Origin of the sequence: Streptococcus sp. S784/96/1 (genome assembly GCF_902729355.1) — a bacterium.
Classification (GTDB): domain Bacteria; phylum Bacillota; class Bacilli; order Lactobacillales; family Streptococcaceae; genus Streptococcus; species Streptococcus caledonicus.
The window spans coordinates 1-57,671 of record NZ_CACVCC010000005.1 but is presented as its reverse complement, the minus strand read 5'-3'; the positions used below and the strand labels follow the sequence as shown (position 1 = coordinate 57,671).

At 37.9% G+C, this 57,671-nt stretch carries 46 protein-coding genes, 1 tRNA gene, 4 pseudogenes and 1 riboswitch (1 of these 52 running past the window's edge); of the genes and pseudogenes, 14 read left to right on the top strand and 37 right to left on the bottom strand.

Annotation, left to right across the window (positions count from 1 at the left end; genetic code table 11):
- From GZ996_RS02760 to GZ996_RS02700, 13 genes and pseudogenes are all read right to left on the bottom strand, one after another.
- Window positions 1–1,000, bottom strand: the 5' portion of a protein-coding gene (locus tag GZ996_RS02760; RefSeq protein ID WP_162011281.1) for a MerR family transcriptional regulator. 275 nt of this gene lie to the left of the window's left edge; the window shows 1,000 of its 1,275 coding nt (coding positions 1–1,000); it begins with the start codon at window positions 998–1,000; its stop codon lies off the left edge, out of view.
- Between the two features lie 149 nt (window positions 1,001–1,149).
- Window positions 1,150–1,869, bottom strand: coding sequence for a DUF554 domain-containing protein (locus GZ996_RS02755; protein WP_161980503.1), 720 nt, complete (start codon window positions 1,867–1,869; stop codon window positions 1,150–1,152).
- 56 nt (window positions 1,870–1,925) lie between these two features.
- The gene (alaS, locus tag GZ996_RS02750; RefSeq protein ID WP_161980502.1) at window positions 1,926–4,544 is read right to left on the bottom strand and encodes an alanine--tRNA ligase; all 2,619 of its coding nucleotides are present in this window, start codon (window positions 4,542–4,544) and stop codon (window positions 1,926–1,928) included.
- A gap of 327 nt (window positions 4,545–4,871) precedes the next feature.
- Window positions 4,872–5,354, bottom strand: a pseudogene (locus GZ996_RS02745) (LURP-one-related/scramblase family protein).
- Window positions 5,355–5,546: 192 nt separating this feature from the next.
- Window positions 5,547–6,512: a peptidyl-prolyl cis-trans isomerase gene (locus GZ996_RS02740; protein WP_156806091.1), complete on the bottom strand. Its 966-nt coding sequence runs from the start codon at window positions 6,510–6,512 to the stop codon at window positions 5,547–5,549.
- 147 nt (window positions 6,513–6,659) lie between these two features.
- Window positions 6,660–7,364 (bottom strand): O-methyltransferase, encoded by a 705-nt coding sequence (locus tag GZ996_RS02735; protein ID WP_161978655.1) that lies wholly within the window; start codon window positions 7,362–7,364, stop codon window positions 6,660–6,662.
- Between the two features lie 5 nt (window positions 7,365–7,369).
- On the bottom strand, window positions 7,370–7,990 hold the full coding sequence (locus GZ996_RS02730) for an HAD-IA family hydrolase (RefSeq protein WP_162011280.1): 621 nt from the start codon (window positions 7,988–7,990) through the stop codon (window positions 7,370–7,372).
- Window positions 7,991–7,996: 6 nt separating this feature from the next.
- Window positions 7,997–8,509, bottom strand: a complete 513-nt coding sequence (locus GZ996_RS02725) for a GNAT family N-acetyltransferase (RefSeq protein ID WP_161980501.1) — start codon at window positions 8,507–8,509, stop codon at window positions 7,997–7,999.
- A complete protein-coding gene (locus GZ996_RS02720) occupies window positions 8,506–8,895 on the bottom strand; it encodes a GNAT family N-acetyltransferase (protein WP_238386383.1) in 390 nt (129 codons plus the stop codon). The genes GZ996_RS02725 and GZ996_RS02720 overlap by 4 nt, the downstream gene beginning before the upstream one ends.
- A gap of 258 nt (window positions 8,896–9,153) precedes the next feature.
- Window positions 9,154–9,795, bottom strand: coding sequence for an ABC transporter ATP-binding protein (locus tag GZ996_RS02715; RefSeq protein ID WP_156806086.1), 642 nt, complete (start codon window positions 9,793–9,795; stop codon window positions 9,154–9,156).
- Window positions 9,792–10,403 carry a hypothetical protein gene (locus tag GZ996_RS02710; protein WP_162011278.1) on the bottom strand — a complete coding sequence of 204 codons (612 nt, stop codon included), beginning with the start codon at window positions 10,401–10,403 and terminating at the stop codon, window positions 9,792–9,794. Before GZ996_RS02710 ends, GZ996_RS02715 begins: the two co-directional genes overlap by 4 nt.
- A 37-nt stretch (window positions 10,404–10,440) precedes the next feature.
- Window positions 10,441–11,232 (bottom strand): hypothetical protein, encoded by a 792-nt coding sequence (locus GZ996_RS02705; protein ID WP_156806085.1) that lies wholly within the window; start codon window positions 11,230–11,232, stop codon window positions 10,441–10,443.
- A 23-nt stretch (window positions 11,233–11,255) separates the two neighbouring features.
- Entirely contained in the window at window positions 11,256–11,597 is a 342-nt protein-coding gene (locus GZ996_RS02700; protein WP_156806148.1) for a hypothetical protein, read from the bottom strand.
- 369 nt (window positions 11,598–11,966) lie between these two features.
- Between GZ996_RS02700 and GZ996_RS02695 the strand changes: the two genes are divergently transcribed.
- Entirely contained in the window at window positions 11,967–12,821 is an 855-nt protein-coding gene (locus tag GZ996_RS02695) for a helix-turn-helix domain-containing protein (protein ID WP_161978660.1), read from the top strand.
- A gap of 402 nt (window positions 12,822–13,223) precedes the next feature.
- On the opposite strand, the gene GZ996_RS02690 is transcribed toward GZ996_RS02695, so the two are convergent.
- The 3 genes from GZ996_RS02690 to GZ996_RS02680 all read right to left on the bottom strand — a co-directional run bounded on the left by GZ996_RS02690 (window position 13,224) and on the right by GZ996_RS02680 (window position 17,259).
- The gene (locus GZ996_RS02690) at window positions 13,224–14,378 is read right to left on the bottom strand and encodes a MalY/PatB family protein (protein WP_162011277.1); all 1,155 of its coding nucleotides are present in this window, start codon (window positions 14,376–14,378) and stop codon (window positions 13,224–13,226) included.
- A gap of 9 nt (window positions 14,379–14,387) precedes the next feature.
- A complete protein-coding gene (locus GZ996_RS02685) occupies window positions 14,388–15,482 on the bottom strand; it encodes a cystathionine gamma-synthase (RefSeq protein WP_156806083.1) in 1,095 nt (364 codons plus the stop codon).
- Between the two features lie 124 nt (window positions 15,483–15,606).
- Window positions 15,607–17,259, bottom strand: coding sequence for a putative polysaccharide biosynthesis protein (locus tag GZ996_RS02680; RefSeq protein ID WP_162011276.1), 1,653 nt, complete (start codon window positions 17,257–17,259; stop codon window positions 15,607–15,609).
- 90 nt (window positions 17,260–17,349) lie between these two features.
- On the opposite strand from GZ996_RS02680, the gene GZ996_RS02675 reads away from it, so the two are divergent.
- From GZ996_RS02675 to GZ996_RS02655, 5 genes are all read left to right on the top strand, one after another.
- The gene (locus GZ996_RS02675) at window positions 17,350–18,801 is read left to right on the top strand and encodes a UDP-N-acetylmuramoyl-L-alanyl-D-glutamate--L-lysine ligase (protein WP_162011275.1); all 1,452 of its coding nucleotides are present in this window, start codon (window positions 17,350–17,352) and stop codon (window positions 18,799–18,801) included.
- A 102-nt stretch (window positions 18,802–18,903) separates the two neighbouring features.
- Window positions 18,904–19,701, top strand: coding sequence for an ABC transporter ATP-binding protein (locus tag GZ996_RS02670; RefSeq protein ID WP_161980493.1), 798 nt, complete (start codon window positions 18,904–18,906; stop codon window positions 19,699–19,701).
- The gene (locus GZ996_RS02665) at window positions 19,698–20,639 is read left to right on the top strand and encodes an iron-hydroxamate ABC transporter substrate-binding protein (protein WP_156806079.1); all 942 of its coding nucleotides are present in this window, start codon (window positions 19,698–19,700) and stop codon (window positions 20,637–20,639) included. Before GZ996_RS02670 ends, GZ996_RS02665 begins: the two co-directional genes overlap by 4 nt.
- 66 nt (window positions 20,640–20,705) lie before the next feature.
- Window positions 20,706–21,722: a FecCD family ABC transporter permease gene (locus tag GZ996_RS02660; protein WP_162011274.1), complete on the top strand. Its 1,017-nt coding sequence runs from the start codon at window positions 20,706–20,708 to the stop codon at window positions 21,720–21,722.
- The gene (locus GZ996_RS02655; protein ID WP_156806077.1) at window positions 21,719–22,726 is read left to right on the top strand and encodes a FecCD family ABC transporter permease; all 1,008 of its coding nucleotides are present in this window, start codon (window positions 21,719–21,721) and stop codon (window positions 22,724–22,726) included. Before GZ996_RS02660 ends, GZ996_RS02655 begins: the two co-directional genes overlap by 4 nt.
- A gap of 107 nt (window positions 22,727–22,833) precedes the next feature.
- Here the strand turns inward: GZ996_RS02655 and GZ996_RS02650 are convergent, their stop codons facing one another.
- From GZ996_RS02650 to GZ996_RS02625, 6 genes are all read right to left on the bottom strand, one after another.
- On the bottom strand, window positions 22,834–23,415 hold the full coding sequence (locus GZ996_RS02650) for a xanthine phosphoribosyltransferase (protein ID WP_161978668.1): 582 nt from the start codon (window positions 23,413–23,415) through the stop codon (window positions 22,834–22,836).
- A gap of 101 nt (window positions 23,416–23,516) precedes the next feature.
- Window positions 23,517–23,612: riboswitch (purine riboswitch) on the bottom strand.
- A 30-nt stretch (window positions 23,613–23,642) separates the two neighbouring features.
- Window positions 23,643–24,626, bottom strand: coding sequence for a GMP reductase (gene guaC, locus GZ996_RS02645; protein WP_156806075.1), 984 nt, complete (start codon window positions 24,624–24,626; stop codon window positions 23,643–23,645).
- A gap of 268 nt (window positions 24,627–24,894) precedes the next feature.
- Complete coding sequence (locus GZ996_RS02640) at window positions 24,895–25,269, bottom strand: hypothetical protein (RefSeq protein ID WP_162011273.1); 375 nt, start codon at window positions 25,267–25,269, stop codon at window positions 24,895–24,897.
- Window positions 25,270–25,289: 20 nt separating this feature from the next.
- Complete coding sequence (locus GZ996_RS02635; RefSeq protein ID WP_156806073.1) at window positions 25,290–26,327, bottom strand: ArsR/SmtB family transcription factor; 1,038 nt, start codon at window positions 26,325–26,327, stop codon at window positions 25,290–25,292.
- A 13-nt stretch (window positions 26,328–26,340) separates the two neighbouring features.
- On the bottom strand, window positions 26,341–27,612 hold the full coding sequence (locus GZ996_RS02630; RefSeq protein ID WP_162011272.1) for an MFS transporter: 1,272 nt from the start codon (window positions 27,610–27,612) through the stop codon (window positions 26,341–26,343).
- A gap of 454 nt (window positions 27,613–28,066) precedes the next feature.
- The gene (locus tag GZ996_RS02625) at window positions 28,067–29,473 is read right to left on the bottom strand and encodes an ATP-binding cassette domain-containing protein (RefSeq protein WP_156806071.1); all 1,407 of its coding nucleotides are present in this window, start codon (window positions 29,471–29,473) and stop codon (window positions 28,067–28,069) included.
- 721 nt (window positions 29,474–30,194) lie between these two features.
- Here GZ996_RS02625 and GZ996_RS02620 point away from each other — a divergent pair.
- On the top strand, window positions 30,195–30,566 hold the full coding sequence (locus GZ996_RS02620) for a sodium transporter (protein ID WP_162011271.1): 372 nt from the start codon (window positions 30,195–30,197) through the stop codon (window positions 30,564–30,566).
- A gap of 110 nt (window positions 30,567–30,676) precedes the next feature.
- Here GZ996_RS02620 and lepB read toward each other — a convergent pair whose 3' ends face one another.
- The 5 genes and pseudogenes from lepB to GZ996_RS02595 all read right to left on the bottom strand — a co-directional run bounded on the left by lepB (window position 30,677) and on the right by GZ996_RS02595 (window position 38,856).
- Window positions 30,677–31,234 (bottom strand): signal peptidase I, encoded by a 558-nt coding sequence (gene lepB / locus GZ996_RS02615; RefSeq protein WP_161978670.1) that lies wholly within the window; start codon window positions 31,232–31,234, stop codon window positions 30,677–30,679.
- Between the two features lie 742 nt (window positions 31,235–31,976).
- Window positions 31,977–32,828 (bottom strand): annotated as a pseudogene (locus GZ996_RS02610) (transposase); the annotation flags it as partial.
- Window positions 32,829–33,088: 260 nt separating this feature from the next.
- The gene (pyk, locus tag GZ996_RS02605) at window positions 33,089–34,594 is read right to left on the bottom strand and encodes a pyruvate kinase (protein ID WP_162011270.1); all 1,506 of its coding nucleotides are present in this window, start codon (window positions 34,592–34,594) and stop codon (window positions 33,089–33,091) included.
- 62 nt (window positions 34,595–34,656) lie between these two features.
- Window positions 34,657–35,670 (bottom strand): 6-phosphofructokinase, encoded by a 1,014-nt coding sequence (pfkA, locus tag GZ996_RS02600; RefSeq protein WP_156806934.1) that lies wholly within the window; start codon window positions 35,668–35,670, stop codon window positions 34,657–34,659.
- 81 nt (window positions 35,671–35,751) lie between these two features.
- Complete coding sequence (locus tag GZ996_RS02595; protein ID WP_156806933.1) at window positions 35,752–38,856, bottom strand: DNA polymerase III subunit alpha; 3,105 nt, start codon at window positions 38,854–38,856, stop codon at window positions 35,752–35,754.
- Window positions 38,857–39,382: 526 nt separating this feature from the next.
- Here GZ996_RS02595 and GZ996_RS02590 point away from each other — a divergent pair.
- The 3 genes from GZ996_RS02590 to GZ996_RS02580 are packed head-to-tail and all read left to right on the top strand — an operon-like array spanning window position 39,383 to window position 41,243.
- Window positions 39,383–39,757, top strand: coding sequence for a GntR family transcriptional regulator (locus tag GZ996_RS02590; RefSeq protein ID WP_156806931.1), 375 nt, complete (start codon window positions 39,383–39,385; stop codon window positions 39,755–39,757).
- Window positions 39,750–40,448: an ABC transporter ATP-binding protein gene (locus tag GZ996_RS02585; protein WP_156806929.1), complete on the top strand. Its 699-nt coding sequence runs from the start codon at window positions 39,750–39,752 to the stop codon at window positions 40,446–40,448. The genes GZ996_RS02590 and GZ996_RS02585 overlap by 8 nt, the downstream gene beginning before the upstream one ends.
- Before the next feature lie 9 nt (window positions 40,449–40,457).
- Window positions 40,458–41,243, top strand: a complete 786-nt coding sequence (locus GZ996_RS02580) for an ABC transporter permease (RefSeq protein WP_156806927.1) — start codon at window positions 40,458–40,460, stop codon at window positions 41,241–41,243.
- 284 nt (window positions 41,244–41,527) lie between these two features.
- Here the strand turns inward: GZ996_RS02580 and GZ996_RS02575 are convergent, their stop codons facing one another.
- Together GZ996_RS02575 and GZ996_RS02570 are read right to left on the bottom strand one after the other, a co-directional pair.
- Window positions 41,528–42,862, bottom strand: coding sequence for a hemolysin family protein (locus tag GZ996_RS02575; RefSeq protein ID WP_156806925.1), 1,335 nt, complete (start codon window positions 42,860–42,862; stop codon window positions 41,528–41,530).
- Window positions 42,863–43,271: 409 nt separating this feature from the next.
- A complete protein-coding gene (locus GZ996_RS02570) occupies window positions 43,272–43,394 on the bottom strand; it encodes a cold-shock protein (protein WP_380433577.1) in 123 nt (40 codons plus the stop codon).
- A gap of 1,109 nt (window positions 43,395–44,503) precedes the next feature.
- Between GZ996_RS02570 and GZ996_RS02565 the strand changes: the two genes are divergently transcribed.
- Window positions 44,504–45,736, top strand: a complete 1,233-nt coding sequence (locus GZ996_RS02565) for an ISL3 family transposase (protein ID WP_162011269.1) — start codon at window positions 44,504–44,506, stop codon at window positions 45,734–45,736.
- A gap of 165 nt (window positions 45,737–45,901) precedes the next feature.
- Here GZ996_RS02565 and leuS read toward each other — a convergent pair whose 3' ends face one another.
- The 7 genes from leuS to GZ996_RS02530 all read right to left on the bottom strand — a co-directional run bounded on the left by leuS (window position 45,902) and on the right by GZ996_RS02530 (window position 54,963).
- Window positions 45,902–48,403, bottom strand: a complete 2,502-nt coding sequence (leuS, locus tag GZ996_RS02560) for a leucine--tRNA ligase (RefSeq protein WP_162011268.1) — start codon at window positions 48,401–48,403, stop codon at window positions 45,902–45,904.
- 109 nt (window positions 48,404–48,512) lie between these two features.
- Complete coding sequence (secA, locus tag GZ996_RS02555; protein WP_161980361.1) at window positions 48,513–51,035, bottom strand: preprotein translocase subunit SecA; 2,523 nt, start codon at window positions 51,033–51,035, stop codon at window positions 48,513–48,515.
- Between the two features lie 494 nt (window positions 51,036–51,529).
- Window positions 51,530–51,616, bottom strand: a tRNA-Ser gene (locus tag GZ996_RS02550).
- A gap of 96 nt (window positions 51,617–51,712) precedes the next feature.
- Window positions 51,713–52,351, bottom strand: coding sequence for a tRNA (guanosine(46)-N7)-methyltransferase TrmB (trmB, locus tag GZ996_RS02545; protein ID WP_162011267.1), 639 nt, complete (start codon window positions 52,349–52,351; stop codon window positions 51,713–51,715).
- Between the two features lie 9 nt (window positions 52,352–52,360).
- On the bottom strand, window positions 52,361–53,143 hold the full coding sequence (ccrZ, locus tag GZ996_RS02540; protein ID WP_156806518.1) for a cell cycle regulator CcrZ: 783 nt from the start codon (window positions 53,141–53,143) through the stop codon (window positions 52,361–52,363).
- A 55-nt stretch (window positions 53,144–53,198) separates the two neighbouring features.
- A complete protein-coding gene (locus tag GZ996_RS02535; protein WP_156806517.1) occupies window positions 53,199–54,236 on the bottom strand; it encodes an ABC transporter permease in 1,038 nt (345 codons plus the stop codon).
- 1 nt (window position 54,237) lies between these two features.
- A complete protein-coding gene (locus GZ996_RS02530; RefSeq protein WP_161979721.1) occupies window positions 54,238–54,963 on the bottom strand; it encodes an ABC transporter ATP-binding protein in 726 nt (241 codons plus the stop codon).
- 64 nt (window positions 54,964–55,027) lie between these two features.
- Here GZ996_RS02530 and GZ996_RS02525 point away from each other — a divergent pair, with 64 nt between their 5' ends.
- The 3 genes and pseudogenes from GZ996_RS02525 (at window position 55,028) to GZ996_RS02515 (ending at window position 57,143) form a co-directional block, all read left to right on the top strand.
- Entirely contained in the window at window positions 55,028–55,447 is a 420-nt protein-coding gene (locus tag GZ996_RS02525; protein ID WP_156806515.1) for an HIT family protein, read from the top strand.
- Window positions 55,444–55,740 carry a chemotaxis protein gene (locus GZ996_RS02520; protein WP_162011266.1) on the top strand — a complete coding sequence of 99 codons (297 nt, stop codon included), beginning with the start codon at window positions 55,444–55,446 and terminating at the stop codon, window positions 55,738–55,740. The genes GZ996_RS02525 and GZ996_RS02520 overlap by 4 nt, the downstream gene beginning before the upstream one ends.
- 146 nt (window positions 55,741–55,886) lie before the next feature.
- A pseudogene (locus GZ996_RS02515) lies at window positions 55,887–57,143 on the top strand (ISL3 family transposase).
- A 28-nt stretch (window positions 57,144–57,171) separates the two neighbouring features.
- On the opposite strand, the pseudogene GZ996_RS02510 reads toward GZ996_RS02515, so the two are convergent.
- Window positions 57,172–57,671 (bottom strand): annotated as a pseudogene (locus tag GZ996_RS02510) (IS66 family transposase); the annotation flags it as partial.

Below are 57,671 nucleotides of genomic sequence, written 5' to 3'. Positions count from 1 at the left end.
AAACTCCAATCTTTTTGACATCATCGTAACGATAGTGCTTTCCAGATAAGTTTAGAGGGGAATAGAGGATAATGTCCTGCTCCGTAACAACTGTCGTATTCGCCAAGAAAAGAAAGATGGACAAAAGACACGAAATAGCGGTTCCCCAACGCAAATAACGGTTGTCAAATAGGTCATAAACTTTGAATAATTGAAGTAGCCAATAGATAATGCTGGTTACTATTACCCCAATCATGACAAGTCCCCAAAAATGATTGGACTCATAAAAGAGCCATTTGTCTGGAAGAAATTGTGTTAGCAGTATGGAAGCACCAGCAAATACAGCAAGTGTCATAATCAGACCAAGTAGACCTAAAGGAATCACTAGCCATTCTTTTCTATTCTTACGTTTGACAACTACTTTCTTCGTCCGACGATTTTTAAAATAGCTCTGCCATATCCATGCAATCCAAACAGTTGTAAACAAGGAGAACGCTGCTACCCAAGCTAGATGCTCCATATTTTTCGTTGCGATACGGTGAAACAGGGTTAAAATAGGTCCTAGACTCACTAGTGTCCACAAGATGCTCTCCCACAATGAGTTGACACTGCTGTCAACTAGAACTTCTCTTAATTCTTCAAATTCATCTGCTTCTTTGAAATCAATAATCTTATTGAAATCATCAATTTTATCAGAATCTCCATAAGCTTTTGAGAACTTTTGGCAGAGTTGACGTCGCTCTACTAAGTTTTCCTCCTCGGCATAGAGGTCCTGAATACGATTTTCCAAAGCGACTTGAACTTGTGATTCCTCTTGTATGAGAAGCTCTACGATATTACTTACTGAAAAACCAAAATAGCGAAAGATTTTAATTTTTTTCAAGGTTTGAACATTATCTTCAGAGTAATCACGATAGGTATTATTCGCATTTCTTGAAACTTCTAGCAAGCCCTTCTCTTCATAGAAACGAATAGTTTTACTTGACAATCCTGTCAACTTTTCTACTTCTTTAATTTGCATAAGAACTCCTTTCTATCTCAGTTATACACTATCCACTTAGGGAAGAGTCAAGAATTTTTTAGGATTTTCTTAAAACCAAGCTCAATTGAACTTGGTTTTCATATTTTAAATAGATAAGGTTAAAACTCACTCCAATTTCTTAGCCCCTATTAACCAAGAAATGTTCCCCAAAAAGTTGCTAACACTATGGCTGGTAGCATGTTCGCTACCTTTATTTTCATCTCAAATAATAAATTAACACCGACACAAAAAATGAGCATATTTCCAACTAAGCTAAGATAATCTAAGGCTGTTTGCTCCAGCATACCACCTGTCAAAAAAGCCAGTAAAGTAACACTTCCTTGAAAGATAGCAACAGGCAGCGCTGAAAATATTGCTCCCTTTCCCAAAGAGACCGTCATTATGGCAATTATAATCATGTCTAGCATACCTTTAGCTATCAAGGTTGAACTGTCTGCCGAAATTCCATCTTGAATACTACCAACGATAGCCATAGCTCCTATGCAAACCGTACAAGTAGCCATTACAAAGGCATCAACAAATCCCCCATCAGCATCATTACCTGTCTTATATTTTAAATAATCACCGAAGCGATCGATATAACTATCTAACGATAGAAGCTCACCAATAATGGTTCCTAAAGCTAGAGTCACAATCATCATCGTAGATTGACCAGCAACTAATTGCTCCTGTTCTACCGTCACCATCTTAGTTAAAACTCCAGCTATTGATAGGAAAATAACCGCTACTCCCATAGCCTGCATTAAACTTTTTTGTAAAGATTCCTTCAGATGAGCCTTGAAAAACAAACCAAGAAAGCCACCAAAAATAATTAGCAGAACATTGCTTATCGTTCCAAATCCAATCATATCTCTCCTTTTTATAGCAAAGAACAGAACCAATAAGTCCTGCTCTTCCTATTTTCTTACAATTTCTCTGATACAGCATTCAAGAGATTTTGAATACCAGAAGCATCAGAACCACCTGCCATAGCCATGTCTGGTTTACCACCACCACGACCAGCTACAAGCGGAGCAAGTTCCTTAATCACATTACCTGCATGCACATCTTTAGACTTACTTGCTACTAGAACATTTACTTTCTCACCAATGCTTGCTACAAGGACTAGAACATCTGAGTAATCTTTTTGTTTCCAGTTATCTGCAAAAGTACGAAGGGCACCTGCGTCAGCAACTTCTACTTGTGTTGCAATATAGCGAACACCGTTAGCTTCTTTGACATCTTTGAAGACATCACCAGCCTGAGCTGCAGCTGCTTTTTCTTTTAACTCTGCATTTTCTTTTTGTAAATGGCGGAGCTCCTCAGATAGGGCTGTTACTTTCGTTGGGACTTGATCCATTTGTGGGACTTTAAGAGTTTGAGCAGTCTCTTTCAAAGCATCTTCACGATTACGGAAAGCTTCAAAGGCTGCTTGACCTGTTACCGCAAGAATACGACGAGTCCCTGAACCGATACCTTCTTCTTTGACAATCTTGAAGAGTCCGATTTCAGACGTGTTGCGAAGATGGGTACCACCACAAAGCTCGATAGAGTAATCCCCGATTTGAACCACACGAACCACTTTACCGTATTTCTCACCAAAGAGCGCCATCGCTCCCATTTCTTTGGCTGTCTCAACATCTGTCTCAGTCGTTACAACTGGTAGAGCTTCCCAGATTTTTTCATTAACCTGTGTTTCAATAGCACGTAATTCTTCAGCTGTCACCGCTTCAAAGTGCGTGAAGTCAAAACGAAGGAAGCTTTCTTCATTCAATGAACCAGCCTGAGTCGCGTGTTCACCGATGATATGGTGAAGCGCAGCATGAAGCAAGTGAGTCGCTGTGTGGTTTTTCTCAACACTGTTACGACGAGCAATGTCAATAGAAAGCGTGTAGCTTGTACCAACAGAAAGGCTTGCCAAAACTTCTACCGTGTGTAATGGCTGACCATTTGGCGCTTTTTGCACATCTACGACACGCGCAACAGTATCACCTTGATCATTTTTCACCACACCGTGGTCAGCAACTTGACCACCCATTTCAGCGTAGAATGGTGTTTGGTCAAAGACAAGGAGGGCTTGACCTTCAGATACAGCTTCAGTACGCTCGTTATCTGCAATGATAACAGACAAGCCTGCCTCTAGTTCTGTTGATTCATAAACAAATGTTGAAGGCTCAGTGATACCTGCGAGGGTTTCATTTTGCATACCCATTGAGCCACCTTTAACCACGGCCGCACGTGCACGGTCTTGTTGCTCTTTCATGGCTGCTTTGAACCCGTCATGGTCAATTTTGTAGCCAGCATCTTCTGCCAACTCTTCTGTCAATTCAACTGGGAATCCGTAAGTATCGTAAAGTTTAAAGATATCTTTTCCTTCAAGCGTATCTTTGCCAGCTGCTTTCAAATCAGTCAATAACTCTTCAAGGTGACCTGAACCAGCATCAATCGTGCGGGCAAAAGTCTCTTCTTCACGTTTAACGATTTTCTCAATAAATTCACGTTTTTCAAGCACTTCTGGGTAGTAGCTTTCCATGATCTGACCAACGATTTGAACCAATTTGTAAAGGAAAGTCTCGGTAATCCCCAAGCGACGACCGTGCATAACGGCACGACGAAGGAGACGACGAAGGACATAACCACGGCCTTCATTTCCTGGAAGAGCGCCATCACCAATGGCAAAGCTAAGCGCACGAATGTGGTCAGCAATCACTTTAAAGCTCATGTTATCGCCATCTTGGTCGTACGTTTGACCAGACAATTTTTCCACTTCACGAATAATCGGCATAAAGAGGTCTGTTTCAAAGTTTGTCTTAGCCCCTTGGAAAATCGCAGCCAGACGCTCTAGACCTGCGCCCGTATCAATGTTTTTGTTAGGCAATTCTTTGTATTCTGAGCGTGGAACAGCTGGATCAGCGTTAAATTGTGACAAGACAATGTTCCAGATTTCGATGTAACGATCGTTTTCAATATCTTCTTCCAACAAGCGAATACCAATGTTTTTGGGGTCAAAAGCTTCACCACGGTCAAAGAAAATCTCCGTATCTGGACCTGAAGGACCAGCACCGATTTCCCAGAAGTTATCTTCGAGCGGAATCAAGTGACTTGGCTCAACTCCCAAAGCAATCCAACGGTTGTATGAATCCTTATCATATGGATAGTAAGTCATGTAGAGCTTGTCTTTTGGAAAAGCAAACCACTCCTCACTCGTCAACAGTTCAAAGCCCCATTCAATCGCTTCGTCACGAAAATAATCCCCGATAGAGAAGTTTCCAAGCATTTCAAACATGGTGTGGTGACGTGCTGTCTTACCAACATTTTCAATATCGTTGGTACGGATTGATTTTTGCGCATTGGTAATCCGTGGATTCTCAGGAATCACAGACCCATCAAAATATTTTTTTAGTGTCGCAACCCCGGAGTTAATCCAAAGAAGCGTTGGGTCGTTAACTGGGACAAGATTAGCCGAAGGCTCAACAGAGTGACCCTTTGACTTCCAGAAATCCAACCACATTTGACGAATCTGAGCAGAAGATAATTGTTTCATAATTAAGATACCAAGAGCGTTAAGAAAGCGAGAGAAAAATAGGAGACCAACGCCGTGTGCTTGCACACAAGGCGGTCTATCTTTTTTCCGACGCTTTTAGCTCGGGTTCAGTTAATTTCCCTAACTGAACTTTCCTTTCATAATTTTTTTATTTTGAAGAAATAGAAAACCTGACGAAGATGCTGACGTCTAGGAAGTGTTTGTCTTTTTGACACCGTCCGTAGCCTGAGTTCAATCTCTAAAAGTGTTTGAAATTGAAATCAATCGAATGTAGTAAAATGGTGCCACTAAAATAGTGGACAAGCTTCATTCAAGATTAGCAATAACCTAGTTCCGCCGATTTTCCATTTCCTTAACGTAATCAATGGCAATCACTAGTGAAATGACAAGGTCAGCATAGTCATCATCGTAAACCTCAATCTGGTAGGTCGATGTCATGCGGAACCATTCTTGAGAGATACGAGCAATGGATTGACCATTTTGAACCAATTCAAAATCCATATCCCAAAGATTACCTTGAACAGTTATTTCCAAGTTATCAATCTGATACCTTGGTTTGAAGAAGGTAAATTCCTTTCGTAGCGTGAAAAACTGACCACTTGTCAACTGAATATCAAAGCGTGGTAGCTATGTAAAAACTTGCTTTTCAATGTGACTAATCACTCGTCCTTGCATATCTGTAATCGTAAAGTTTTTTGGGATTTGGAGAAAACTTCCTTCAACCTGATAGGCAGTTATTCCCAAGTCATCTGAGATGGTGAACTTTCCTCCTAGTAACCACATTTTTTGTTTGATTTCAAAATGTTTCATAATGACCTCCCAAAAGAAAACAACAAAGTCAGCAAACGGAGGGCGATTTTACCGCGGTACCACCTCCATTCAATGACCTTGTCATCCTCATTTGTATTCGGTTATGGGACTTAGTAGCAAGATAAGATCATTTTAGTGACTCACAGCAACCGCCACCTTTCTGAAAAAATATTACCTTATCCATTCTAAATCTTATTTTTGAGTAGTAGCTTCTGATGTTTCTTGCTCACTAGATGTTGTGGTTTCAGAAACAGTTGTGGTTTCATTTGTCGCCGCATATTGTGACAAAACAGAAGAGAAGTTATTATCTTTGATTTTGACATTTGATTTTTCAAGTGCGGCTGCAATAATTTTATTTTGGAAAGTAACATCAGTTTTCTTTTCAGCCAAATAAGTCTCTTTCAAGCGATCTTTATATGTTTTCCAATCAGCATCTTTCTCAGTTTTAGCCGTTACTTTAACAATATAATAACTTGTCTTAAGAGTATTAGCATTTTCCACTGAAATTACTTCAGAGATTGCACCTTTTTCAAGAGTACCAGCAGCCTTAATAACTTCAGCTGGAATTTCTGTACTTACTGAATCAAACTTGTGTTCAATCGTTTTATCCAATGATTTTTCAGAAGCAATTTTGGCAAAGTCGGCTCCCTCAGCTCTAACTTCTGCTAAAACACCGTTAGCTTCATCTTGATTGTTCAATTGAATTAATTCTGCTGTCACCTCTGGTACATAGTCATTGTAGAGCTTTTGATATAACTCTTCTGTTAACTCTTTTTTAGCAGCTTGCTCTATCGCATAGTTCAATAACATTTGTACGCGAATTTGTTGTTTGTAAGTTTCTTCAGTCATCCCATTCATCAATAGGATTTGTTGGTATGATGAGCCATAAGCCTCAACTTCTTTGTTATAAGCCTCATCACTTTCTTTTTTAGTTACTTTATTACCATACTGTTCTTCCAAAACTTTATCCAAAATGAGAGTCACCATTGATCGTTGAGCTTCTTGGGTTGATTTGATTTGGTTAAAAAAGTCTGTAACAGTAATGTAGTCACCCTTCATTGTCACAAGCTTATCATCCGTGCTTGATTTACCAGCACACGCTGCCAAAGCAGTGATTGACATTAAGGTCACAAGACCTGTAGCGAATTTTTTCTTCATGTTTATAAAATACCATGAGCGTCAAACAGTTCAAATGCTATTTGACATCGGAAAATCAGAATCTTGCTCTGCTTTTTTCCAAAACACTCATTCTTTCTCTATAATTTCATTAACTTTTTTATTATATCATATTTTCTAAAAAATAACTTAATCAAGTCCAATATGCTCTGCATTTTTGCGTAACATCAATAGACCATCACTAAGTGGAATGAGACTAGCTGTTAAATCTGGGTGGTTCAATGTCTGTTCAAATAGACGATGTAAACCACGGTAAATGGTCCTTTGCCCACGACGAACTTCTTGAATCGGCTTTGCAATATCGCCCCCTTGGAAAATATCATCAAAAATGATGACGCCACCAACTTTCAGGCGCTTGAGAACTTCAGGCAGAAAGACAACGTATTTAGACTTTGCTGAATCCATGAATACAAAATCAAAGTCGTCATCAAGCGTTGCGAGCATGTCAACTGCATCTCCTTCAACTAAGGTAATTTGCTGACGCGTGTCATATTTTGCAAAATTTTCCTTTGCAAAGGCAATCATTTCTTCGTTGCGATCAATCGTGGTGATTTTAGCATCTGGGGCATATTCTGCCATCAAAAGAGCGGAAAAACCGATTGCTGTCCCAATTTCAAGGATATTTTTCGGTTGCAAGGTTTGCATAAGTAAACGAAAATAAGCAACAACTTCATGCTGAATAATCGGGATGTTTTCTTGACGAGCAAAGGCTTCTAGCTCAGCTAAATGACCTTCATTTTGTTTTTGCTTTGTCCGCATGTAATGGACAACATCCTCTTTTACAACTGGACGTCGCATATTGTGATTTGCATTTTTACTATAAGATTTAACCATGTGGTCTATTTTATCATAAAAAGGGCTAGTAAGTCACTGAGTTGCTTGATTTTTTGGTTCAAAGCTGACGCTGGTTCTCGTAAATTGATAGACTTGATACCAGCATTTATAGCAACTTCAGCATCTAAACGACGATCCCCAATGTAGTAGGTGTTGGCTTTATCTAACTGATATTTTTCCATCAAGTAGGTTACAGCTTCTGGATCTGGTTTACGCTTGAATCCATTGGCAGATGTGATAACCTCTGTAAAATAGGCATCTATTCCCAAATTTTTGAGCACTGCTCCTGTGGAGGCGCCTTTATGGGTATAGATAAAATGCTGAATTTCCATCTCAGCAGTCTGTTCTAGCACCGCTTTGGCCCCAGGCATGAGTGAAATCATATGGTCACGAGCTTCTTGCTCTTTATTAAAAAAGCTGAGCAATTCGTCAAAGGAAATATTATGCTCTTGAGACAAGTCTCTTAAGAGCTGACCGATTGACGTTTCAATGACATAGGACATCACAAAATCACGATTAAACGGAAAATCGTAAACCTGATACAACAGGGTTAAAACGTCTTCAATAGCTTCATACGATTCTACCAAAGTCCCATCAAAATCCCAAATAAAGGTCGTTTTTCCCATCCTATCTTATTCTCCTGTCTTCACCCAATACCTAGCATAACGATGACCATTATCCTCAACAAAACCATCCAGCCTCGCTTCAAAATGTTCAATCGTTTTTCTACTAGGGATATTGTCCTCACGCGCCGTAATGAGCACCTCTGTGATACCACGTCTGGCATATTCTTTTAGGGCGAAGGTTACTAGTTCTGCCATGATACCACGGCCACGAAAATCCGTCCTTGTCACGTAGCCAATATGACCACCAACGCGAGCTAAGTCACCTTTCAATTCCCAACGGCAACCAATACGTGCCACAATCTCGCCATTCAAAAAGTAATAAAAATTCGTTGAAGTCGCCCAGTCTGGATTACCAGTATCTACTTCATTTTGACGGCATTTTGCAAGAAAGGCTGAAAAATTTTCCACTTTTTTCGTTTCAACAAAATCATTCCCTGCTGCTTTTTCTGCTAATAAAATTTCTTGAAATTGACGAAAACTTTTCTCGTCAGTTTCTTCTAATCTTCTTATTTCAATCATAGCTCTACCTCATATCTAACTGATTTTAGCTGTCTCCCTTGAAAATCAATATCAAAAGTCCCTAATAGTCTTCCACCAGCTTTTTCAGCTATTTTACGACTAGCCACATTTTTCTCATCCATGGCAATATAAATACTAGAAATTCCTTTTTCACGATAGCGTTCAAGTCCATATTGAACTAGCTCAAAAGCCACACCTTGTTTCCTAAAAGCTGGGGCTACCATATAACCTAAATGCCCTAATTTTTGACAATCAGGATGCTCAATTTCCCAAAAACAAATCAGCATCCCAAGAATATCTCCCTTATCAAAGGCAAAATAACGAGTAAAAGTTGACCAAGATTGACCATCTTTTTTTATTCTCAGAGCTGTCACTATCTGCAACATAGTTTTCAAAATTAACAGTCTCCCACCATTCCACAAAAGGATTGATTTGCTTATCCCTCAACATGGCTTCTTCAAATCTCTGAAACGCATTTTTATCCTCTAGGCTAATCTTCCTTACTTCCATGGGAGTACCTCCAGCTTTTTCCACATTATAACAAAAAAATCACCAAATAGGCGATTTTCAATAAAGGAACATTTTAATTTGACTCTAATTGAATGTCTTGTGACACTTCTATGAAATATTCGGGGAGTGAGCAACTATTCTTTAACCACTTTAACCTCTCCCTCTTCTAATAAAAATATCTCATTACACAAGTCTGTGATATTTTCTGAAATATGCGAAGTCAAGATAACTAAACCTTTCTTTTTATCTCTATAAGACAAAATAACTTTCTTAGTTAACAAAACACTCTTCTCATCCAAAGCATTCATCGGTTCGTCTAGAAGAAGAACATCTGGTTTGTGTATAAATGCCTGAATTAGCCCCATTTTCTGCTGTGTCCCCAATGAAAGATGATTATATTTTATATTTTCAAAGTCATACAGATTATAATAATCAATCCAGTAATCAATATCATCATTCGTAATATTAGGTGAAAGAAATTTTAACAACTCCAGATTCTCTTTTAATGTAAGGTAAGATAAAAATTCCACCTTTTCAATAACAATTCCAGCATTTTGAATGTATTTTAAATTTTTACCATAACTAATCCCATTTTGAAATACATCCCCTCTATCAAGGCGGATAATCCCCGCTAAGAGCTTGAGTAAAACAGTCTTTCCAGAACCATTATCACCTTTTAAGCCATAAATATTTTGAGGTTCAAAACGTAAGTTTACGTTATTTAAAATACTCTGTTTATAATAGCACTTATACCCTTTTTTTATTTCTAACATCACATACCATCCTTTTCTAGATATTTTTCTAAGATACCACTCCCCAGTATCACTATGAGAACAGCACCTCCTAAACAACTTATCAGAGCACTAGAGATTATCAACTTTTGAAAAATTAGTAAAACAAAAAATAGTAAAAAAGCTATCGTTGAATTTTTACTGATTAGAGCAATCAAAGTTATAAAAATCAAATAAATCATCATTAACCTTCCTAGGAGAATGAAAAATTCAGTATTTTTAAAATAGAAATATAAAGGAAGCAATCCCACCAGCCAAACTATTAAATCTTGTAGATAAAATAAAGCAACCAACAATATCCGTTTTTGAGTAAAACATATGTAAGATTGTGATTTGTAAAGGATAAGTGCTCGATAAGAGTTTAACAATTCCCAGACAAACATTAAAGATGATAGACAACCAACTAAAAATATAGAGCTTGTGGTCAACATTTTCGAAATATCTAACTGACTTCTTCCAAACTCATCATAGGTAAGCAGAGAAAGTAATTCATTTTCAAAAAAAGTCCGAAAATCAATAATATGACTAAAATTCTCAGAGACTCTTTTTAACAACAGCCACGTTAATATGGAAAGAAGAGTCGCTCTTACCATTAAGACAATTATTTTTCGGAAGCAACTCTTAGTAAATTTAAATCTCATCTTCATATTTTTTTAAAATAGCATAGCCACACATATATAAGCAATAGGGTAAAAGCAGAGTTTGGATATCTAGATTCCCATAACTAGTTATCATAAAAGTCGTCATAGGAACTAAATAAAAAGGCATGAAATGATATAGAATTATGGATCCAAGCCAAATAAACATGAGGTAATCAATCGCAGATTTTATTGGATTTTGTAAAACATCTATTATTTTAAACAGAAATAAACTATTCACAAAAATAGCCACACAAACCAAAATGATTGAAAATATAAACAGAATTAAATCACTATTCAAGAAATAGCGTAAAACACTTGTTTCTGACAGCAAGTGCTCTTTACCAGATAATTGAAAAGTTCCTGCCTGCATGGTAATGATTACAACAATGCCAACAATTATTAGATACAGTAGAACTGGAAGACTTGCTAATTGCCAAGAAAGGTGCTTCCGAAATTTAAAATAACAATCGTTCTTGCCAATTGATAATTTTATAAATTTAGTTTTCAGAGTAACATAATTAAATCCCAGTAAAGAAATAATAATTGGCAGAAGAAAGGACTGATAAAATCCTACATTGAATAGTAAAACATTTATATCTAGATTAGAACGTAATAATTCATTTTTTATAGCTGTTCCGTCAAAATTAGCTAAATCAGGTGCATTGACGTCAAAAAATAAATAAGTAGTAATATAATCACGATAGACTAATAAGATAAAAACTAAACCTAGTAAGAAATATAAAAACTTATGTCTTACTAGGTTCAAAAAATTAATTTTCATAAAAGTACCGAACCTCTCAAGTATTAGTTTGGCGACCAACTTCCTGTTATAGCTGCTGCGCCATCCCACCAGTTCTGTCTTGCCATATCTGCAGCATAAACATATCCCGCTGTTGCCCAATTCCCATGTGTTGATCGAGTTCCACAGGTTGTCAATGATGTACCGCTACGATCTTCTCCATTCGAATTTACTAAACGATGCTTTACAGTCATTGGATAAAGATTAAGACTAGGATTTAAATTCATGATGTACTCAGCCCCTGCATTTTCTTTACTTATATAACCAGTCCTAACATAGGCAGTTGTAATTCTGAAATTGGAAAATTCTCCAATTCCATAGGCACTTGCTACATTTGTCCCTACCATTAACAACAATGCACCTGCACAAATATAAGTTTTCACATTTTTCATATTTAACACACCTTTCTTAAGATACTCTTAGTGATAACGGTAATAGTACTGTTATGAAAATTTTAATTAACATTTAGAATCTTAGCTCATGGGACTCACCTTTCTTTCTACATTATGTGATTAATCAGCTGTATTATGGAAACGGTGGCCACCAAGGAATCCCTATTTCTTCACCTAAAATGGCAAACAAAACTAGCAATAAAACGACAAATTGGAACTTTTTGTTTTTCATATCTGTTTTCCTTTTTGACTTTATGATACAATATGAAATATGATTTGCACAAAATGTAGCCTTTAGTAACATTTTTTAAAAAGGAGTTATTTATGCGCTGGGATTATGGTAAAGTTTATCAATATATTAGAAAATCAAAAGGATTAACCCAGGAAGAAGTCTGCCAAGATGTTTTTGCCCGTTCAACTTTAGCACGAATTGAAAGCGGAAAAGTTATTCCTCAGTTCGATACCATGATGTTTCTACTCCGACAAATCGACATGGGGTTAGATGAATTTGAATACATTTGTAACTACTACCAGCCCAATCAGCGTCAAACAATCATCAACCAACTCTCAAATTTATCTGGTATTTCTTTAACAAGCGACCTAGAAAAACTTGTATCGCTCTGCGATGAGTATCTCCAAAAGGAGCACGACACCCCCATTGAACGTATCTATAAAATACTAAAAGTAAATCTACTACTAGGAAAATCCCAAGATTTTTTTACTAATCCCCAACTGAATCAGATAACCCAAGATATTTGGAATGAGATTGAAAAGCAAGATGTCTGGTATTTTAACGACTTAAAACTGCTATCAACTATTCTTTATCATTTTAGCTTTGAGAATATTGAAATAAATACTCAAAAAATACTTGAAAATCTCAAAAAATATTCTGATTATAGAGAAACTAACTATTACCAATTTAGCATTCTGATGAATCTATCAACTATTTATTTAAGAAATTACCGTATTAAGGAAGCTAAAGCTATTGCTCTTTGGGCATTGGAAATTGCTCAAAAATTGAAACGATTTGATTGTTTAGGCTTCGCTCAGGTTCGTCTTGGCATTTGTCAAAAAGACGAGGAAATGATAAAAAAAGGAGTCGCTCTTTTGAAGTTGACCGAGGAAAATCACTTAGTCGCCAGTCTTGAAAATGAAATAGAGCAATATTATCAACCTTGATATGTTATAGTGTTTTAGCTTTAAAATAGTAAACTCGTTTAAGATAAATTGTCTCAGTCACAATGAATTCCCCTTCAACATATGGTTGTTTTATAATATCTTATTTCTGATATTTTCTGCAATCATTACGAGTAACGAAGTCGCCACAACTAGCACTTTCCGCAGTGGTGATAACACTAAAACTAATAAGTTTTAGTGTGAAGTGTTTGGCAAGACCTAGGCTTGCCAAGAAGGAATGGAACTCTGCAGGAGGTCGCTTCCGCCCCACACAACATTAGGAGAAGTGCTAACAAAAATACTAAATAAAAACTAATTGATTTTAAAAGAACTTCCAATTGAACAGTTCTTTTGTTGGATTTCGAAAGAGTCTGGGATAATAATCCCAGACTCTTTGATTTATCCTCACCCAAAAGTATTCACCAAACGTTCGCAGGCTTCTGCAATCAATGTTGTTGGTGCTGCTGCGTTTAAACGGAAATGATTTTTTCCTTCTCTACCAAAGGTCAGTCCATCGTTGAGTTGGAGTTTCGCCTTTTTGTCTAAGATTTCTGCCACTTCCTCATGAGAAAGTCCTGTTTCGGAGAAATCTAGCCACATCAAGTAGGTCCCTTCTGGTTTCATAACTTTAATTTTCGTTTGAGCTAAGGCATCACAAACCACGTTGACATTAGTCTCCAAGACTGTTTTTAGCTCATTCAACCAAGGCAATCCTTCTCGCAGAGCTACTTCGGTTGCCAATAATCCAAGACTTGACACCTCGTGCTGGTTATTGGCTAACTGACGTTTTTGGAAAAGCTTGCGCAGGTCTTCATTTTCAATGATGGCAAAGGAATTTTTCGTTCCCGCAATATTGAAGGTCTTTGTCGCAGAGCTTAGGATAATCGTAAACTCTTTAAAGTCAGGTGAAACCGTATTGAAAGAATGGTGCTGATGTCCAAAAAGTGTTAAATCTTGATGAATTTCATCAGATACTAAAATAACCCCATGTTTTTGGCAAATTTGCCCAACCCGCAGTAGTTCTCCTGCTGTCCAAACACGGCCTCCTGGATTATGAGGACTGCAAAAGACATATAGCTTGACGTCATTGTCAATAATGTGTTTTTCAAGCTGAACGAAATCCAGCTCAAAGTGCCCATCTTTCTCTACTAAGGAATTGTTGATTAACCGACGATTATTAAGGGTCACCGTGCGTGCAAAAGGAGGATAGACTGGCGTATTGATAAGAACTGCCTCATCTTCTTTGGTGAAAGCCTGAATAGCTACTGAGATAGCAGGAACGACCCCTTCGATGAGAACCACATCTTCTTTTGTAACCTTGTAACCATGCTGCGTTTCTTCCCAGTCTAAAATGGCTTGGTAAAGACTATCCTTTGGTCCATCGTAGCCATAGATTCCTTGCTTTGCAAATGCCTCCAGCGCAGCTGTCATTTCTGGAAAGGTGATAAAGTCCATATCCGCAATCCACAAGGGAATCAAGTCCTTATCAGCGGCAGCTTTTTGCCATTTATAAGCATTGGACAAGGTACGATCTGGAAATTCTGTAAAATGGTAAGTCATACGCGCCTCCTAACGATTCAATGCCTGCTCTAAGTCCGCAATCAAATCTTCGGCATCTTCAATCCCGATAGACAAACGAAGCAAATCATCGGTCAAGCCATAACTTGCTCGCACCTCTGCTGGAATATCGGCGTGCGTTTGGGTCGTTGGATAAGTGATTAAACTTTCAACACCGCCCAAGCTCTCTGCAAAGGTAAAAATCTCAAGGCTATTCAAAATCGTTGGAATCTTGCTGTCATCTACTACCTTGATTGAAATCATGCCACCTTTACCAGTGTAAAGAACTTCCTTAATAGCAGAATTCTGAGACAAGGCTGCCGCTAGTTTCTGAGCATTTTCGGTTGCTTTTTCCATGCGTAACTTCAAGGTCTTCAAACCACGCATGACCATATAACTATCAAACGGTGAAAGAACCGGCCCACCAGTATTAAGGTTATAATAGAGCTTATCATACATTCCCTTATCACTCGTTACCACAACACCAGCTAAAACATCATTGTGGCCTGCAATATATTTGGTCGCTGAATGCACCACAATATCAGCCCCTAATGGAATTGGGTTTTGGTAAATCGGACTGTAAAAGGTATTATCCACAATCACTTTAGCCCCATGTGCATGAGCTACCTTGGCAATTTTTGCAATATCAAATTCTACCATGAGAGGGTTGGTTGGCGTTTCAATATAGACAATGTCAGTCTCATCAGAAATCGCCGTAATCATTTCCTCATCGTTATTGGTGTAGGTGAATTGAAAACGCCCTTGAGCTTCTTGTTGATTGAACCAGCGGAAAGAGCCCCCGTATAAATCACGCGCAGCCACTACCTTGCTTCCTACTGGGAAGATTTCCATCGCCAAAACAACCGCACTCATACCAGAGCTTGTCGCAATCGCGTAATCTGCTTTTTCAATAGCAGCCAACGTTTCTTCCAAAGTCGCCCGTGTTGGATTTTTAGTTCTGGTGTAGTCAAAGCCAGTCGATTTTCCAAATTCAGGGTGCTGGTAAGTGGTTGAAAAATGAATTGGTGCCACTAAAGCTCCCGTTGCCTCATCTGAGTTGATACCCGAATGGGCTAAAATCGTATCAATTTTCAGTTTTTTCACCATAATATTATATCTCCTCATTTTATCTCCTATTCTCCATTTTACCATGAAAACAAGTCTCTAGCGTTAGTTTGTAAACAGATATAGATATAGTTTCAAACTATAGCAAAAAGAAGTTAGGGCACTCCTAACTTCTAGAGGCAATTTTCAATTTACGACGGAAGCTCTCCGCACGACCGTTACCAATCAATTTATCTGCTTGATTGGTTAACAATGCAAGATAACCATAGACGAGCACACCTATTCCTCCACCAACAATAAGATGAATCAGACTACTCACCTTACCAATGACAGGCAATACTCGCACCAAAGCTAATTCAACGCCACCAACAACAAGGGCCATAATAGCTGTCATAATTAAAATAAGAAGCGTATTTTTGACAAATCTTTTCCAATTAAAATGAATCATGTCATAAACCTTCTTAGACATTAGATAAGTCGATACGCATAGACCGATAATGGTTGTAAATAAGGGACCATAGGCACCGAACAGCCAGATAAAAGGCACTTGAAGAACAAGCTTCACAAGAAAACCATAAAGGAAATACAGCATGGCTTTACGCGTTTCAAATAAGGCCTGAATAACCGGTCCAAACAGAGCATAGAATCCCATGGCAAAAATCTGTAAAAGGTTAACAATGAAAAGCTGAATGGCCAACCCCTTAGGAGCTGGATAAAAGACCGTATAGAGAGGACGAGCTAGAATAATTGACCCAAACACGGCTGGCACCAAGAAAATCGTAAGCATCTGTAAATTATTCAAAATAAGACTCGCAGTCGCTTTCTTGTCCTTCTTAACAAAATTTTCCGTAATCAGCGGAATAGACACAGACCCCATCGAAACCGTCACCCCAATAATAATCATAATAATTTTATTAGGATTAGAATACATGTAAGCATACAAGGTTAAAAGGGTTTCTTTTGTCGTAGAGGTAAAAAGAGACATGGTGTTTATAAAGGTCATCTGATCAAGTAATTGATAGGTTTGAAAGGCTGTACCAACGACAATAAATGGAATAGCCTCCTTTGTGGTTTCAATCACTAAAGATAGGGTGTCTGTTTTTTCCTCGCTTTTTTTCGCCGTCAGAATCTTCATCAAAATTCCTTCACGATGAAGGCTGAAAATCAATACAGCAAGACTTCCTAACATTCCGATAAACGCCGCAAAGGTAGATTGAACAACAGCTACTTTATAATCACCTGAACCAAATGTCATGATATAGAAAGTCGTCAACAAAATCCAAATCACACGAAGAATCTGCTCCACCACTTGGCTTGTTGCATAAGGACGCAAATTATTAGTCCCTTGAAATACACCTCTTAGAACACTCATCACTGGGAAAAATAGCACCGCCCAAGACAAACTCCTCATAACGGGAATTAAATCAACCTCAGAGCCCGATAACTTAGCTAAAAGCGGAGCAGCAAAATACATCACTCCAGCAAAGAATGCTCCCATTAACAGCATGAGTTTAAGAAATTCTCTAACCAGATAGTAGCCCGTCTCTATTTTTCCAATCGCATTGTATTTGGCAATTTGTTTAGCAATCGCAACTGGAATCCCAACTGTGGAAATGGACAAAAAAATAGAGTAAATGTTATAGCCCATTCCCCATAAACCATTGGCAGCATCCGCATGAGGTCCTAACCACGCCATCCAAGGAATCACATAAACAACTCCAATCAAGCGACTAATAAAATTACCTGCTGTCAACCATGCCATCCCTCGAACCATTTTCGATTGCTGGTTGTCAACTTTTGATTGATGTGTTTCTGACATATCGTTCTCATTTCTGTACTTGTTTTGCTTCCTATTATAAACTTTTACCTGCTACTTGTAAATTATGAACATTAGGTCTAAAATAGAGGTATGATTACAATTGAACAAACTCTTACCATTCTCAAAGAAGACCATAACTTCCATGAAGTTAGCATTGATGGAACTTTTCATTACCACCTAACAGATTTAACCTTTGCAAAGGTTAGTTATGACAGTCGCGATGTTGATGCCTCAACCCTTTTCTTTGCTAAGGGCGCAGCATTTAAACGCGAATTTTTGGAACAAGCTGTGCTAAAAGGTTTAAAATGCTATATTTCTGAAATTGATTACGAAGTTGGTATTCCTGCTATCATTGTCTCTGATGTCAAAAAGGCTATGAGCCTTATCGGCATGGCATTCTATGATTATCCTCAAAATCAACTAAAACTCCTTGCTTTTACAGGAACAAAAGGAAAGACAACAGCAGCCTATTTTGCCTTTAATATTCTAAAGCAAAGCAACCAAACCGCCCTACTTTCTACTATGAATACCACTTTGGACAATGGTAAATCCTTCTTCAAATCTCAATTCTCAACACCTGAAAACCTTGACTTGTTTCGTATGATGCGACAAGCGGTTGATAACGGCATGACTCATCTTGTTATGGAAGTCTCTAGCCAAGCCTACCTAGTCGACCGTGTTTATGGACTGACATTCGATGTTGGTGTCTTTCTCAACATTAGTCCCGACCATATTGGTCCGATTGAACATCCTAACTTTGCCGATTACTTTTATCACAAGCGTCTCTTGATGGAAAATAGCAGAGCAGTTATCGTCAACAGTGACATGGATCACTTTGAGATTGTCAAAGAGCAAGTTGAAAACACTCCTCATGATTTCTATGGTTCTCACTCTGAAAATACCATTCTAGACAGTCAAGCCTTTAGCTTTAACCTTAATGGTCAATTATCTGGACACTACGATATTCAACTGATTGGTCATTTCAATCAAGAAAATGCTGTCGCTGCTGGACTAGCAAGCTTACGCTTGGGAGCTAGCTTAGAAGATATCCGAAGAGGAATTGCCACTACAACTGTTCCTGGACGTATGGAAGTTTTAACCCAGTCAAATGGGGCTAAGGTATTTGTTGATTACGCACATAATGGCGATAGTCTTGAAAAACTTCTTTCTGTCGTTGAAGAACACCAAAAAGGAACCCTTCACTTGATTCTCGGAGCGCCTGGTAATAAAGGAGAAAGTCGTCGTGCCGATTTTGGTCGGGTGATTAATAAACATCCTCATTTACAAGTGATTTTGACAGCTGACGACCCAAACATTGAAGACCCTATGGCTATTTCTCAAGAAATTGCTGAGCATATCAACCGCCCTGTCACGATTATTATTGACCGTGAAACTGCTATCAAAGAAGCTCTGCAATTGACACAAAACGGCACCGATGCTGTGATTGTCGCTGGAAAAGGAGCCGACGCTTATCAAATCGTAAACGGTGAAAAAACAGCTTACTTAGGTGATTTTGAGATCGCGAAACGCTATTTAGGGTAACTTATTTGAAACCATTCCAATCTACTTAAAAGCCTTTCTAAAGCTTTTTATTATGGTATAATAACTCTATCTCTGTTTTCAAAACCACCAGAAAGGAGTATTATGTCACATATTGAGGCAAAACAGATTTCTGTTTCCTACGACCAGCGCCCTATCATTGATCAACTGAATTTAGCATTGCCTAGTCAAGCGATTACAACAATCATTGGTAGCAATGGGTCTGGAAAATCGACACTCCTTAAGGCACTGACCCGTATTATTTCTACAAATACAGGACACATTTTTTTAGATGGTCAGTCAATCGTAAAACTGCCAACTAAAGAAGTCGCTAAAAAGATATCCCTCCTTCCCCAAGTGTTAGAAGCAACGCAAGGCATTACCGTCTATGAACTGGTCTCTTACGGCCGATTTCCTCATCAAAAATATCTGGGGACCCTCACGCCAGAAGACCGTGAAAAAATCTATTGGGCAATGGAAGTTACTGGAGTGATTAGCTATGCCAATGTAAAGGTGGATAGTTTGTCTGGTGGGCAACGTCAGCGTGTATGGATTGCTATGGCACTTGCTCAAGATACCGATACGATTTTTCTAGATGAGCCAACGACTTACCTAGACATGAATCATCAGTTGGAAGTCTTAGAATTGCTCAAAAAACTGAATCACGATAATCAAAAAACGATTATCATGGTCCTACATGATCTTAATTTGGCCTCTCGTTTCTCTGATCATTTGATTGCTATGAAAGATGGGACAATCAAACACCAGGGACCACCCGAAAAGGTGATGACAGCAGCTATTTTAGAAGAGATTTTTAACATTAAATCTCATATCGTTTCTGACCCAGACAGTCAGCGTCCTATTTTACTTACCTATCATCTATTAGAAAAGGAAATCCTATGAAAAAAACATTATCACTCTTACTTAGCCTCATGGCTATCTTTGTTCTTGTTGCTTGTTCAACATCATCTAAAGAAAAGGCTGAGCAGTCACAATCAAGTAGCTCTGCTATTTCTAAAATGCCTAACATCGAAGGTATCAGCTACCGTGGTGAGGTTCCTGAAAGTCCAAAACGTGTCGCAAGCATGGCGTCATCTTATACTGGTTATTTGCTCAAACTTGGTTTCAATATCGTAGCAGCAACAACCTATGATCAGAAAAACCCTGTCTTCTCTGATGCTATTAAATCTGCCGAAATCATGTTGCCGACGGACCTTGAGGCCCTAGCAGCTACCGAACCCGATGTGATTGTGGTAGGTTCAACCGAACAAAACCTAGATCAGCTTGAAAAAATTGCCCCACTTGTCGTTGTTGAATATGGCAAACATGACTATCTCCAAATGATGACTGATTTCGGTCAAATTTTTGGAAAAGAAGATGAGGCAAAAAAATGGTTAACATCTTGGGAGAAAAAAGTAAACGACGCCAAAAAGATTGTTCACGATGCCACTGGAAAAGATGCCACATTCACCGTTATGGGACTTTTTGAAAAACAATTTTACCTCTTTGGGAATAACTGGGGACGTGGCGGTGAGATTATCTATCAAGCCTTTGGCTATCAAGCTCCTGAATCTGTGGAAAAAGAAGTCTTTCCTACCGGTTACCTTGAAGTCTCACGTGAAGTTCTTCCAAACTACATTGGCGATTATGTGCTTGTAGCCGCTGAAAATGAAGAGACAGGGGCTAGCCTCTACGAAAGTGACCTTTGGAAAAATATCCCTGCAGTACAAAAAAATCATGTCATTAAGGTGGATGCTAATGTTTTCTACTTTACAGATCCTATTAGCCTTGAACATGAGCTAGAGGTGTTAACCGAAGCAATCTCAAAAATACAAAAATAATGCCTTCATTTCACAGAACTTGCCTAACGCTAGAGTTTTCCTGACTAATAACAATAGAAAAGAAAAATGATTTCTCTATACAAAATACTCAATAAGCCAAAACATCTCTTTTGGCTTGTTTTTTTCATCACTAGTCTCTTGCTACTATTAGGAGGCTACGCAAGCTTACGCTTTGGTGCTATCAATTTCTCACACCAAGATCTTCTAATAACCTTTAGGCAGCCTTTTACCAATTCTGACCTTCAAGATGTCATGATTGATATTCGACTACCTAGAATTATCGGCAGTCTTTTGGTCGGAGCTGCTACTGCTCAAGCCGGTGCTATCATACAAGGCGTTACCCGAAACCCAATCGCTGATCCTGGTCTTTTAGGAATCAATGCTGGCGCTGGACTTGCTTTAGTGATAGCCTATGCCGTTTTCGGACAACTTCATTACACTTGGATTGTCCTGATTTGTTTACTAGGGTCTACACTTGCTGCCCTTATGGTTTTCGCACTTTCTTACGATCCCAAAAGAGGCTACAATCAATTACGGTTGATTTTGGCAGGGACAATGATTTCAGCCCTCTTTACAGCACTAGGTCAGATTTTCACCATCACCTTCAACCTTGCTACTACCATTATCGGCTGGCAATCTGGAGGACTTGTTGCTGTCAATTGGAAAATGCTTAGTATTCTCGCTCCTATCATCTTGGTAAGCCTTATCTTAGCGCAGCTCTTCTCCCACCAACTAACCATTCTTAGTCTCAATGAGACCGTCGCAAAAAGTCTTGGACAAAAAACTGTTATCATGACCCTCTTCTGGTTAGGTCTTGTTATCTTATTATCTGCTTCTGCAGTAGCTTTAGCTGGAACTATTGCCTTTGTTGGACTGATTATTCCTCATATTGTCAAATTCTTTTGTCCTCATAATTACCGGCAAATTCTGCCAATGACTGCTTTTTTAGGGGCAACCTTTATGCTTTGGATTGACCTTCTCTGTCGCACCATCAATCCACCCTATGAAACTCCGCTAAGTGCTATGGTTTCACTGGTTGGTCTGCCCTGCTTCTTATGGCTGATGAAACGGAGGTCACTATGAGTCAAACATCCACTCACTTTAAACGCATTTTCATTCTCTTAATCCTAGTAACACTCTTTTTTGCCCTCCTCTCCCTATCTCTAGGGAGTAGTCATCTATCTTTAGTAACAGTTATCAAAACATTGCTAGGGCAAACAGACGCCAAAACAAGACTGATTATCTTAAATATCCGTCTTCCTCGCATACTTGCTGCTCTAATAGCAGGGGCTTCATTGGCTATCTCCGGTCTATTATTGCAGACACTGACTAGAAATCCTCTTGCCGATTCTGGGATTTTAGGCATAAATGCTGGCGCTGGGCTCATCATTGCCCTTGCCATTTCTATTTTTAAGACGATAGCTCCCCAGTTTATTGCGCTCTTACCATTGATGGCTATGCTGGGAGCATTGGCAACTGTTATGATTGTCTATTTTATTAGCCGAAAACCAAATCATGATATTGATCCTATCCGTCTCATTATCACTGGTGTAGGTCTTTCCATCATGTTATCTGGACTTATGGTGTCCATTATCGGAAATATTGACCGTTTCAAAGTTGATTACATCATCAATTGGCTCAGTGGGCAGATTTCTGGCGATAACTGGAAAACCTTAGCACTTCTTAGTCCTTTCCTAATCTTACTTTTGGGGCTCTCTTATAGCCGTAGCCGTTCTCTCAATATCATGACCCTTAACGAACAAACCGCTACCACACTTGGGCTCAATCTTCAAAAAGAACGGTTGATAACACTCCTTCTCTCAACAGCACTTGCCTCCCTTAGCGTGATTATTGTTGGCAATATAACCTTCATTGGATTGATTTCAGGTCATATCAGTAGACGATTTGTTGGAGGAAATCACCTTATCCTTTTCCCCATAACTTTCTTAATGGGCATGATTATCCTCTTGATTGCAGATACTATTGGCCGTGTCTTCCTTGTCGGAACAGGTATTCCAACTGGGCTCGTTGTCTCACTCATCGGCGCTCCCTATTTTCTTTATCTTATGAAAACCTCAAAAGAATGAAGATGAGCTTCTCTAAAAATTTTAACACTATAAAATGGCTTAGAATCAACGTTTCTCGATAACGTCACTCTAAGCCATTTTCTGTTTTTAAAACTCTTTTTTATTCTTTAAGCATCTGCTTGGTCAAAAACAACCTGACCATTTTCAAATTTAGCAATACGAGCTAATGAAGTCACACGTACACCTTGTTCTTCCAAAAGGCTACGACCATCTTGAAATGATTTCTCAATGACAATCCCAACACCAACAACTTCTGCACCTGCTTGCTGGATAATATCAATAAGCCCTTTAGCAGCTTGGCCATTTGCCAAAAAGTCATCGACGATAAGTACCTTATCATCAGCTGAGAGAAACTTACCAGCAATTGAAACTGTGCTTGTAACCTGTTTAGTAAAGGAATAAACTTCTGCTGTCAAAATACCTTCTGTCATGGTAATGTTTTTATGCTTTTTCGCAAAAATCATCGGCACATCAAGAACTTCTGCAACATAAACCGCTGGAGCAATGCCAGAAGCTTCAATGGTTACAACCTTGGTAATACCAGAATCCTTGTAAGCATCTGCAAATACCTTCCCCATTTCCTTCATCAATTTGTAATCAACTTGATGGGTTAAAAAAGAGTCTACTTTTAGAATATTTTCACCTAGGACATTTCCATCTTTTAAAATACGGTCTTCTAATAATTGCATCATAACTCCTTTTAATATCATTAGCCGTAAAATACAAAGAGGTGCTTACACATGGTAAACACCTCCGTAATCTGAATAAAACAGTAAATCTCTCCCTTTATAGGATAGCAAAGCAGACTTATTGTTAGACATTACGGTGCCATGTAGAAACGTTGTGCCAATTCACAACATAAATAAGTTTATTATTGTTCCTTATTATATCATTTTAAAAGGTAATTTCAAGAGATTTAAATAGAGTCGCCATTCCAGATAGAGTTTTTCACGATAACATAATTGACACGTGTCAAACTTTCCACATCACGACCACCGGCATACGAAATTGAGCTTTGAAGGTCTTGTTCCATCTCAATTAAAGTATCTTTCAAATGGCCTTTTGTTGGCAAGAGGATTTTCTTACCTTCAACATTTTTGTGCTCACCTTTTTGGTACTCTGAAGCAGAACCAAAGTATTCTTTGAAGGTTTCGCCATCGACTTCAATCAATTTACCTGGGCTTTCAATGTGACCCGCAAAGAGAGAACCAATCATGACCATGCTAGCACCAAAACGGATTGACTTAGCAATGTCGCCATGTGTACGGATACCACCGTCTGCAATAATTGGCTTACGCGCAGCTTTTGCACACCAGCGAAGTGCCGCTAATTGCCAGCCACCTGTACCAAAGCCAGTCTTAACCTTAGTGATACATACCTTACCAGGGCCAATACCTACTTTCGTCGCATCTGCACCAGCATTTTCCAACTCACGAACAGCTTCAGGCGTTCCAACGTTACCTGCAATAACAAAGGTTTCTGGAAGCTCTGCCTTGATGTGTTTAATCATTTTAATAACACTCTCAGCGTGACCATGCGCAATATCAATCGTGATAAACTCTGGCACATCATCTTTCAAACTCGTTACAAAATCATACTCATAGTCTTTCACACCTACTGAGATTGAGGCGATCAGCCCTTGCTCATGCATGCGTTTGATAAATGGCTTGCGCGACGCTTCATCAAAACGGTGCATAATGTAGAAATAACCATCCTTAGCTAGCATTTCCGCCACATCCTCATCAATGATGGTTTGCATATTAGCAGGGACAACAGGAAGTTTAAACGTATGCTTTCCTAAAGTGACTGATGTGTCTGCCTCAGAGCGGCTATTGATGATACATTTGTTAGGAATCAACTGAATATCTTCGTAGTCAAAAACGGGCATATCATTAAACATAAAAATCCTCTTTCTGCCACTGGGACTGAAAAAAGATTTTTTGTGTATCACAAAAGTCATCTCCAGCCGAGTAGCCTTTACTATGATGACCTTCCTATAACTCTGTTTTTGCAAGCAACAAACAGAGCATCGCTAAGTGGATTTCCCACCCTTCCATAGATATTCTATCCTTTCGTTTTTGTTTTGTCAAATTTTACCTCAAATTTTTTTTAAAGGTTCGTTATTTCCGAACAAATCAAAAATAGGAGAAAAATCCTCTCCCTTAACACTACAAACTATCACGTTTGGCGATAAGCTTATCACGCTCAGCTTTTAATTTCTCCAACCTCTCTGATAACTCACTTATAGCCAAATCTAGACTGTTGATGGCTAAATCAATGGCCTCATCAGCTGACTGTTTTCCGCCAAGTTCTCCATTATCATCATCAGTATCTTGAGCCTCAGCCTGGTTAACATGAACCACACCTGACGTTTTATCAAACTGTTTACTAATGAATTTCTTAATCCAACCCTCAAAACCTGTATCTTTCAGCTCACCATCAAGCTCATCCTTGACTTGATTTTTCAACACTTCTTTTTTGTCTTCAGTCAATTTGCGGCCAGTTTCATCATACCAACCATTGTCATTATGTTTAATGTTCATAAAAATCTCCTCATTATTCACTATTTTAAGTTAAAGTCGTCTTTTAATTTATCAACAACCGCCTGAATTAACTCAGTGTTTGGGTCGTATTTAGTGTGTTTTTCACTGCTATTAAACAGTAAAAGCTGGGCATTTTGCAATTTTTGTCTATGGAAAGAAACAGCTGCGCTGGTAATTCCTAACTCCTCAGCAATATCCTTACTCTTAGCATGAGGCTGCGTTAGTGCAACTAAAACCTTGTAACGTGTTAAATCACTCAATGTTTTTAAGGCTGATGAGAAATTATCTTCATCTAATTCATTGTGGCTATTGAGAACCTCATCAATCTTACAAGATAGAATAAGAAAACTATTGTACTTCTCAAATAAAGGCTCCAATGTAATCACTGATAATCGAATAATCCAAGGGCTCACAATATAGAGTTCAAACGATTCCTTCTGCAAGGTTCCCTGAATCATTTTTAAAGCTTGCGTATCTTTAAAAACAGCTTCAAGATTCAAGTTTTTAGCGTAAGTTTCTCGTTCTATCCTAGCTTTTTCAAAATAAGGGGCGTATAGATTGACCAATTCACGCGACAGTCCTACCATTTTGGTAGCATTCTCTTTTAAATGCTGACTAAAGGTTAAAATGTGCCATTTTTCTTCAGGTTTAAAGGATTTCTCCTCTAAGATTTCCCAATAATCTTTATTTTTAGTCTGGCTAGTGGAGTCATCCACTAAAAAAAGTCGTAAGCAATAATGTAACTCTTCTTCTGAAAGGTCTAAAACCAAGTCATGTAATTCTTCGATAGAAGAAGGCTCCTTACCTTCGTTGAGTAGGTAGAAATAGCACGTTGTTAGGAATGACCAGCCAGCACCCATGAGATAATAGCTACGCAGTTTTTCTTGATAGGGTAAAAAGAGTTGATAAATTTCTTCTAGAGTATCAAGGTCTTTTGCTAAAATGCTGAGCTCCTTTTGCGTAAAATCCCACTCACTCTCATCCCTACTGTATGACAAGACAGGTAGCATTGTCATTTCAAAAATTTCAGAACGTTGTTGATTATAATTATAAGCCATTGATTTCTTCTTTCTAAGAAACAGGTTCAACACTTGCTTCACTTTGTTTAAAGGTCTTTTTAATAGTATAAACCATAAGGGCAAGAGCAATCAAGAGGTAAATGCTTGAAATGAGCTGTGCTGGTAAAATCAAAACCATACCAGACAAAGCCAAGCGACTAATAATCATGCCTAGTGTTAAGAGCGTATCAATACCAGAACCAATTGTGGCTAGCTTTTCCTCTGGAATTTCACGGTAGATCATGGCACTAAATTTCGGATTAACACCACCTGAAACAACTGCTGCTACAAAAATGATTACTAATGCTACATAGCTATTATGAAAGACCAATGCAGCAAAAAATCCTGCTAATAGCGCCAAGGTCAATTTAATCATTCCTAACAAATCCACTTTTTTGAAAAGTGTTGTACAAAGGACAGAGCCAACAATATTCCCAACAAAGAAAACGATTGAAACCATTGCAATTGTTGTGGCAGGATTGATAATGATAAATTCCTTAAAATCTTTTATAGTTGCCATTATGATAGGATCCAATGTTGATCCAATAGCATTAATTCCCATAATGGTAATCAAACTGGCTTTCAAAATAGGAATAGTATTAATGACTTCCATTGCTCCCTTAAAGGAAGTTTTTAGTTCTGTCACTAAGCTTTGTGAGGTCTCCACATCTTCCATTTTAATCGGATTTTCTTTTAGGAGTTTCGATAAAGCAGGGCGTAAAGCTAGCATTATTAACATACTTACAAGAAAGGTACCAGCATTAAAGAAAGCGAGATTTTGATAGGTCATAAAACCAATGAGCACTGCTCCGCTGGCTTGGAAACCAATCTGTAAAATGGAGCTCGCCGCTTGACGAAAGGCCATTGCCCCTTCACGATCATCATTCGAAATGACCCTTAAACTAATGGGAGAAAAGAGATAAGATTCATACTGGCCAGAAATATCAGAGAAAAGATTGGCTACAACAGCAACTAAAACTACCCAAAGGGCAGGTTCAAATCCCATTGCTACACCTACAATAATATAGAGTAGGACACGGAAAATCTGAGTTACCATGATGGTATCCAATTTGTTTTTCGTCTTATCCGCCCAAATTCCCATCATAAACCGTGTTAGAATTGGGAGACTTTCAGATAAAGTTACCAAACTAATCGCAAACTTAGCATTTGGTAAGAGTAAGACATAGTTCATCAAAGCCAAATAGTAAAGACTGTCACCAAAATTTGATAACATGTCAGAAACAAAGGTTGCCAAGAAAAGTTTATTTTTAAGTGCCTTTTTCATACCAATAACTCCATTTATGTTTTTTTAAGTATCCATTTAACTTTTTATATAGTATAATACTTTATTTTTGTTAAGTCAATACTTAAATAAATATTTTTTGAAGTTTTTTTAAACAATTACTTAAAAATACTTTTTGGCTATTTCTGATAAAAAAGTTATCATTTAAACCATGAATTACCTTGATTATTTTCCATATAAAACAGTCCACCTTCTTGACTTAACACTATAAACCATTTATTATTACTAACCCTTTTATCATAAAATTTTACTACGATGTAGGATAAACCAATACTCATATGTAATTTTTTCGAAAATATTAAAAAACTGCATGTAGCTAGAAAATCGTTACATGCAGTTTCTTTGTGCGTATGCCATGCCCTTTATGGTTTTCTATTGATTTTTTGTATTTTCTATCACTTTATTATTCTCCCGTCTCTCTTCAATATTAATATCTTTAAAATCTGAGAGATTCCTGAGAATTTATTGTCAAGGAATCAACGATAAATTCTCTTGTACAGACTGAATCTCTAAGCCTCTTATCATGTGTAACTAAAATAAATGTCCCATCATATGCCTTCAAAAAATTTTCCAATGCCTGCATAGCAATAATATCTAAGTAATTATTGGGCTCATCCAAAAATAAAACATTATAATTTCCCAATAGAATTTTAGCCAGATTCGCTTTAACTTTCTGTCCACCACTTAATTGTTCATATCTTCGTTTCATCTCTTCATTTCTGAAACCTAAACTTGCTAATGTATCAAATACAACTTGATTGGGTTGTTCTGATTCCATTAGTAATACTTTTAATAACACATCATTTTTATTGAATAAGTTTAATGATTGTTTAAAATAACCTATAGATATATTATTACTTATGTAGTCTTCCTTAGAAATAAGGTCTTTAAGTGAATAAATTAATTCAAGAAATTGAGTTTTACCTGATCCATTTTTACCTACTAAAGAAATTTTGTCACCTGCTTTAATATTGAAATTTTTTATCTTTAAATTAATATTATTCGAATTCTCATAAATATTATCATTTATTCTAAGTAATGACTTTCCTTTTTTGATTAATAACATATCAGGTACTTTAATTGTTAATTGCTTAAGGCGATGAGGCTGAGTAGTAACCGTCTCTCTTAACAAACGAGTTTCTATACTTTTTGCACTTTTAGCTAGCGATTTAGCTTTACTCTCATAATCACCAACATAGGAACGCATCTTCCATTCCGATTGAGATACTCCTTTCTTTTTTTTCAATAATCTAGCGGATTTTTCTTTCTTTTCTCTCAAAGCTCTTTCAAGTTGTTTTTTCTTTTTAATATCTTGTTTATATTGAATTGTTTGTTTTTCTTTTTTATGCACTGTCCAAGATTGAAACTCTGAATAATCTCCATAAAAACTCTGCAATTGACCGTTTTCCACAAAAATTATTTTATCAATCGTTCGATCAAGAAAATCTCTGTCATGTGAAATGATTAAAAATGTTTTATTAGATGCATTAATAACATTTATTAGCCACTCAATATTTTCATCATCAAGATTTGTTGTAGGTTCATCAAGAAGTATTAACTCATTATCTGAAAACATAAACTTTTCTAACTGTTTTCTTTCCTGTTGTCCACCACTCAAATAGTTAAGAGGCAGTATTTGTTCTAGATAACCAATTGAAGTAGCTCTTTTTATATTAGAACTCTCTTGATTAAATAATTGACAAAAAAGTGTAGTCTTCCCTATTCCATTTTCACCAACAAAACCAATTTTTTCTCCTGATGCGATTTTAAAAGCTGGAACTTCAAACAAAACTCCTTTTTCATTTTGGACAGTTAAATTTCTGACTTGTAAAATAGTTTTCATTTGATTCTCCCTATATACTCTTTTTTCTAAAAATAATATGTTGCATCGTTACTACAAAACTTGCAACCATATTCGAACAATTTGTTGAGATACAACATTCCTCAATATACCTATACCTGAATTATCAGAATAAGTTCTATAACCATATTCAATTTTCTTAATAATGCTCTGTAACAATCTCTGAACTCAGTTATTTGATTGAGTGAGTATATGAAGAAATATTTTTTTGATATAAAACATAATACCTCCTCTAATAATTTAAAAAGTTCTCCGTCAAAATAATCAAAACTCAACAACATAACAATCTCATTCTTTTTCATCAAACGATTTAAATATTGGATACCTGTAAAATATTCAAAAAAACTATATAGGCAGCTACACTGAGATACGTTTTTAGATATCACTTCTCTTTTTTCTTACCAATATCTGTTATTTCAAAAAGTTGATGATATAAATTTCTTCCTTCAACTTCCTCTCTATAGCATAAATTCCTCCATTCCTATCGTAATAAATAATAGATTAAGGAGCTTCCAACCATCCCAAGTCCAATAATTACTACAATTTTTTCATTACTTGATATTTAATTAACTTTATGCACACAGTCTAATACTTTATTTTTATTAAGTCAACATTTAAATAAAAAATTTTGAAGTTTCTTTAAACAATTACTTAAGAAACTCATTTTTTGCTATTTCTGATGAAAAAAGTTATCATTTAAACCATGAATTATCTTGATTATTTTCCATATAAAACAGCCTTTTATGATAAAGATTTAAAACTCACTTACAGTAACCATAAGCCTGATGGGACTTTTTTTCCAGAATCTTGCGATAAACTGCCCGATTGGATTTGGCAGGAGCTCCGCCATTCTACAGAAAAAAGCCTACATCTAGATATTCCAAATGAGTATTTTGCGAAAATTTATATGCAGTCCTACACCATGTTGTATGATGATTCAGGTGATTTCCAAGGGGTCATGGAAATGGTACAAGATTTCAAACCACTTCTCTCCTCCTACTTAGAAAATTCTGGTCAGGCCCTGGTCGGCTGGTCAGACGTCACGTCAGGTGCTTCCATTTCAAACGATAATTAAAAAGAGAGCAACAAAAATCCATGTTTAAATGAATTTCTGTTGCTCTCTAAATTGTTCTCATTATCAAAAATAACTTGACCCATTTCAATAACTCATCATTTTCGCTTAAATTACTCGACTTCGACAAAACCAAAGTCCTTTAAAGGTAGGAGTCTAAATGAAACAACCCCTCTGAGTTGAGATTTTTTAATGAGCCCAAACGTCCGACTATCCTGAGTATTTTGACGGTCATCATTCAAAATTAAAAATTGGTTTTTTGGAATCTTCTCCTCAGCACCGTTAGTTAAACTCGCCAAGGTAAAATCTGCTGTAAAAGGAATATCCACAGAATGTAAATCAAAATGAGATTTCCTTAAATCATCTAAGTATGACTGACTTTCAACCTGATTATTGAGGTAAAAAATATCATCCATATAGATTGGAACATCACCTTCTTTAGCTACAATACGACCTATATATTCTTTTCCATCAACTTCATAAAGAACAAACTTCTTGTACTCAGGAGTAGATAACTGACTAGCTACCACATAATCATTTGACTTTAGATAACTATTTGACTGCTCTTTCGTCACGGTGTAAGGTTCAAACACAAATATCCTCAGACCAACAGCCAATAAGAAGGCTATCATTGTCAGAAAAATCATCGTTATCAGATCTCGTTTTACCATCAGTGCCTCCTCTTGGTTATGATATTATTATTATACCATTTTTTCTGTTAAATTATCATGAGAATCTCTGAAAATAAGACATTTCTATCTTTCTTTGACTTCGATAGTTTTTTCATTAATACTTAATTCAAAAATTACTTTTTTGTTTCTTTCTAAAAAGTGCGGACGCTCAAAAGGTTTGGGAAACCTTTTGAGGTGGGAAATAGAGTTGACATAGTCAACATCAAAACCTCCTTTGGAGTTTCATTGCTACTTTTTGAGTCCCTCTATTGCAGTAGATGATTGGCTGTACTTGTCGACTACTAGCTAATCATCCTTGCTGGGGAACTACTACGAAATTGATTCTCAATTTCTGTAGTTCTCCCAAAAAGCCCGTTCTTAGCAAGAGTTTACTCTGAGCTCTTGTATTTCTAAGCTCAGACTGAAACTATCCACTGGACAGTTTGAATACCACTATAGCGAAAGAAATATTTTTTCTCGCTACGCTCGTCACTATCTCAATGATATTAGGGGTTCTAAAATTCTAATTTTGATTTTGAATGAGTATAAATTGTTACTAACATAGAAAAGAGAGTGGGATAGAAGTCAAGACTTCGAAATCATGACTTCTTATACGAAAACTTCAAAAAAAGTACAAAACTTCCTCCCCTATGTTACAATATAGGCGAAAAATTTTTAGTTTTAGATTGTTAGCTCGTCTCTAACAATCTTTTTTGTTGGCAAAATTCAGAATAAGTTAATTGATAGTACTGCCTTTTTGTCGTCTAGCCGCAAAGACAGCTTGACAAAGGCTCTTTTTCAGGTAAGCATTACCATGTCTTATTCGGCTACTTCGTTTTTTACCAGCACTCTCATGATTTCCTGGACATAACCCAGCCCAATAACTTAATTGACCAACTGTTGGAAGTTGGCTCATATCAACACTAACTTCAGCGAGAACAACAGAGGCTGTAATCTGATCGATACCCGGAATACTATCCAATATCTCTAGTTCTCGCTCATAGTCTTTGAGATAACTGTCTATTCGATTTTCTAACTGTTGGATTTTAGCATTATAACAATCATAAATTTCTAATGCTTGCTCTAACATAAACCGATGATGAGCTGAAAAATAACCATCCAAGGCTTTTTCTAGTTGAGGAATTTCTGTTTCAGAGTCGTATAAACATTAGCACGAATAACTTCTGGTGTGATGGTTTTTCCATTGACTAAAACAGTCATCAAGTTACGCCCAGAACTGCCCATAATATCTTCAATGTAGGTTGTTAATTTGATTCCTCCTGATTGAAGAATGGTATGAATTCTGTTCACGTCACGATTACGAGTTTCAACTTGATGTTTCCGTTAACGTGTTAGTTCTCGTAGTTCTTGAATCCTCTCATTTTTGATCAGGGATGGCTTTCATATGTGCTGGCTTCGCTAAAATGAGCTCAAAGTCTTGACAGAGCGCATGCCAAACGGGTTTCCAATAGACTCCTGTACTTTCCATGCCAACAGCTTGTCCTTGAAAAGATGTGAGAAAATCATGACATTGTTGTAAACCTTCTGTCGTTGTATCAAAGCGAGCCTCTTCACGTTTGGGATGAGGACTTGTCTCTCTAATAGTAGTCGTATTTTCTTAGGCGATATTTTGGGGTTCTCGTAGATAAAGTGGATTAGTTTGTCCCTTGATAGATTTTATCATTAAGTTATCAACCACAAAGCCCTCACTAAGAGTATAGCACTTAGCGAGGGCTTTGCCTATTGGTTGTCATTGTTTTGTGGGTGTGGGGCTCCGCCATCGTGCTGGTTTGTCCCAACCTCTTTTCATGTATTAATTAGTCAAAACTAGTATTTTTGAACAGAATGAACTGATTATTTTACAGTGCGGATACGCATTGTGTTAGTTGAACCTGATACACCAACTGGCACACCAGCAACGATAACAATGTTATCACCTGATTCAACAAGGCCTTGCTCAAGCGCAACTTTTTCAGCCAATTCAAACATATCATCAGTTGATTCTGGTCTTTCAGTTACGACTGGAATAACACCCCAGTTGATCATCAATGATTTTTGAACTTTTTCTGTAAATGTTACAGCCAAGATATCTGCATCTGGACGGTATTTAGAAATTTGGCGTGCTGAGAAACCAGTTTCAGTAACTGTAACAACCAATTTAATATCCATTGATTTTGTTGCGTCTTTAACTGCAGAAGCTACAACCTCAGTTTTTGAAGTACGTGGGAAGCTATCTGAGTTCAAACGACCATATTCATTAAGAAGAGTTTGAGCGTTTTTACTTGTAGTAGCCATTGTACGAACTGATTCAACTGGGTATTTACCGTTAGCTGACTCACCTGAAAGCATTGTTGCGTCAGTTCCGTCGATAACAGCGTTGAACACGTCAGAGATTTCTGAACGAGTTGCACGTGGTTTATCAGTCATTGTCTCAAGCATGTTAGTTGCTGTGATAACTGCTTTACCAGCTGCGTTCACTTTAGTGATGATCATTTTTTGGTAAACTGGAACCATTTCAAATGGCACTTCGATACCCATGTCACCACGAGCGATCATGATACCATCAGATGCTTCAATGATTTCGTCAACGTTGTCAATACCTTGTTGGTTTTCGATTTTTGAGAATAATTGAACATGTTCATTACCAGTTTCACGCAAGATGTTACGTACTGACTCAACGTCTTGTGCTGTACGTACAAATGAGATTGCGATAAAGTTAAGTCCTTGTTCAAGACCAAAACGAATATCTGCATCATCACGTTCTGCAAGAGCAGGGAAAGGAATTTTAGTGTAAGGAATGTTTACACCTTTTTGTTTACCAATAACACCATCATTTTCAACTTCAACGATGAATTCACGTTTTTCAACATCTTTTTCAATGACTTTAAGACCAAGTTTACCATCGTCAACCAGAACTTGTTTACCAACTTCAACATCATCAAAGACATCAAGTGCACCAGCAACGTTCAAGGCAATCACTTCTGGAGTTGATTTGATACCTTGTTTTGTAGCAACACGAATTTTATCGCCAGTTTTGTAAGTGTGGAAGTCAACTCCATCTTCAAACACTTCTGTCCGAATTTCAGGACCTTTTGTATCCAAAAGGAAACCAACTTTTTGACCAGCAATTTCTTCCGCGCGACGTACAGTTGCCATACGAGCTCCTTGCTCTGCGTGGTCACCGTGTGAAAAGTTAAAGCGGAAAACATTTGCACCTTCTTTAATCAATTGTGCAATTTTTTGAGCTGATGCTTCAACATCAAGTTCTTCACCCCAATATCCTGGTTCTCCGAACTTTTTACCACCGCGGAATTCTACCGCAGGACCAAGGGTTGCAACGATTTTGACACGTTTATTCATTATATGAAACTCCTATTTTTTAAATTGCCGATTACCGGCAGAAATAACGAAATTAATATAGCTTAGTGAGCCAAGTCACGGTTCAAAGCAGCAAAATCAAGACGCGCTTTATGTGGATTATTCACGATAATCTTACCATTTTCTCCCAAACTAAAGAGGGCTCCTTCTTCAGCAGTTCCAAGAATTGGACTTTCAACAAGGTGCTCATTATGAATACCAACAGCAAGACCTCCGCGTCCTTCTTTAAGAAGCTCAACCGCACGTGATCCCATCCATGACGCAATCACACGATCACGAGGTGAAGGGGCACCACCGCGAAGAATATGACCAAGGTTTGTCGCACGAAGATCACTTGTATCCCCTGCTTCTTTCATCAATTCAACAAACTCATCTGCATGCATAACACCTTCCGCTAAAACAATCAAATGACGGAATTTGCCTTTTTCTTCATAACCTTCACGAACGTTAGCGACAACTTCATTGATATCATAATCTTCTTCTGGGATAATAATTTGATCTGCACCGGCAGCGATACCTGACCAAAGGGCAATATCCCCAGCATTACGTCCCATCACTTCAACAACAAAGGTACGCCCATGAGAGAATGACGTATCACGAATTTTATCCAATGCTGATGTTGCAGTGTTAACAGCAGTATCAAATCCAATAGTGTAATCTGTTCCAGCAATGTCATTATCAATCGTTCCTGGAACACCAACAGCTGGGAAGCCATGTTCTGTTAAGCGCATAGCACCATGGTAAGAACCGTCTCCACCGATAACAACTACACCTTCAATACCATGTTTTTTCAATTGTTCAATTCCTGCTAATTGCCCTTCAAGAGTTGCAAACTCTGGGTAACGAGCCGATTGTAGGAAAGTTCCTCCATGAGAAAGAGTATTAGACACTGAATGAGCGTCCATTGGGAAAATATCTCCCTCAACCATACCAGCATAGCCACGGTTAATACCGAAAACTTCCATGCCTTCTGTGATTGCTTTACGAACAACTGCACGAACAGCAGCGTTCATACCAGGGGCGTCTCCACCGCTAGTCAAAACAGCAATACGTTTCATTTTTGGTTTTCTCCTTTTTTATTTCTAACCCCACTATTATATCACAGTTGTTTTTAAATTGCTCTTTTTTCTAACAAGATTTTATCGAAAAATCGTTTTCATAACAAATGGACTGAGTTCTTCAATCAATTTATGGGATTTTTGAACGTAATAGACATCACTCTGTAAGGTTTTTTTACTGTCCACATAATGTAGAACTACTGGTAATTCTCCTCTGTACTTACTTAAAATTTCAGAGATTATTTTATCATGATCATGATTTGCCATCTGGAGCCAACACTTTTCAACTGTCGCTGCTGTCAAATTTTGTAAAATCATTTGTATTCTTTCATCTCGCAACTGTAAGCGCCCTTTAAAGAGGTAGATGGCACCTTCCTGTAGTTTGCTCTGCCATTTCCCATAAACCTCAGGAAAAAGGGTGACATCCAGCTTATGACGAGCATCGCTAACAGTAAGAAAGGCCATCTGCTCACCTTTTGTTTTAGTACGAATAATACGAATCGTATCAATTTGAGCGAGAACCGTTCCCTCACTGTCTGCTATTAATTGCTCAATGGGGGTGAAATTCCCCTGTAACTCTCTGCGTAAAGCATCAAGAGGGTGTGGGCTAATCCCAACCCCTAAAAGTTCTTGCTCCATACGGTATTTTTCCGTTCCAGAATAATCTTCGGCTGTTAACCATGAATAAGAAGAGTCTGCAAAGAGACTTCCTAACTCATTTACAAAGGTAAATAGATGCTCCAGATTAACTTCAACTTTGCGACGATTGGGTTCAAATTCATCAAAAAGACCAATGTGAACTAAGGGCAATAGCACTTCTACCTTCTGATATTTGCTCGGTAATTTTTCTAAAAAGTTTTCAATACTCTGATAAGGACGATTCTCAACAATCCAAAGCGCTAAGTCTCTCGGCAGTCCTTTAACTGTTTTTAGTCCTAAAACAATTTTTCCATCATCAATCTTATCATGATAAGGGACTGAATTTAGAGTAAGTTTCCCAAGTTTAAAATCAGCTTGTAAAGCATCCGTAATATAATCACTACTTGAAAAATTTAGCATGACATCATAGAAAACCTCTGGATAATGCACCTTGAAATAAGCTAATTGAAAAGCAAGCGCTGAATAAGCATAAGCATGACTACGATTAAAACCATAGCCAGCAAATTTTGCCATCCGTTCAAATAAATCACGCGCCACCTGCTCAGGTCTACCCAGTTCTCTCGCACCTGCTAAGAAATCAGCTTCCATTAGCTGCATCTCTTTTTTATCTTTTTTAGACATCGCTCGGCGAAGCAAATCGGCTTTTCCTAATGTAAATCCAGCATAAACCTGAGCAATTTGCATGACCTGCTCCTGATACAACATGATACCATAAGTAGGCTCTAAAATAGGAGCCACAATCGGATCAATCAGATTTACCTGTTCACGACCAAACTTTCGCTTGATAAAATTATCAATATAGTCACTAGCTCCCGGACGGTTAAGACTTGTCGTCGCTACAACTTCTTCAAATTTTTCTGGTTTAACTCTTTTTAGCAGGGAGATAGCCCCCGGTTGTTCAAATTGAAATATTCCCTTCGTCAAACCTGATGCAAACAGTTGTAACGTTTCCTTATCCTCAAGGTCTATGGCTTTGATATCAATGTCTCGACCATAATCTTTTAGCACCTTTTCCTGCATTTTCTGTACAAAAGTTAAATTTCGTAGGCCCAAAAAATCCATTTTGAGAAGCCCATTAGCCTCAACAGATGGTGCATCGTATTGAGTAATCATCATATCTTCACCAGCTTTAAGCGGTATATGATTAGTCAAATCATCGTCACTCATCACAATCCCAGCCGCATGGATAGAGGTTTGTCGTGGTTGTCCTTCGATTTTTTTGGCAATAGCAAAGCCTTTAACATATTCTGCCTTGCTATTAATCAGTTGCCTGAAAGCCATATTTTTTTCATAGACACTGGTCAAGGTATCCCTGAAACCAATTTTTTTAGTCAGATTTGACAGTTCATACTCTGGCACTCCAAAACGTTTAAGGACGTCACGAATAGCTTGTTTCGCACCAAATGTCGAAAACGTGACAATCTGAGCCGAGTGCTGACTGCCATAACGGTCACGAACATAATGTAAAAATTCAGAACGGTAAATATCAGGCAAGTCAATATCAATATCCGGCATTGAGTATCGTTCTTCATTGAGGAAACGTTCAAAAAGGAGATTATTTTTAACCGGGTCAATACCTGTAATATCTAGGGCATAAGAAACCAAGCTTCCAGCTGCAGAACCCCGTCCCATTCCCATGTAATAGCCTTTGCTCCGCCCAAATCGTAACAAATCCCAGACAATCAAAAAATAATCATCAAAGCCCATTTTATGAATGACTGATAATTCTTGATTTAAACGTTCTTGATAAATGGATTCTGTTTTCTTTTTAGCAACCAATCCAGCTTCTGCTCGTTCACGTAATTCATCTACTGCTTCTCTGTTGCGATTAAACCGCGGAAGTTTTAAGTTTCTATCAAATTCGTAAGAAATATTTTCAACCAATGTTGTCAAATTATCTATAGCAGTTGGGAAACGCTCTGAAAATATTTGTTCCATCGTTTCCGGTGAATAAAGAAATTGATTAGCACTCGGCGCTTCGATATCTTTTAGAAAAACATTCTCTCTGATGGCATGAAGCACTTGAAGAGTTTCCCGATCATCATTAGAAAAATAGCGAATGGTGTGAAGGGGAATCATTGGTTTCTCATACGCTATCTGCGGACTGTCAGGATAAACCCCAATCATATACTCACAATATAACAGATCCCCCACTGCTACAAATTCGGCTGGTAAGATGACCACAATACCTTTTAATAGCTCAGAAAAGGCTGTCCAATCAGTTTCTCCCATCATACGTTGACTAGAGATTTTCAAGAGACTCTGATAACCAACCGTATTTTTCGCAATTAATTTTAATCTAATCTTTTGCTCTGCTATGATAACCGACAACTCTAAACCTAAAATCGGTTTCAAACCGGCCAATGTTGCCTGTTGAATAAAAGAATAAGCACCATAAAGCGTGTCGCTATCCATTATACCAACATGTTTATAGCCCAATTCCTTTGCTTTACTAATATAGGTTGGCAAATCAACCAAACTATCCAAAAATGTATAAACAGTTCTAGTGTCTAACGGAACAAACATACCAACCTCCTATGTTTTTACTTTCATTATACTATAAAGAATTAGGCACATAAAGCACTAACATCTATTCACTAAAATATCTCTTATGATACTGTCAATACTCCAAGCCTTATTATATAGATATTCAAGAAATAAATAGTACCTATGTTGTTCTTTTCCTCATATAAACTATCGCCAAAAAGGCTCATCAACAACCAATATGATGGGAAATTGAAAAGTTCAAGAGGAGTAGAATAAATCTGTATACCTAAGATAATATCAAATTCAACATTACATACAAATAAGTTTTTTTCAACACTTGTCCACTCCCCTCCCTCTTATTTTAAAATTCCGTCATCTTCAGTATAAATCGCTTAACAAATAGATTCTATTTGACAAAAACTCCACTAATACGTATTATAGATATAGTACAAAATAGTTTCAATATCCCAATTAGTTTATAAAATCTACATAGAAAGGAAAGAGAATTTAGTTATTCCAAAAATCAACTTTTGGACATCTACACCATCTCTTTATATCTTTGGTTATGGCTTGGAAATTTGATGAAAAGTCACCCATTTATGCTCAGATTGCTCAACATGTAAAAATGCAAATTATCAGCAATCAAGTCAAAAGCGGTGACCAACTCCCTACTGTCCGTGAATATGCCGAGGAAGCTGGAGTTAATCCGAACACTATGCAACGAGCATTTACAGAATTAGAACGTGAAGGAATGGTTTATTCTCAACGAACGTCTGGACGTTTTGTAACAGAAGACATTGATCTCATTGCTGAAAAACGTTTGGAAGTTGCTCAGCTAGAATTAAAAAACTTTGTCAGCAACATGCAAAAAATTGGTTTCTCACAAGAAGATATCATCCCTGAATTAACCCGCTTTTTGGAGGAAAATACACATGACTGATTTACTTAAATTACACCACGTCACAAAAACATATGGTCATCAAATTGCCTTAGACGAGGTCACCTTTAACTTACCAGCAGGAAAAATTATTGGACTTCTTGGCCCAAACGGTAGCGGTAAAACAACTCTCATCAAACTGATTAATGGTCTGCTACAACCTGATAGTGGCGAGGTTGTCATAGACGGGTATCACCCTTCTATCGAGAGCAAAAAAATAATCTCTTACCTTCCTGATACCACTTATCTCAATGAAAATATGACCACTAATGCCACTCTAAGCTTTTTCCAAGATTTTTATGCCGACTTTGATCGCGAACGAGCTGAAAAATTACTGGCTGATTTAGACATTGATCCTAATAAACGTATCAAAACGCTATCAAAAGGAAACAAAGAGAAAGTACAATTGATTTTGGTTATGAGTCGTCGTGCAAAACTTTATATTCTTGATGAACCTATCGCAGGAGTTGACCCAGCGGCGAGAGATTATATTCTTCGTACCATTATCAATAATTACTCAGAAGACGCTTCCGTTATTCTCTCTACTCACCTCATTCAAGATGTAGAACCTATTCTAGATGAAGTTGTTTTTCTCCACAATGGTCAAATCGCTTTGCAGGGAAATGCAGATGATCTTCGTTTTGAACACGGTCAATCCATTGATGCTCTCTTTAGAGAACATTTTAAATCTTAGGAGGTTACTATGTTTGGAAAACTATTAAAATATGAAATAAAGTCTATCGGAAAATGGTACCTGGGACTTCTCTTTATTACTTCATTAGTGGCCATTGCTACTGGAAATTCTGTAAAACGTTTCATTACAACTATCGAAACATCATCTTATAACTATGTCGGTTATCAAGTTGGAAGTTATTTGAGAGATAATGTAATGTTTCTCTTCCTATTAGCTGCCTTATTCGGACTTTTAATTGCAGTTACTATAGCTTCCTATGTTATTATTATCCGTCGTTTTTATGCCAGCCTTTTTAGTCGCCAAGGTTACTTAACCATGACACTCCCAGTATCTACTCATTCTATTCTTTTGAGTAAATTGCTAGTCTCCACCCTACTTTTCATTACAACCTATCTTTTATTTGCAATCATTATTTTAGCTTTTGTGCTACCTCATGTTGAATGGTCAGAGGTAGTTAAAGTATTTTCAGAAGTCATGTCTAAAGTCCCTCCTTCTGAAAGTACGTTTTGGTTTATAGTTTGGAATCTCGACGCCTTCCTTTCTACTATTTTAGCTGTACTTTGGATTTATCTCGCTATCTCTATCGGCCAACTGTTTAATACTTACCGTGTTTTGATGGGATTTGTCAGCTACGGTATCATCTGGTTGATTCTAACACTAATTTCATTCCTTCTTGCCTTTACGTTTACAGATGGTAGTTTGATTTTAGTTGATTTAGTGATGACCATTGTAGGATTGATTGCCTCATACATTGCAACCCACGCCATTATTAAACACAAACTCAATCTTGAGTAAAGAAAATAGATCGGACAGAAATTATAATTTCAACCTGAGCTTCTCCATCTCATTTCGAAGCTTAGGTTGAAACGATCCTATTGCATGCTTCCAATCAATCATTGACTTAATTTATTTCTACACTAAAATTAAGGAGTCTGAAACGACTCTCTGAACACTAGAACCAAAAACGAACAAAGGTTATCTCTTATATATAAAATGAGATAACCTTTGTTCGTTTTATATAATTAGATTTAATGATCTAGACTTTCTAAACTAAAAATCTTTTTGTCTCAGACTCTTTTTTAATATTCTTCTTCTGTAATCGCAAGCTGAGTTAAAATAAGTTTCAACTTGGTAACACGACCATCTTTGACCTTATCATTAATCAAAACCAAATGCTTATTATTATTATCTAATTCATAAATCTCTTTATCTTCTTGGCTTGGAATCGTCCCAACACCAGTCAGATAAAAACCAGCAATGGTATCGACATCATCACTTTCAAGTTCTGTCTCAAAATATTCGTTAAAATCATTCAGAGTCATATTTCCTTGAACAATATAAGTATGTTCAGCGATTTCTCTGACAAAAATCTCAGATTTATCACTCTCATCATCAATCTCACCAACAATTTCTTCTAAAAGATCTTCCAGAGTCACTAAACCCGCTACACCCCCATACTCATCCAATAAAATAGCTAACTGCCTTTGGCTATTTCTAAAAGCAGTTAAAAGATCATCTATAAAAATGGTTTCTGGAACAAAGAGAGGCTCCTGCATGATTCGACGAAAATTTATATTTTCAAAACCTTGATTAAAAGCTGCACTAAGCAAATTTTTTGTATGAATGAGGCCAATAACTTTATCTTTATCCCCATCATAAACTGGAATACGTGAAAAACTTTGCTTAAGAATTTCCTGAATAGTTTCCTGAGTATCAGCATTGATGTCAACCATAAAAGCATCTGTCCTAGGAACCATAACTTCTCGCGCCAGCATTTCATCCAAAGAAAAGACCCCTTGAAGCATTTCAATCTCATCAGCATCTAGACTTGCTTCACTTCTAGTCAACATGTACTCAATCTCATCTCGAGTCATCTGTTCATCTGCATCATCAAAATCCATAGGAGTCATTCGACTAAGAAGATTTGTAGAAGCTGATAATAACCATACAAAAGGGCTAACAATTTTACCCACAAAGATAATTACAGGTGCTGAGACAACTGCCAAATTCTCCTTCAAATTCATCGCAATCCGCTTCGGATAAAGCTCGCCGAGAACGATGGAAATATACGTTAAAAAAATCAAAGATGCCACTGAACCAATTGTAGTAGCATATTGAACATCACCAAGCCAACCTGCAATCACTCGTCCAAGCGAAGCGGATAAACTAGCCCCCTGTAAAAGAGAAATGAAAGTAATTCCAACCTGGATAGTAGATAAAAAATTGTTAGGATTTTCTAAAACCTTTAACAGACGAATATATTTTTTTTCACCTTCCTCAGCCTTTTGTTCAACACGAGATCGATTAAGTGAAACTAACGCCATTTCAGAAGCTGAGAAAAAAGCATTCAGAAAAGTTAAAACAATAAGTACAATAAATTGAATCAATAAGGACTGACTACTAGGGTCTTCCATGAAAAATAACTCCTAAAAATAATATAGTATTGTTATTATAGCATATATTTTGTAATTTAGATAATAAATATTAACAACAACAAAATTGGGAATTCTTTAAAATGATTTTCATCTCACCTCCGAGGTGCTTGGCCATTTTGTACTGTACTGATTTATATTACACCATTATGGATTTTTTATTTGTAACCCCGTGTTGATGCTAAATCTTGACACTGAAAAACGTGAATACATTATCTTAAACTTGTTTTATCAATCTTACTAAGTTCATGTTTCATAATCTTAGATTCATCAACAAAAAGCTCAGAATTTTCTAAGCTTTTTGTTGATGATTCATTAATTCTAGTAATATTAACATCTCACAATCCACGTTCCCCTTGCTCAACTTCAAATATTACTTTTTCACTATTTTCTAGGAATTTAAAGCCATCAGTTTGAATTTGTAACAAGTATGTAAAACATCTAATCCTTCTTCTTGTTGGATAAAACCAAAACCATTTTCTTTATCAAACCATTTTACTGTACCATTTACCATTTTGAGTTACCTCTTTAAAAAAATTATTTGCAAAAATTTTTAAAAGGAAAATAGCTAAATAATAAAACATATTTTTGAAAAAGCCGAAGATTGAAATGCCAAAAGCTTTGCTTTCTTGCTAAAAATCTTTCATGCAATCGTCCGTCGTGTAACCCCCTCCTCCAGCATTCCTTGATGGGATTTTATTTTGCCCCTAGGGCTACTTATCACGGATATTTAACCAGTATCAATAACAACACCGCTTGATACAGCGACAAGAAATGATGTTGAAACCTCCATATATCATTCACCTCCTTTCCTAGTTTGAGGGAGTTATAACAAAATTTAAACTATTAATACTCATTTAAAATCAAAATCTGATAGCTTGTATTCACAAATTTTTGCACAGTTAGCCTTATGTAGTAGGGACACTCCAAAAGTCTGGTAAACCTTTGGAGGTAGGAAATAAAGCCGGTGTCAAAACCTTCTAACGAAGTTCCATTGCTTATTTTCAAGTCTAAAGTCTCCATTATCTTTTTCGTTTTAAAGCTCAATCTGAAAGTATCTACTAGACAGTTTCACTCCCACATCCGCAAAGGACGGCCGCTAACGATAGCGTGATATAAAAATAGTCTGATGGCTGTTTTAGGTGCCACTTGAAAATGAAGGAGCGCTAGGTTTAGAACTTCCAATCAACCACTGCGTCAATTTGACATACGAAAACTCCCCTTTTAGTTTCTAGTGAATTTTTGTTTTTTCACTGTCCACTATAAGGGAAGTATATCATTTGTTCCAACCTCTAGTCTCGATATAAATTCTAAATCTAGTTGAATTTCTACAACAAGAAACATCTAATCTACTCCATTTGTTTTCATATAAGATCCACAATTTTAGATTTTAAAATGAATTCAGTATAAAAATACAGCATCAGGGTTGCCCCATTTTGGGTTACCCTCTTACTATACCTCATTTTCACTAGGGGTAGTACAAAGGGTGGTAAATTCAAAAGGCTCTATAATTTCTGTAGTGGGTAAATTCCCCGCAGAGATTATGGAGCCTTTTTGAGTATAGAAAAAGTCCCATATGACCTATAATGAAAAGCGACAAAACAACTCATTAGAAAGACTCATATGGAACAATTCGATTTTATCACAAACCTACTCGGAATAAAAGACCCTAATATTACGATTTTGGATGTCATCGATGCTGGAACCCACAAGGATGTCCTCGCCAAGCTGGAGTACCAAGCTCCCAAATGCCACAACTGCCAAGCTCAGATGGCTAAATATGACTTCCAGAAAGCCTCCAAAATACCTTATTTGGAGTGCGCTGGCTATAAAACCCTGATTCGTCTAAGTAAGCGCCGTTTCCGCTGTCCTAATTGCGGGAAAATGGCTGTCGCTGAAACTTCACTGATCAAGAAAAAACACCAAATTCCCGTCATTCTCAATCAGAAAGTCTCCATGACAACCATTGCAGAGAATCTAGCGGTGTCAACCTCAACCGTCATCCGAAAACTCAAGGAGTTCCAATTCAAGACTGACTTGACTTGGATGCCTGAGAATATGTCATGGGACGAATACTCCTTCAAGAAAGGCAAAATGAGCTTCATCGCGCAGGATTTTGACTCACTCAAGGTCGTCGCTATTCTGGATGGACGGACACAAGCAACCATCCGCAACCTCTTTCTGCGCTATCCGAGAAGCGTCAGAAACCGTGTTAAAATCATCACCATGGACATGTTCAGCCCATACTACGACATCGCTAAGAAACCATTTCCATCTGCTAAAATCGTCCTTGATCGTTTCCATATCGTTCAGCACATGAGCCGGGCCATGAACCGACTGCGTGTCCAAATCATGAACCAGTTTGACCGAAAATCGAACCAGTATCGGACCCTAAAACGTTACTGGAAACTGATTCTTCAAGACAGTCTAAAGCTCAGCGATAAACACTTCTATCGCCCGACTTTTCGCATGCACTTGACTAATCAGGAAATTGTCACAAAGCTGCTCAGCTATTCTCAAAAGTTAAGGCAACATTACGAGCTCTACCAGCTTCTGCTTTTCCATTTCCAGGAGAAACAGGCTGACCAGTTTTTTAGACTGATCGAGGAGACCATTCCAAACGCCAATCCTGTCTTTCAGACGGTATTGAAAACCTTTTTGAAGGATAGGGACAAGGTTATCAATGCCTTGGAATTGCCCTACTCTAACGCCATGCTTGAAGCAACCAACAACATCATCAAGGTCATTAAGCGTAATGCTTTTGGCTTCAGAAATTTTGAAAACTTTAAAACTCGTATTTTCATTGCCATAAACATAAAACGAGAGAAGACAAATCGTGTCCTCTCTCGGTGTTAAATTGGTCAACCCACTACAGTTGACAAAGAGCCAAATATATAAGAGTATCTTTGTTCGTTTATATATTTTATTAGAAAATTAGATTTAATTGGGATAGATTTTCTAAACTAAAACTCTTTTTGTCCTAGCCTTAAGTAGGAAATAGACAGACAAACGAGGGTATTATTACTTGATAACGATATTAACGAGCTTGCTTGGAACCGCAATTACTTTAACAACTTCCTTACCTGCAATTTCAGCTTGGACTTTGTCGTTAGCAAGGGCAACTTTTTCCAGCTCTTCTTTCGAAAGGTCTTTGGCAACCACAAGTTTCGCCTTCACTTTTCCTTTGATTTGGATAACGATTTCCACTTCGTTTTCAACGAGTTTGCTTTCGTCATAGGTCGGCCAAGCCACATGTGAGATGGACTCACCTGTTGCGGTCAAGACTTGCCACAATTCTTCACCCAAGTGCGGCGCAAATGGGGCAATCAACTGCACAAAACCTTTGGCATACTCTGCGTAAAGCTTGTCTTCTTTGTTGGCTGCGTTGACAAAAATCATGAGCTGAGCAATGGCTGTATTGAATTTCATACCTTCAATTTGCTCAGTGACTGCTTTAACCGTCTCATGGTAAACCTTGTCAAGCGCTCCGCTATTTTCCGCCACAATCTCTTTAGTCGTGATCAAACGGTAAACGCGGTCAAGGAACTTACGTGAGCCTTCAAGCCCTTCTTCACTCCAAGCGATCGATGCATCAAGTGGCCCCATGAACATTTCGTACACACGAAGGGTATCTGCACCGAATTGTTCCACAACATCATCTGGGTTAACGACGTTTTTAAGGGATTTAGACATCTTTGCTGGCGCTTGCTCAAGCTCTTCACCAGTTTCCATGTGGAAGAAGCTACCATCACGTTTTTCAACCTTATCAGTCGCCACAAGCGCACCACGGTGATCACGGTAGCTGGTTCCCAGAATCATACCCTGGTTAAAGAGTTTTTGGAATGGCTCTTTGGTTGGCACCACTCCGAGGTCATAAAGCACCTTGTGCCAGAAGCGTGCGTAAAGCAAGTGAAGTACGGCATGTTCTGCACCACCGACGTAAATATCGACTGGTAACCATTGTTTCAACAGCTCTTCATCAGCTAATTTTTCATCATTATGCGGGTCAATATAGCGTAGGTAGTACCAGCTTGAACCAGCCCATTGTGGCATGGTGTTGGTCTCACGACGACCTTTGACACCATCCTCACGAACAACTTCCAACCAGTCTGTCAAGTTAGCCAGTGGGCTCTCACCCGTACCTGAAGGACGGATGTCTTTTGTTACTGGAAGAACAAGCGGCAATTCATTTTCTGGCACAGCCGTTGACGTCCCATCTTCCCAATGGATAATTGGGATTGGTTCCCCCCAATAACGTTGACGGCTAAAGAGCCAGTCACGAAGACGGTAAGTGACTTTTTCGTTACCCACTTCTTTTTCTTCCAACCAAGCGACCATCTTAGCGATAGCTTCTTCCTTGTTCAAGCCGTCAAGAAAGTCTGAATTGATGTGAGCACCATCTTCTGTATAAGCTACTTCTTCAACATTACCACCTTCAAGAACTGGAATAATCTCAAGGTCAAATTGCTTCGCAAATTCCCAGTCACGGTCATCATGAGCAGGTACCGCCATGATAGCACCCGTTCCGTAGCTAGCAAGCACATAGTCTGCAATCCAGATTGGCATTTCTTTACCGTTAACAGGGTTAACCGCATAAGCACCCGTCCACACGCCTGTTTTTTCTTTGGCAAGGTCTGTACGAGCAAGGTCTGATTTGAGACTTGCTTGGCGTTTGTATTCCGCAACTGCTTCTGCCTGTCCTGCCGTTGTAATGCTATCTACCAAAGCATGTTCTGGCGCTAAAACAGCGTAAGTCGCACCGAAAAGCGTGTCAGGACGTGTTGTAAATACCGTAAAGTCTTTGTCAGTATCTTTGATGTTAAACGTTACGTTCGCACCTGTTGATTTGCCAATCCAGTTGCGTTGCATGTCTTTAATAGACTCTGGCCAATCGACTTCTTCCAAATCTTCAAGTAAACGCTCTGCATAGGCTGTGATTTTCAGCATCCATTGACGCATCGGTTTGCGGACAACAGGATAGCCACCACGCTCAGAAGTTCCGTCAGGCAGTACTTCTTCATTGGCAATGGCTGTTCCAAGCTCCTCAACCCAATTTACTGGTACTTCTGCTTCATAGGCCAAACCTTTTTCATACAATTTCGTGAAAATCCACTGCGTCCATTTATAATAATTTGGATCCGTCGTATTAATTTCACGTTCCCAATCGTATGAGAAGCCTAGCGCATTGATTTGACGTTTAAAATTAGCAATGTTTTCCGCTGTAAATTCAGCTGGGTCATTACCAGTATCCATCGCATATTGCTCAGCTGGAAGACCAAACGCATCCCAACCCATTGGGTGAAGAACATTGTAGCCCTGCGCACGCTTGAAACGACTCAAAATATCAGTCGCAGTGTAACCTTCTGGATGACCAACGTGAAGCCCTGCACCAGATGGGTAAGGGAACATGTCAAGCGCATAAAACTTAGGCTTTGACGCATCCGTCCCTGTCTTAAAAGTATGATTGTCTGCCCAGTGCTTTTGCCACCTAGGCTCAATGTCTTTGTGGTTATAAAATGTCATCAGACCCACTCCCTAAATATCAATTATAGTATCTTTCATTATACCACGAAAAAGAGAAAGAAAAAAGGCTGAAATCACAAGGATTTCACGCCCTTCATATTACCTACAATTAACGCATGTGGCAATTCTTATATTTTTTACCTGAACCACATGGGCACTTATCATTGCGGTCAACATCAGAAAAATCAATAGTTTCTTCTTCAACAGCACCTGGTGTTTGAGCTGCAATATTAGCTGTCGCAGATGTGTGAGATGATGACGGGACCTCTTCACGTCTTTGCTCATGAATCTGTGCTTTCATCATTGTACGAGTGATATCAAACTCAATTGAACCAATCATATCTTGGAACATCTTGAAGCCTTCAGATTGGTACTCAACAACAGGATTATTCTGAGCATACCCACGTAAACCAACTGCACTACGCAATTGATCCAAAGCATTCATATGCTCTGTCCAGTGATTATCAACCACCATCAAAATCAACACTTTTTGGAATTCTTTGAGAGATTCTTCATCACGAAGTTTACTGATTTGATTATCATAATGCGCCATTGCCTTGCCAAATAGCAGAGCCTTAATTTCAGCATCTTTTTTACCCTCTAAATCAGATAAAGTAATCTCTTCTTCTGGTAAAAGACTCATTTGTGCAAAATTAAGGATTGCCTCAAAAACTTCTTGACGATTATTAACACGTGCGTGAGCATCCACCGTACGATCAATCGTGCGTTTTACCATCGCCTTGATTTCTGGACCAAGGTCACGCTCTGCAGTGATAACATCGTAACGTTCTGCATAGATAATTTCACGTTGCTCTCTCATCACATCATCATATTGAAGGACCTGTTTACGGGTATCATAGTTATTCCCTTCAACACGTTTTTGAGCTGATTCAACCTGACGCGTTAACATTTTTGATTCAATAACCGTATCATCTTCATCAAGACGCATTTTCTCAAAGAGAGCTTTAATACGATCAGAACCAAAACGGCGCATCAAATCATCTTCAAATGATAGGTAAAATTGTGATTCACCTGGATCCCCTTGACGTCCAGAACGTCCACGAAGCTGATTGTCAATACGACGACTTTCATGGCGCTCTGTACCAATCACACAAAGACCACCTAGTTCGCGAACACCCTCACCTAACTTGATATCCGTACCACGGCCGGCCATGTTGGTCGCAATAGTAACCGCACCACGCTGGCCTGCATTCATAATAATTTGAGCCTCTTTAGCATGGTTTTTCGCATTCAAGACTTCATGCGGTACACCAGCTTCAACTAATAATTTAGAAATCAAATCTGACGTTTCAACCGCAACCGTACCAACAAGGACTGGTTGCCCCTTTTCATAACGACGTTTCACATCCTCTACAACGGCTCTAAATTTCGCACGAAGAGTTGGATAAAGGAGATCTGAATTATCAATACGCTGAATTGGTCGGTTCGTTGGAATTGGAATCACGCGCATATTATAAACTTCACGGAATTCCTCTTCCTCAGTCTTAGCAGTACCAGTCATCCCTGACAATTTCTTGTACATACGGAAGAAGTTTTGGTAAGTAATACTTGCACTTGTCTTAGACTCATCTTGAATTGGCACATGCTCTTTAGCCTCAATCGCCTGATGAAGACCATCAGAGAAACGACGTCCTTCCATGGTACGACCTGTAAATTGATCTACAATTAAGATTTCCTTATTTGGACTAACCACATAATCAATATCTAAAGTCATGATATAGTTAGCACGCAAAGCATTGTCAATAAAGTGTGTCAAAGCAACATTCTCTAAATCATAAAGATTATCGAGTTTGAAATAGCTCTCAACCTTATCTATACCTGAATCCGATAAACCAATAGTCTTCGTTGGAATATCAATAATATAATCTTCCTCTGACAAGCCTTTAACACAATGATCTGCTAAATCGTATAACTTACTAATGTCTGTACTCTGAGCACCTGAGATAATCAATGGTGTACGCGCTTCATCAATAAGAACTGAGTCAACCTCATCAACCAAAGCATAGTTAAGCGGACGCTGTACCATAGCTTCTTTACGAGTAACCATGTTATCACGTAAATAATCAAAACCTACTTCAGAGTTGGTTGTGTAGGTTATATCACAATTATAAGCTTCACGTTTTTCTGCTGATGATTTTGCTGCTAAGTTAATCCCAACAGAAAGTCCTAACCAGCTATAAAGTTCTCCCATCTCCGTCGCATCACGTTCAGAAAGATATTCATTAACGGTAACAACGTGAACTCCCTCACCCGATAAAGCATTCAAATAAACAGGCATCGTCGCTGTCAAAGTCTTTCCTTCACCTGTACGCATTTCTGGAACGTCACCATGGTGAAGAACAATTCCCCCCATGACCTGTACATGGTATGGAAAAAGCCCAAGGACACGTTTGGCTGCCTCACGAACAACCGCATAAGCTTCTGGTAACAAATCATCTAGTGTTTCACCAGCTTGGTAACGCGCTTTAAATTCAGAAGTCTTAGCCTGAAGCTCCTCATCTGGGAGAGCCGCCATTGCTGATTCATAGCTTTCAACTTTTTTTGCTAATTTATCTAATTTTCGTAATTCACCCTTATCGTTTTCGATAAGTGTACGTAACATATTTGCCATTCTTTTTCCTTTCGAAAAACTTATCATATCATTCTAACATGATTTACCAATTTATTCAAGAATCCAAGAATATGATAATACAAAATTTATACTGAATTAAGCCCAAGACTTGCAATATTTAAGTCAAATAGAATCGTTTTATTAGCCCCTATTCTAATGATTTTGGCAGTTCCTCTGTTATAATCCTAGTGAACAAACAAATACACAAATTTTCAACTGGAGATTTTACATATTGTCTATATCAAAATATATTCACCTCACAAGCGGACAGTTTCTGCCTTCTCCCATACCTAATCCCAAACTTCTTCCTGCAACTACCGATAAATAGATTGTACTAACTCAATTTTTCAATAAAACTATCGGTTACCCCATTCCCACAACTAACAGGAAACAAAAAAAGACCAAATGGTCAAAGATATTTTCAATAAAATTTGAAATCGGTGAGCAAATGGTGGGCAAACACCCTCAAAACCTCGATATATCAAGGGGATAAAAGGAGAGGAGGGGATTCGAACCCCCGAGCCCCGTTAAGGACTACACGCTTTCCAAGCGTGCGCACTCGGCCACTATGCGACCTCTCCATATGGGTAAAGACTACCCAATAATTATAACATAAATATTCACGGTGTGGTTTACTATTTTTCAAATAAGCAACGATTTTAAAAGTCTGCTAAAACTTAAAATCTAGCTTCCACACGATATATAACCTGACCTTTATCAGAGAATTTTTTCTCATATTCAGTCATAACATTGTTCGTGAACGTTTCATCAGCATGTAAATCAAGCCAAACTTTTTTCAACGTCATTCCATACTGCGAAAAACTTGCCAAGCTGTATTCAAATAAGCCTCTATTATCCGTTTTAAAGTGAATCTCACCATGTTTCGGTAAAATTTGCTTATAAATATCTAAAAACGTTTTATAAGTTAAACGACGTTTTTCATGCTTAGTCTTTGGCCAAGGATCAGAAAAATTCAAATACATCATATCAACTTCGCCGTCTTCGAAATAGTTTGTCAAACTCGAACCATCTACTCGAAGCAATTTCACATTTTTAGCCCCGCTTTCTAGAACCTTATCCAAAGCATAGCTCAATACGGATAGCTGAATATCAATACCAATGTAATTAATCTCTGGGTTTTGAAGAGCCATCCCTGTAATAAAGCCACCTTTACCAGAACCAACTTCGATGTGAATGGGGTTATCATTTCCAAAAACCTCATGCCAATGTCCTTTTGACGCCTCAGGACTTAGGATGACATACTGAGGGTGATTTTCAAGATGCTCTTCCGCACCCTTTCGTTTTCTAACTCTCATATTTTCTTTCTAAAATAAACTTCTAAATTGGCGGAGCTCATAAATTTCACGATTAACATGTTCCATATCATAAACATCATAAAATTTTAGAATCTGTGACAAATAAGATAACTGCCCATACCAATAGATTTTCTTCTTAACCAGATCATTATTCTTATAACCATAATAACTGAGCCATTCTGCCCAACGATTATGAGGAATATAATGGCTTAAAATATGTGCTACGTCATACATCCGATCCGTTAAACGCACTGAATCCCAATCAACTAAGTAAACAAGCCCACTTGTTGTAATAACCCAATTACTATGACGAACATCACCATGGACAATGGTCGCTAATTCAGGATTAAAATCCGGAAGGTTTTTCTTTAATTCTGTTACGATTGATTGTAAGTAGATATTTTGACGCAACTGCATCGGAGCATTTTTATCCCAATCCTGTAAAAGTTCAAAAGGGTTTTCAATAATATAATTCAACTGCAAAAGTTGATTAACCAGGGGTTTTGAACGGTGCAACTGCAAAAGAATCTGAGCAATCTGCTTACTGTTCATGTCTGCTTTATTTAATAAACGCCCATCTAGCCATTCCTGTGCACTCATCATATCACCACCTGCTGTACGCTTAGCCCACAACAATTGCGGCGTGATGTGTTCCTTAGCCAAGGCAGCTAAAATCGGAGTTGTATTTAATTTGACAAAAACACGCTCACCATTAGGATATTCTCCCATAAAAGCCTGTCCACTTTTTCCCAACAAGGGTTTTAAGGTTAAGTCTTTATCCGTCGTAGTCACCTTAACTCTCCTTCAATTCTAGTCATTCCCTATTATTTTACTTGTTTTCAAGACTCTAGTCAATCATCTTCTTCACTTTATAACGTAAATATCCTTCTATAAGGACAAAATTTAAGACCAATAGCAGAGCTGCACTTTTTAAACTTCCAGAAAAAGGGAGTGACACTAAGGTCAGACCATAAATTAACACCTTCAAAAAAACCAATAAGTTTGTCTTTTTAAGACTTCTCCTAAGAGGAAAGAGCTCTGTCATATACTGATAATCATAGTGTCCGTATAGCGCTAGAAGCTGAAAAGCTAAAAGATAGGTGAACAAAAAAGCTAAACCAACTGCCAACCAATCAATTTTTACAAAAAAGAGGCAAACAAGAGACAGCAACATCAATCTTAATGCTAATCCTAGATAATCCCCAGAACGTAAAAAGGCACGCAAATAAAGATTACACCATGTCTTTGAAGAAGTTTTCTCAACATACTTTGTCACGACATCTAGATATGTTCGACGCTTAACTGAACTTGAAATTCCCTTAACAGTTGTAAAAAGGGCAAAAAATTTCAAAAGAGATTGTCGACGTTTTTGTTCCGCTGCAATAGCTTCACGCCAATCAAGTTCTCCAGTATTTGTTATAAATCGTCTAAGCTTATACTGAATACAAACATATTTCAGCCCTAAAATAAGCAATGCTAAGAAAACAAAGCCCCAAAATGAAATCCCTAGCAATACTAAAATAGGATACAGCAACAAAAGAAAAACAACTTCTAATGTTCCCCAAAGAACAAACGTTCTATTAGCCGCTCCTCTTATCCATTCTATAACTTCTTTTTCTTTAGTTAATATAAAAAATTGATCCGCTGGCTCTATAAATGTGGCAATTGAGCCTAAAGGTACCCCTCCCAAAATTAAGAGAGATAATACCAAGATAAGCCCCGATGGTTCCGTTGGAAAATGATCTAATAATTGGCGATATTGATAAAGTAAAAAACCAAGCAAAAAAATTAATACAAGCACAAAGTGATCATTAAAGACATATTTTAGATATTTAAGACAGCGATTATGAAAAGCTTGTCTACGTTCAATAAACCTCTCTCTCATCTTAAACCTCTTTAGTCAAAGCCATGTAAATATCATTCAGCGATGCTTCTTGATTACCAAAAGAATCTCGCAAATCAGCCAATGTCCCATGAGCCCTCACTTCACCTTTATGAAGAATGACAAATCGATCGCACATCTTCTCAGCCGAATCTAAAACATGGGTTGACATCAAAATAGATGTTCCTTTTTTCTTTTCCATTTCCAAAAGAGCAATTAAATCATTTATTGCCAATGGATCTAAACCTAAAAAAGGCTCATCTACAATCAACAATCTTGGCTCAACAATAAAAGCACAAATAATCATAACTTTTTGCTTCATGCCTTTTGAAAACTGAGTAGGAAACCAATCCAGCTTATCTGTTAAACGAAACATTTCAAGTAAGGGCTCCGCACGCTCCAAAGCAACATCTACAACGATATCATAAGCCATGGCAACAGTCTCTAGATGCTCACGTAAAGTCAATTCCTCATAAAGGCTTGGCGTCTCAGGAATAAAACCAATTTTTTTACGGTACTCTTCTAAATGTTCAGATAAAGTCACCCCATCAATGGAAATACGACCTTCATAAGGTGTCAATAAACCAATTATCTCATTAATAGTCGTTGACTTACCAGCACCGTTAAGACCAATTAAGCCAACTAATTCACCGTCTTTAACTTCAAAGTTAACCTTTTTCAATACAGGAAGATTAACGTAGCCTCCTGTCACGTTTTCAAGTTTTAACATTTATTTCTCTCATCTTTTTTGATATAATGATTATATCAAAAAGACAGGAATAAGGTAATAGCAAATGGCAGATTGTATTTTTTGTAACATTATTTCAGGAGACATACCCTCTTGTAAAGTATACGAAGACCAAGAAGTTCTAGCATTTCTAGATATTTCTCAAACCACCCCAGGCCACACTCTCGTCATTCCCAAAGAACATGTTAGAAATGTCCTTGAAATGTCAGAATCAACAGCAAGCAGCCTCTTCAAACGTATCCCTAAAATTGCTCGAGCAATCCAAAAATCAACAAATGCACCAGCAATGAATATCATCAATAATAACGAATCAATTGCTGGCCAAACAGTCTTCCATGCTCATATTCACCTTGTCCCTCGCTACAGTGGAAACGACGGCATAAACATCACGTATACCACAAACGAACCCAATTTTGAAGTTTTAGGAAAAATGGCAGAGCAAATCGCTCAAGAGGTCAATCTATGAAATTTAACACATTTTTGATTGCCGGTCTCCTAACCGCAAGCGCAGTCCTACTCTATGAAAAAAAAGATCGTGTCATTGCACAACTCTCCGAGACCAAAAATAGCATTGACGGCATACAAACTAGCCTAGCAAATATAAAAAAGAACATTGATATTATCCAAAGTCAACAGCACATATTGAAAAACTTAAACCAAGAGTTAAGCTATAAAGGCCACGTTTTTAATAACGAGATTCAAGCCCATATCAATGAAATCAAAAACATCTCAGCAAAATATCAAACAACAGATAAATAATCTAGGAAAAAATTATGGCTCTATAATTTCTGTAGTAGGTAAATCCACCTCGGAGATTATGGAGCCTTTTTGAGTATGAAAAAAGCCCCATATGACCTGTAATGAAAAGCAATCAAACCACTCATTAGAAAGAATCATATGGAACAATTAGATTTATCACAAACCTACTCGGAATTAAAGACCCTAATATCACTATTTTGGAGGTTGTGGATACTGGGAGCCGCAAGGAAGTCATCGCCAAGCTGGCCTACCTTGCTCCAAAATGCCAACATTGCCAGGGTCAAATGGCGAAATACGACTTCCAGAAACCATCCAAAATTCCTTATCTTGAGTGCGCAGGGTACAAGACACTCATTCGCTTGCGAAAGCGACGCTTTTGCTGTCAGGAGTGCGGAAAAATGGCGGTCACGGAGACGTCATTGATCAAGAAAAATCACCAGATTCCCCTCATTCTTAATCAAAAAATTACCCAGAAACTGATTGAGAAAGTCGCGATGACGGCTACCGCTGAAAGCCTTGCGATATCAACCTCAACGGTTAGCCGAAAGCTAAAGGAATTCCAGCTAAAGGAATTCCAGTTCAAGACAGACCTGACCTGGATGCAAACTAACATGAGCTGGGACGAGTACAGCTTCAAAAAAGGCAAAATGAGCTTCATCGCGCAGGATTTTGACTCACTCAAGGTCGTCGCAATTCTGGATGGCGGACGCAGGCAACTATTCGCAACCCTTTCCTGCGCTACTCGAGAATCGTTAGGAACCGCGTCAAAGTCATTACTATGGACATGTTTAGCCCTTATTACGCTATCGCTAAGAAACTCTTCCATTCGGCTAAAATTGTCCTTGATCGTTTCCACATGGCCCAACACATGAGCCGTGCTATGAATAAATCTACGCATACAGGTAATGAACCAGTTTGACCGAAAATCGCACGAATATCGAGCACTTAAACGCTACTGGAAACTAATTTTGCAAGATAGTCGCAAACTCAGCGATAAATGCTTTTATCGTCCCACGTTTCGTATGCACTTGACCAAGCAGGAGATTGTCGCTCAGCTACTCCGCTATTCTCAAGAACTGAGAGAACATTATGGGCTTTATCAGCTATTGCTTTTTCACTTCCAAGAAAAGCAGGCTGAACAGTTTTTGGGTCTTATTGAAGAAGACTTATCCACTGTAAATCCTATATTTCAGACGGTTTTTAAGACTTTCTTGAAGAATAAAGACAAGATTGTCAACGCCTTGGAACTACCTTACTCAAACGCTAAACTTGAGGCCACTAACAACCTTATCAAGGTCATTAAACGGAATGGCTTTGGCTTTCGGAACTTTGAAAACCTCAAAACTCGCATTTTCATTGCACTAAATATAAAACGAGAGAAGACAAACGTAACCGCCCAATAACAGAGTATATTGAAAACGTTCCAAAATCTTAACTGACTTTGGAACGTTTTTGCTTGCAGTGGTCTTGAATGGTTTTATTCCATGGTAAATAACCTTCTAGAACCTCTTCTTTTGCGAGTGTCTTCTCATTTGGAAGATGTTCTAGAAGATGGGTGATGTATTTTTCAGTATTCAAGTCCGTGGCGCTTGGCCGTCTCCAGTAAACTCATGATGATAGCTGTTGACTTGGCGCCCTCAAAACTTTGAGAGAATAACCAATTTTTCCGACCGATGACAAGGGGCTTTGCCAAGTTGTTCGATAAAACGAGATTCCCGTCCGCTAAAACCCTTCGGAAGGTGCTTTCGTATGTCAGGCTATACTCCAAGGCAGTACCTAATTTTGACCCAGGTAATACAACTTGCTTACGACACCACTCAAAGAACTCTGTCATTAAGCGAGCTAACTCTGTCTGGCGTTTATAATATCTCTCCTCAGCTGATAATACCTCCCACTCTCTTTCTAAGCTAAACATCTGGTCACAATAAGCC

What these genes read in the sequence shown, in the direction of transcription:
- GZ996_RS02755 (WP_161980503.1), bottom strand. Translation starts at nt 1,869, where the DNA reads ATGATTGGATTTGGAACGATAAGCAATGTTCTGCTAATTATTTTTGGT.
- alaS (WP_161980502.1), bottom strand. Translation starts at nt 4,544, where the DNA reads ATGAAACAATTATCTTCTGCTCAGATTCGTCAAATGTGGTTGGATTTC.
- GZ996_RS02740 (WP_156806091.1), bottom strand. Translation starts at nt 6,512, where the DNA reads ATGAAGAAAAAATTCGCTACAGGTCTTGTGACCTTAATGTCAATCACT.
- GZ996_RS02735 (WP_161978655.1), bottom strand. Translation starts at nt 7,364, where the DNA reads ATGGTTAAATCTTATAGTAAAAATGCAAATCACAATATGCGACGTCCA.
- GZ996_RS02730 (WP_162011280.1), bottom strand. Translation starts at nt 7,990, where the DNA reads ATGGGAAAAACGACCTTTATTTGGGATTTTGATGGGACTTTGGTAGAA.
- GZ996_RS02725 (WP_161980501.1), bottom strand. Translation starts at nt 8,509, where the DNA reads ATGATTGAAATAAGAAGATTAGAAGAAACTGACGAGAAAAGTTTTCGT.
- GZ996_RS02720 (WP_238386383.1), bottom strand. Translation starts at nt 8,895, where the DNA reads ATGTTGCAGATAGTGACAGCTCTGAGAATAAAAAAAGATGGTCAATCT.
- GZ996_RS02710 (WP_162011278.1), bottom strand. Translation starts at nt 10,403, where the DNA reads ATGGTAAGAGCGACTCTTCTTTCCATATTAACGTGGCTGTTGTTAAAA.
- GZ996_RS02705 (WP_156806085.1), bottom strand. Translation starts at nt 11,232, where the DNA reads ATGAAAATTAATTTTTTGAACCTAGTAAGACATAAGTTTTTATATTTC.
- GZ996_RS02700 (WP_156806148.1), bottom strand. Translation starts at nt 11,597, where the DNA reads ATGGTAGGGACAAATGTAGCAAGTGCCTATGGAATTGGAGAATTTTCC.
- GZ996_RS02695 (WP_161978660.1), top strand. Translation starts at nt 11,967, where the DNA reads ATGCGCTGGGATTATGGTAAAGTTTATCAATATATTAGAAAATCAAAA.
- GZ996_RS02690 (WP_162011277.1), bottom strand. Translation starts at nt 14,378, where the DNA reads ATGACTTACCATTTTACAGAATTTCCAGATCGTACCTTGTCCAATGCT.
- GZ996_RS02685 (WP_156806083.1), bottom strand. Translation starts at nt 15,482, where the DNA reads ATGGTGAAAAAACTGAAAATTGATACGATTTTAGCCCATTCGGGTATC.
- GZ996_RS02680 (WP_162011276.1), bottom strand. Translation starts at nt 17,259, where the DNA reads ATGTCAGAAACACATCAATCAAAAGTTGACAACCAGCAATCGAAAATG.
- GZ996_RS02675 (WP_162011275.1), top strand. Translation starts at nt 17,350, where the DNA reads ATGATTACAATTGAACAAACTCTTACCATTCTCAAAGAAGACCATAAC.
- GZ996_RS02670 (WP_161980493.1), top strand. Translation starts at nt 18,904, where the DNA reads ATGTCACATATTGAGGCAAAACAGATTTCTGTTTCCTACGACCAGCGC.
- GZ996_RS02665 (WP_156806079.1), top strand. Translation starts at nt 19,698, where the DNA reads ATGAAAAAAACATTATCACTCTTACTTAGCCTCATGGCTATCTTTGTT.
- GZ996_RS02660 (WP_162011274.1), top strand. Translation starts at nt 20,706, where the DNA reads ATGATTTCTCTATACAAAATACTCAATAAGCCAAAACATCTCTTTTGG.
- GZ996_RS02655 (WP_156806077.1), top strand. Translation starts at nt 21,719, where the DNA reads ATGAGTCAAACATCCACTCACTTTAAACGCATTTTCATTCTCTTAATC.
- GZ996_RS02650 (WP_161978668.1), bottom strand. Translation starts at nt 23,415, where the DNA reads ATGCAATTATTAGAAGACCGTATTTTAAAAGATGGAAATGTCCTAGGT.
- guaC (WP_156806075.1), bottom strand. Translation starts at nt 24,626, where the DNA reads ATGTTTAATGATATGCCCGTTTTTGACTACGAAGATATTCAGTTGATT.
- GZ996_RS02640 (WP_162011273.1), bottom strand. Translation starts at nt 25,269, where the DNA reads ATGAACATTAAACATAATGACAATGGTTGGTATGATGAAACTGGCCGC.
- GZ996_RS02635 (WP_156806073.1), bottom strand. Translation starts at nt 26,327, where the DNA reads ATGGCTTATAATTATAATCAACAACGTTCTGAAATTTTTGAAATGACA.
- GZ996_RS02630 (WP_162011272.1), bottom strand. Translation starts at nt 27,612, where the DNA reads ATGAAAAAGGCACTTAAAAATAAACTTTTCTTGGCAACCTTTGTTTCT.
- GZ996_RS02625 (WP_156806071.1), bottom strand. Translation starts at nt 29,473, where the DNA reads ATGAAAACTATTTTACAAGTCAGAAATTTAACTGTCCAAAATGAAAAA.
- GZ996_RS02620 (WP_162011271.1), top strand. Translation starts at nt 30,195, where the DNA reads ATGAATTATCTTGATTATTTTCCATATAAAACAGCCTTTTATGATAAA.
- lepB (WP_161978670.1), bottom strand. Translation starts at nt 31,234, where the DNA reads ATGGTAAAACGAGATCTGATAACGATGATTTTTCTGACAATGATAGCC.
- pyk (WP_162011270.1), bottom strand. Translation starts at nt 34,594, where the DNA reads ATGAATAAACGTGTCAAAATCGTTGCAACCCTTGGTCCTGCGGTAGAA.
- pfkA (WP_156806934.1), bottom strand. Translation starts at nt 35,670, where the DNA reads ATGAAACGTATTGCTGTTTTGACTAGCGGTGGAGACGCCCCTGGTATG.
- GZ996_RS02595 (WP_156806933.1), bottom strand. Translation starts at nt 38,856, where the DNA reads ATGTTTGTTCCGTTAGACACTAGAACTGTTTATACATTTTTGGATAGT.
- GZ996_RS02590 (WP_156806931.1), top strand. Translation starts at nt 39,383, where the DNA reads ATGGCTTGGAAATTTGATGAAAAGTCACCCATTTATGCTCAGATTGCT.
- GZ996_RS02585 (WP_156806929.1), top strand. Translation starts at nt 39,750, where the DNA reads ATGACTGATTTACTTAAATTACACCACGTCACAAAAACATATGGTCAT.
- GZ996_RS02580 (WP_156806927.1), top strand. Translation starts at nt 40,458, where the DNA reads ATGTTTGGAAAACTATTAAAATATGAAATAAAGTCTATCGGAAAATGG.
- GZ996_RS02575 (WP_156806925.1), bottom strand. Translation starts at nt 42,862, where the DNA reads ATGGAAGACCCTAGTAGTCAGTCCTTATTGATTCAATTTATTGTACTT.
- GZ996_RS02570 (WP_380433577.1), bottom strand. Translation starts at nt 43,394, where the DNA reads ATGGTAAATGGTACAGTAAAATGGTTTGATAAAGAAAATGGTTTTGGT.
- GZ996_RS02565 (WP_162011269.1), top strand. Translation starts at nt 44,504, where the DNA reads ATGGAACAATTCGATTTTATCACAAACCTACTCGGAATAAAAGACCCT.
- leuS (WP_162011268.1), bottom strand. Translation starts at nt 48,403, where the DNA reads ATGACATTTTATAACCACAAAGACATTGAGCCTAGGTGGCAAAAGCAC.
- secA (WP_161980361.1), bottom strand. Translation starts at nt 51,035, where the DNA reads ATGGCAAATATGTTACGTACACTTATCGAAAACGATAAGGGTGAATTA.
- trmB (WP_162011267.1), bottom strand. Translation starts at nt 52,351, where the DNA reads ATGAGAGTTAGAAAACGAAAGGGTGCGGAAGAGCATCTTGAAAATCAC.
- GZ996_RS02535 (WP_156806517.1), bottom strand. Translation starts at nt 54,236, where the DNA reads ATGAGAGAGAGGTTTATTGAACGTAGACAAGCTTTTCATAATCGCTGT.
- GZ996_RS02530 (WP_161979721.1), bottom strand. Translation starts at nt 54,963, where the DNA reads ATGTTAAAACTTGAAAACGTGACAGGAGGCTACGTTAATCTTCCTGTA.
- GZ996_RS02525 (WP_156806515.1), top strand. Translation starts at nt 55,028, where the DNA reads ATGGCAGATTGTATTTTTTGTAACATTATTTCAGGAGACATACCCTCT.
- GZ996_RS02520 (WP_162011266.1), top strand. Translation starts at nt 55,444, where the DNA reads ATGAAATTTAACACATTTTTGATTGCCGGTCTCCTAACCGCAAGCGCA.